Genomic DNA, 57,671 nt, shown 5'->3' with positions numbered 1-57,671 from the left:
CGCGGGGCGATCGGGGTCGATTCGGCGTTCTTGAAGGCGCCGGCCTTCTCGAAGGCCGCGCGGACCTGTCGTACGACCTTGTTGTGGTCGATGTTGCCGGCCGCGGCGACCACCAGGTGGGTGGGGTCGTAGTGCTTCTTGTAGAAGCGGCGGATGCGGTCGGCGGTGAGGGCGTTGACCGTGTCGACGGTGCCGAGGACCGGGCGACCGAGGGCGTTGTCGCCGAACATGGTGTGCGCGAACAGGTCGTGCACGCAGTCGCCCGGGTCGTCCTCGGTCATCGCGATCTCTTCGAGGATCGCGCCGCGCTCGACGTTGACGTCGTCCTCGAGGATCAGGGAGCCCGTGAGCATGTCGCAGACGACGTCGATGGCGAGCGGCAGGTCGGTGTCGAGCACGCGTGCGTAGTAGCACGTGTACTCCTTCGCCGTGAACGCGTTCATCTCGCCACCGACCGCGTCGATGGCGGAGGAGATGTCCAGCGCGCTACGGCGGGTCGTGCCCTTGAAGAGCAGGTGCTCAAGGTAGTGGGTGGCGCCGTTCAGGGACGGGGTCTCGTCGCGGGAGCCGACGTGGGCCCAGATGCCGAAGGTCGCGGAGCGGACCGAGGGCAGGGTCTCGGTGACGATGCGCAGGCCGCCGGGGAGGGTGGTCTTGCGGACCGTGCCGATGCCGTTCTCGCCCTTGATCAGGGTTTGGGTACGGGCGACGGCCCGCGCCTCCGGAGAGGTGCGGGCCGTCGTCGTGGAGCTGCTCGACGTCACTGGTCGGTGTCGTCCTTTGCGTCCTCGGAGGAGGCCTCTTCCTCGCCCTCGATCACGGGGATCAGGGAGAGCTTGCCGCGGGAGTCGATCTCGGCGATCTCGACCTGGACCTTCTGGCCCACACCGAGGACGTCCTCGACGTTCTCCACGCGCTTGCCGCCGGCCAGCTTGCGGATCTGCGAGATGTGCAGCAGACCGTCCTTGCCGGGCAGCAGGGAGACGAACGCACCGAAGGTGGTCGTCTTCACGACCGTACCGAGGTAGCGCTCGCCGACCTCGGGCATCGTCGGGTTGGCGATGCCGTTGATCGTGGCGCGGGCGGCCTCGGCGGCCGGGCCGTCGGAGGCACCGATGTAGATGGTGCCGTCGTCCTCGATGGTGATCTCGGCGCCGGTGTCCTCCTGGATCTGGTTGATCATCTTGCCCTTGGGGCCGATGACCTCGCCGATCTTGTCCACGGGGATCTTGACGGTGATGATCCGCGGGGCGTTCGGGGACATCTCGTCCGGCTTGTCGATCGCTTCCATCATCACGTCGAGGATGTGGAGGCGGGCGTCGCGGGCCTGCTTGAGGGCCGCGGCCAGGACGGAGGCCGGGATGCCGTCCAGCTTGGTGTCGAGCTGGAGGGCGGTCACGAACTCCTTGGTGCCGGCGACCTTGAAGTCCATGTCGCCGAAGGCGTCCTCCGCACCGAGGATGTCGGTGAGGGTGACGTAGTGCGTCTCGCCGTCGATGTCCTGGGAGATCAGGCCCATGGCGATACCGGCGACGGGGGCCTTCAGCGGCACACCGGCGTTCAGCAGCGACATGGTGGACGCGCAGACCGAACCCATGGACGTCGAGCCGTTCGAGCTCAGCGCCTCGGAGACCTGGCGGATCGCGTAGGGGAACTCCTCGCGGGTCGGCAGGACCGGGACCAGGGCGCGCTCGGCGAGGGCGCCGTGGCCGATCTCGCGGCGCTTCGGGGAGCCGACGCGGCCGGTCTCGCCGGTGGAGTACGGCGGGAAGTTGTAGTTGTGCATGTAGCGCTTGCGAGTCACCGGGGAAAGGGTGTCCAGCTGCTGCTCCATCCGGAGCATGTTGAGGGTGGTGACGCCCAGGATCTGGGTCTCGCCACGCTCGAACACGGCGGAGCCGTGCACACGCGGGATGGCCTCGACCTCGGCGGCGAGCGTACGGATGTCCGTCACGCCCCGGCCGTCGATGCGCTTCTTCTCCTTGATCACACGCTCGCGGACCAGCTGCTTGGTGAGCGAGCGGTACGCGGCGGAGATCTCCTTCTCGCGGCCCTCGAACTCCGGGAGCAGCTTCTCGGCGGCCAGACCCTTGACGCGGTCCAGCTCGGCCTCGCGCTCCTGCTTGCCCGCGATGGTCAGCGCGGAGGCGAGCTCCGGGCGGACGGCGGCGGACAGCGCCTCCAGGACGTCGTCCTGGTAGTCGAGGAAGATCGGGAACTCGCCGGTCGGCTTGGCGGCCTTCGCGGCGAGGTCGGCCTGGGCCTTGCAGAGCACCTTGATGAAGGGCTTCGCGGCTTCCAGACCGGAGGCGACGACCTCCTCGGTGGGCGCCTCGGCGCCGCCCTTGACCAGCTGGATGGTCTTGTCGGTGGCCTCGGCCTCGACCATCATGATCGCGACGTCGCCGTCCTCCAGGACGCGGCCGGCGACGACCATGTCGAAGACGGCGTCCTCGAGCTCGGAGTGCGTCGGGAAGCCCACCCACTGGCCGTTGATCAGCGCGACGCGGACGCCGCCGATCGGGCCGGAGAAGGGCAGACCGGCCAGCTGGGTGGACGCGGACGCGGCGTTGATCGCGACGACGTCGTACAGGTGGTCGGGGTTGAGCGCCATGATGGTGGCGACGACCTGGATCTCGTTGCGCAGGCCCTTCTTGAAGGACGGGCGCAGCGGGCGGTCGATCAGACGGCAGGTGAGGATCGCGTCCTCGCTCGGCCGGCCCTCACGGCGGAAGAAGGAACCCGGGATCTTGCCGGCGGCGTACATCCGCTCCTCGACGTCCACCGTGAGGGGGAAGAAGTCGAGCTGATCCTTGGGGTTCTTGGAGGCGGTGGTGGCCGACAGCACCATGGTGTCGTCGTCCAGGTACGCCACGGCGGAGCCGGCGGCCTGCTTGGCCAGGCGGCCCGTCTCGAAGCGGATGGTGCGGGTGCCGAAGGCGCCGTTGTCGATGACGGCCTCGGCGTAGTGGGTCTCGTTCTCCACTAGCGTTTTCTCCGTTACTTTCGTCTGCGTTACGTCTTTTGTCCCGGTCCGCCCGTGTGGCGGGGGGACGGTTGCGGAGAAGCGCGCCGTGCTGTGCGGGCCGGTCTTCGATCGAAGCACCCGGGGCTCGCTTCCCCCCGGGGGCCACTACCGAGGACCGGCGGCGGCTTGGGTGCGCTTCTCCTTGTTCGTTGTCGTGCTGTGTCGTGCGTATTGCGTTGTGCTACCACACTACAAAGCGTGAGTGACACTCCGCACGTTTCCGCACGTACGGCAAAGGGAGCGGCCCCGGGTGTCTCTCCGGGAACCGCTCCCTTCACGGCGTCTTACTTGGCGCCCGCCGCACCGCGGCGGATGCCCAGGCGGTCGACCAGCGCACGGAAGCGCTGGATGTCCTTCTTCGCCAGGTACTGCAGGAGGCGACGGCGCTGACCGACCAGGATCAGCAGACCACGACGGGAGTGGTGGTCGTGCTTGTGGACCTTGAGGTGCTCCGTCAGGTCGGAGATCCGACGCGACAGCATGGCGACCTGGACCTCGGGGGAGCCGGTGTCGCCCTCCTTGGTACCGAACTCGGTGATGATCTGCTTCTTCGTAGCGGCGTCGAGCGACACGCGTACTCCTCGTAGTCTTTGCATGGCCACCGAGTGCCCCCGGTCTTTGTCTCGGGGGAGCTTCCGTTACTCGGGAGGCGGGGATCCGTTGGGCGCGGCCTCCGGGGTCCGCGGGGGACTCCGGAGGTGCGTACACAAACGGCCGTCGTCAAGGGTACCAGTGCCGGTGGGGGGCTCTGTCCTGGGGTTGTGGAAGAAAGTACGGCCCCGGCACGACCGCCAGTAGTGTGACGGTCACAGCGCAGGTACGGGGGAAGACGAGGGGAAGGGGTCGCGCGGGATGAGCGAGACGGCTGAGGAGACGAAGGCGCGCAAGGAGCGGGAACGGGACGAGCTCTACGCGCTCGACATCTCGGGCGTCGAGTGGCACTGCGCGCCCGGTACCGAGCAGGACGAGGAGCGGGTCGAGATCGCCTACCTGCCCGAGGGTGCGGTGGCCATGCGGTCCTCACTCGACCACGGCACCGTGCTGCGGTACACGGAGGCGGAGTGGCGGGCGTTCGTGCTGGGCGCGCGGGACGGCGAGTTCGACCTGGAGCCGAACGAGCGCAACGGCGGCCTGGCCGCCCAGTGAGCGGTGGCGCGGCGGGCCGGTGAGCGGTTGCCCGGCCCCCCGGTGACCGGCGTCCGCGGGGCGGCACGCGCGTGTGCCGCCCTTTCGCGGTCCGTTCGCGGTCCGGCCAGAGCCCCCGGGGCGTCCCAGCCCACGCCGGGGTCGGCTCGTGCCCGCGCTGCCGATGCCGATGCCGATGCCGAGCACGGACAGCAGGGCGGCCTTGGAGTGCTTGTCGGCGGCGGCGAGTTCCCGCTTGACGAAGGAGACCCTGCCCTGTTCCACCACGATGTCCGACTGCGCCGGGTCGCTGAGCTCGCCCTGGTCGTCGGACGGGAGGGCGCGGCGTTTCGCCGTACTCACCTGGCACTCCCCCGCCCCCGTGGCATCCGCGCGCAATGTCCCCTTTTCTGAGGCCAGTTCGCCCGTTTCCTCCGTGCTCACGCGAACACCGCCCCACCCTGGCTCCCTGCGCCACAGGGGACTCATGGCGAGGGCGGGCAGGATGACAGACGCCAACTGGCACCGAACTGACGGCTCTTGCCCGTTTTGTTCATCGGTTGTTCGGCAATACGAAGGCTCCGCACACCACTTCCGGGCAGGGTGTGACCAGGCGGACCTCTGACGAGAGGCGGACGGGCCTGCCGAGGTGCGGCTCGTGGTGATTAGGCTGGGAGGGGGGCGCGACGTCCGGACTGTGAACAGGACGTCGGTTTCCCGAGGGGGAGAGCCGGTGGATCGGACTACCTCACACGAATTTGGATGCTGAGAACGACACGACATGGTCGTCGCGCCGGCACGGCATGAGGGTGCTCGACCACACCAGGAGGAACTGTGAGCAGCGATCGGGACGGGATCCGCGGGGGCTGGGCCACACCCGGCGATGACCAGCCCGACGCGGAGTCCCTCAACGAGATGACGGGCGAGTTCACGATCGACTACGCGCCGCCCGCCTGGTACACGCAGAACGCGGCCGACGGTTCCGGTCCGGCGGCCGGCGGTCCGGGCGCCGGCGCGGACTCGGCAGGCGCGCCCGGAGCGGTGAGCGGGCCTGGCGCCGGTGTGGGCCCTGTGGGTACGGGTCCTGCGGGTGCGGGTGCCGCCGGTGCCGGTACGGGTCCTGCCGCGCCGCCCCGTTCGCCGTTCCCGCCGGGGGCACCGATCCCCGGGCTGACGCCTCCTCCGCACGCCCAGCAGGGGGGCGCGAGGCCGGGTCCCGGGCTGCCCTTCACGCCGCCGCCCCCCGCTCCGCCGACGTCCGGTCCTGGAGCACCGTTCACGCCGCCGCCGACGTCGACACCGGGCGCGCCGTTCACCCCGCCGCCCGCGTCAACACCGGGGGCCCCCTTCACCCCTCCGCTCAGCGTGAGTCCCGGGGCTCCGTTCACGCCGCCGGTGGCTTCGGTACCGAGCGCTCCGGCGCCGGGTGCTCCGGTCACGCCGCCGCCCGTTTCGACGCCCGGTGCGCCCTTCACGCCCCCGCCCGCGTCAACTCCCGGAGCACCGTTCACCCCGCCGCCCGCGTCAACACCGGGGGCTCCCTTCACCCCTCCGCCTACCGCCACGCCGGGCGCGCCGTTCACGCCGCCGACGCCCCCGACGCCCCCGACGGCTTCGGTGCCGAGCGCGGGCGCCGGGGCCCTGGCCGCCCCACCCGCGGCGCCGGCCGCCCCGCCCGCGGCGCCGTTCATCCCGGCCGCGCCGCCCGTCGGCGGCCCGGCCGCCGTGCCCGGGCTGCCGGTCGGTTTCGAGCCGCAGCCGGTCACGGCCGAGGAGCCGACGCCGGAGCCCGAGCAGGACAACGGCGACCTGGAGAGCGGTGCGACGATGCGGTTCTCCGCCGTCGCGATGAAGCGCGAGATGGCCGAGGCCGCCGAGCAGACTGCCGCCGAAGAGACGGACGGCGGCGAGGAGGAACGGGAGGCCGATGTCGTCGCGCTTCCGGTGAGCTCCGAGGCGGAGCACGAGGACACCCGCGAGGAGGCTGCCGAGGCGCCTGAGCCGTCGGCGTCGGCCGACGCCTACATCGACATCGAGGACGAGGACGAGGGCGCGCACGGGGATCCGCGCGACGAGTTCGAGGCCGTCGACGCCGACGCCGATGTGGATGCGGACGCGGACGCGGATGCGGATGCGGATGCGGATGCGGATGCGGACGGTGCCGCCGAGGCGGACGAGCCCGTCCAGGAAGCCGTCCCGGCGGACGCCCCGGACGCAGGCGAGTCCCGGTCCCAGGACGCGGCCGCCGTCGACGCCCTGGACGACAACGACGACGAGCGCGGCCCCGAGACCGACGGCGCCGCGCCCGCCGTGGCCGCCGTGGCCGCCGTGGACCAGGTCGAACCCCAGGACGCGCCCGCCGCAGCCCCGCAGGCCGCCGTCCCCGCGGCCCCGGCCCCGCCGCAGGACGCGCCCCCGGCTCCCGCGGACGCCGTGCCCACCGCCTGGACTCCCCCGCCGACGCCTCCGACGGTGGTCCCGCCGTTGCCGCCGTCGTACCAGCCCGCGGCCCCCGCGCCCGCGGCCCAGTGGCCGGTCCAGCCGCACGCACCGGAGCCGGCGCCCGGTCAGCCGCAGCCCCAGTCCCAGCCGCAGCCCGCCGCGGCCCAGGGTCCGCAGCCGTTCCAGCCGCAGGCACCGCAGCCCGCGCCCGCCGCCTGGAACCAGCCCGCGCCCCCGCAGCCCGGGCAGCCCTACGCCCCGCAGCCTCCCGCGCCCGACGCCCAGGGCGGCTACGGCTTCCCGCAGCCGGGCGTCCCCGTCCAGCCGCCGCAGGCTCCGGGAGGCTACGGCTTCCCCCAGCAGCCCGGTCAGCCGCAGGCCCCGCAGTACCCGGCCTCCGACGCCCAGGGCGGTTACGGCTTCCCGCAGCCCCCGGCGCCTCCGGCTCAGCCCGGCGGCGGCTACGGCTTCCCGCAGCCGGGCGCCCCCGTCCAGCCGCCGCAGGCCGCCCCCCAGGAGCCGCAGGACCCGCGCACGGCACAGGCACCTCAGGCGCCTCAGGCACCGCAGAACCCGCAGGCGCCCGAGCCGGGGGCCGCCCAGCCGCAGCCCCGACCGCCCGTCGACCCCCGGGCCGGTGCCGCCTGGCCGCAGCCCATCCAGCACGACCAGCGGCAGATGACCAACCCCGGTGCCGCGCCGCTGGGTTACACCGCCGCCGTGGAGCTGTCGTCCGACCGGCTGCTCAACAACAAGAAGCAGAAGGCGAAGAGCGGCCGGCCCTCCGCCGCGTCCTCCCGGTTCAAGATCGGTGGGAAGAAGGAGGAGGCCGAGCGGCAGCGGAAGCTGGACCTGATCCGCACGCCGGTGCTGTCCTGCTACCGGATAGCGGTGATCAGCCTCAAGGGCGGTGTCGGCAAGACCACCACGACCACCGCGCTCGGCTCCACCCTCGCCACCGAGCGCCAGGACAAGATCCTCGCCATCGACGCCAACCCGGACGCCGGCACGCTCGGCCGCCGGGTGCGCCGCGAGACCGGGGCCACCATCCGTGACCTGGTCCAGGCGATCCCGTACCTCAACTCCTACATGGACATCCGGCGGTTCACCTCACAGGCCTCCTCCGGCCTGGAGATCATCGCCAACGACGTCGACCCGGCGGTGTCCACCACGTTCAACGACGAGGACTACCGGCGCGCGATCGACGTGCTCGGCAGGCAGTACCCGATCATCCTCACCGACTCCGGCACCGGCCTGCTGTACAGCGCCATGCGCGGGGTGCTCGACCTGGCCGACCAGCTGATCATCATCTCGACGCCGTCGGTCGACGGAGCGAGCAGCGCCAGTACGACGCTGGACTGGCTGTCCGCGCACGGATACGCCGACCTCGTGTCGCGGTCCATCACCGTGATCTCCGGGGTCCGCGAGACCGGCAAGATGATCAAGGTCGAGGACATCGTGCAGCACTTCGAGACGCGCTGCCGGGGTGTCGTGGTCGTCCCCTTCGACGAGCACCTGTCCGCCGGTGCCGAGGTCGACCTCGACATGATGCGGCCCAAGGTGCGCGAGGCGTACTTCAACCTCGCAGCGATGGTCGCCGAGGACTTCGTACGGCACCAGCAGATGCACGGCCTGTGGACCAGCGACGGCAACCCGCCGCCGGTCGCCGCCCCGCCGATGCCCGGCCAGCCCCTGCCGAGCCAGCAGCCCTACGCACCCGGACAGCCGCAGCCGTACTCGCCCGGACAGCCGTACGCGCCCGGACAGCCGTACCCGCAGCAGCAGCCCTACCCGCCGCAGCAGCCGTACCCGCCGCAGGGACAGCCGCCGCAGCAGGAGCTGTACGGCCCGCCCCAGCCCGGCGCCCAGCCCTACCCGCCACAGCCGGGACAGCCGCAGCCGCAGCCGCAGCCGCAGCCGCAGCCGCAGCCGCAGCCGGGGCAGCAGTATCCGCCGCAGCCTCAGCCGCAACCGGGATACGGCTACCCGCAGCCGCCCCTGCCCCCGCAGGCCGCTCCTCAGCAGCCGCCGCAGCCGGCCCAGCCCCCGCAGGGTCAGCCGCCGCAGCAGTAGCCGGAAAGCCGAAGGGCGGTCGGTGCCTCGTCGCACCGGCCGCCCTTCGGCGTACTGCTGAGCCCTCTGCTGAGCCCTCTGCCCGGTCAGGCGTTCTCGGCCGCCACCAGCTCCCGGCAGCGCTTGACGTCCTCGGCCATCTGCTCCAGCAGCGCGTCGAGCGAGTCGAACTTGGCCTGGCCGCGGACGTAGGCCAGGAAGTCGACGGCGACGTGCAGGCCGTACAGGTCGAGCCCCACACGGTCGATGGCGTACGCCTCCACCGTGCGCTCGGTGCCGTCGAACTGCGGGTTGGTGCCGACGGAGATCGCGGCCGGCATCACCTCGCCCTGGGCGTGCAGGAAGCCGGCGTAGACGCCGTCGGCGGGGATCGCGGTGTGCGGGAGCGTCTCCACGTTGGCGGTGGGGAAGCCCAGCTCGCGGCCGCGCTGGGCGCCGCGCACGACCACGCCCTCCACCCGGTGCGGGCGGCCCAGGATCTCGCGGGCACCCGCCATGTCGCCCTCGGCGACCAGGCGCCGGGTCAGGGTCGAGGAGAACGGCTCGCCGCCGCCCGCCTCCCCCCGCACGAACAGGTCGACGACCTCCACCTCGAAGTCGTACACCGTGCCCTGCTCGATGAGGAACTCCACGTTGCCCGCGGCCTTGTGGCCGAAGCGGAAGTTGGGACCCTCGACGACGGCCCTGGCGTGCAACTTGTCGACCAGGACCTTCACCACGAAGTCGGCGGCCGACAGCTTCGAGAACTCGGTGGTGAAGGGGAGGATCAGCACCGCGTCCACGCCCAGCTCCGTCATCAGCTCGGCGCGGGTGTGGTGCGGGGCGAGCAGCGGCGGGTGGCTGCCGGGGCGCACGACCTCGCTGGGGTGCGGGTCGAAGGTGACGACGACGGCCGGGATGCCCAGCTCACGGGCGCGGTCCACGGCATGCCGGATGATCAGCTGGTGACCGCGGTGCACCCCGTCATAAGAACCGATGGTGACGACGCTGCGCCCCCAGTCCTCGGGGATGTCCTCCAAGCCACGCCAGCGCTGCACTGTGACCGCTCCTCGAACCTGTGTCCGTTGTCCCTCTTACGCAGGTCTAAGGGTGCCATGTTTGCCGGACCCGTCTCACACCGGCACGGTCGCTGTGACCGGGCGCACGTGTCCGCGGTCACGCGGGGACCCGCACGCCCGCCAGGTTCCCGAGCATCCGCCGGGTGCTCGGGCCGACCACCGCGGCCCATTCCTGCGGGGTGTCGGTGAGCCAGCGGGCCATCAGGGCGGCGAATCCGGGCACGTGCCGGCCGAGGTCGACCAGGCCGCGGTCGAACAGGGTCGCCCCGTCCGGGGTACGGACGAGCAGCAGCCCGGTGCGCCTGACCAGCTCGCGCATCCCGTCGCCGTCGGTGTCGGCCCCGCGCTGTGCGGCGGCCGCGTGCAGCAGCGCGTCGAGGACGCCGGGGTCCCGTTCACGGTCCAGCAGCAACTCCAGGAGCTCCTGGCGCAGCGGTCGGGATGCGGGGGCGCCGGCCGCGCCGAGTACGGTCGCGAGGGCCGCCCGGACCGGCTCGGGGCCGTCGTCGAGCAGCTCGGTGACCAGGGGCAGGAGGACGGTACGGGCCTCGGCGCCCTGGTCGAGGCGGCGCTCCACGAACCCGGCCACCTGCCCGGCGAGGTCCGGCCGTAGCTCGGCGGCCTCCAGGACCAGTTCGGTGACCCGCTGGGCGAGCATGGGTGTGGTGACGTGGGCGAGGGTGCGCAGCACCTGTGCGGCGTCCGGCCCGCGCAGCCGGGCGCGGAAGGCCTCCAGGATCTCGTCGGGGTGGGTGACCAGGGCGGGGACCAGGGCGGCGGGCGTGAGCTGGTGGTCGCCGGTGGTGAAGTGCGTAAGCGCCTGCGGGAGATGGCGGGCGCGGGTCGCCGGGTCACGGACCAGCAGGGCGAGGGCGCCGCCGTGCACGGTGCAGTCGGCGGGGCGGGCGAGCAGGGCGAGCGCGGCATAGCGGAGCAGTTCGCGGTCGGGTTCGCTGCGGACGTGCGGGGCGGTGCGCAGCCCGTGGGCCATGGCGGCCACCCGGCGGGCCGGGCGCTCGTCGTGCGCCCAGCGGTCCACGGCCCGGCACACCGCCGACGGCTCGTCCTCGGCGAGTACGGCCAGCAGTTCGTCGCCGCGCCGGTGCGCCGCGTCCACCAGGACCTCGGTCAGGTCGTCCAGGGCCCGGTGCCGATGGGTGTGCAGCAGCGCCTGGGCCGCCGTCGCCACGGTGGCGTGCGGCATCGCGGGCAACGGCCGCTCGTCGTCGAACCACCGGGTGAGATAAGGCTGTACGGCGGTGGGGTCGGCGGCCAGCAGCCGGGCCACGGCGTCCAGGAAGCGCGGGGCTGCCGTGCCCTCGGGCTCCTCCGCCGGCGGACGGGTCGGCGGCCCGGTCGGCCGGGTCGGCCTGGCTCCGAAGCGGCCGATGCCCGCGCTCTCCGGCAGCGGCTCGTCGGCCAGCACCAGCCTGCGCAGCAGATCGAAGCGGTCGGCGGCCGGAAGGGCGAGCGCGGTCCAGAAGTCCGGCCCGAACTCGGGGGACGGGGTGCGCTGTTCGCCCACCACGCGGTCGGCGAGCCGCCGCAGCACCCCGGTGTAGGGGGTCGCGTCGGGCAGCCGCAACAGGGTCTGGGCGATCAGGCGAGCGGCCCACCAGGAACCGGGGTCCAGGTCGAGGGCGTGCGTCAACTCGTCGAGCCGGGGCGTGAGTTGGGTCGGTCCGTAGTCACGGTCGAGCAGCAGCAGGGCCTGGACGACCGGGCCGACCCTGTGGTGCGGGACGGGCAGGGGGTGGGCGCCCAGGGAGGTGCGGGGGCGGTGGACGAGGGCGTGCAGGGCCTCGTCCAGGTCCAGGTGCATGCCCTGGATCCAGTCGGCGAGCTCCTCGTGGGCGAAGCGGTAGCCGCCGCCGGCGGGCACCAGCAGGCCCTCGGTGAGGACGGCGGAGGCCCAGCCGGAGCCGCCGCCGAGGTGGGCCGGGACGGGCCCCCAGGGGAACACCGCTTCGAACGACTCCCGGTCCAACTCGCCCTGCCCGGGGCCGAGGCTGCGCCGGGCGGCCTCGTGCACCTGCCCGGAGACCCGGGCGGCGAGGCGGCGTACGGCCGTACCGCGCAGACCGTTCTCCGCGGCCAGCCGGACCGCGATGCGCAGGCACATCAGGTCGAGGTAGGCGGCGAAGACGTCGTGCCGGTCGATGGGGTCGTCGGCGGCGGGGGCGTCCGGGAGGGCGGCGCGGACCTCGGAGAGCAGGCGCAGGGCGAGGGGGTGGCGAGCGTCGCGGTCGATGAGGGCGCCGTCGGGGATGCCGTAGCGGGAGCAGGCGCGGCGGGCCTCGTCGGGGGTGAGGTCGGCGAGCCGGATGCACGGGGGGTCGCCGTCGGTGCCATGACCGTTGCCGTGTCCGTTGCCATGACGGTTGCCGGGTGCGTTGCCGTGTCCGTGCAGGAGGTCGGGGGGGAATTCGGCGCCGGCGCGCTCCCAGTACTCCTCCCGGCAGGCCACGAGCAGGCGGGCGCCGGTGTCGCGCAGCCAGTCCGCGGTGCCCTCGGTCCAGGCGGGGAGCCGGTGGGCGAGGACCGGGGGCATCTCCTCCGGGCCGTCCAGCAGAAGGAGGAGCGGACGGCCGGCGCGGGCGGCGAGGCGGGCCAGCCGTTCCACGCTCAACTCGCCCAGGTCACCGGGGAGTTGGGAACGGGAGGCGGCGACGATCCGGACCGCGCGTTCCAGGGAGCGGCGGGCCGCGGAGGCGACGGAGTCGTCGGCGTCCTTGAGGTCGGCGCCACGGAGCCAGAGGGTGGGGGCCGGGTTCGCTTCGCGGTTGCGGCGGGCGGCGAGGGCGGCGAGTTCTGTGGTGCGGCCGGTTCCGGGGGCGCCGACGAGGGCGAGGACGGTCCCGGTGGTTTTTCCGGTACCGGTGCCTTCGGCGAAGGCGGACAGCTCCGTTGAGATGGTCGATCGTTCGACGGGTTGTACGGGGTCGGTGTATTCGCCTACGAGTGCCGTGAAAGGTGGTGGAGCGGCTGCGGGTGCGCTGTGGCTGGTCGCGCAGTTCCCCGCGCCCCTTTGGGGCGCTCCGGTGCGGGGCGCTCCAGGGTGGGGCGTTCCGGTGTGGGGTGCGCCGGTGTGAGGTGCGCCGGTGTGGGGTGCGCCGGTGTGGGGCGGTGACATGCGGGGGGTCTTGCGGCCCACGTAGCCGGCCAGGGCTCCCGGGGGGCCGTCCTGGCCTACCGAGGTCGCCGTCAGTTCCAGGATTCCGGCCAGGTTGAGGTCGATGCCGTACGCCGGGACCGTGGCCGCGTTGGTGGCCAGCAGGTCGGCCAAGGGGCCGCTGTCGGGGTGGTGCAGGGGGACGGCGAAGCCCACGTCCCGCTGGCCGGACTGGAGGGCGGTGCCGAGGACCGCCAGGACCGCGCCGGTCTCCGCGTCGAGGACCGGGCCGCCGGCCGCCCCGCCGCCCAGTCGCAGCGCGTCCCGGCCCGCCGTGCCGATCGCCAGCTCCAGGGCGTCCTCCAGGAGATGGAAGCGGTCGGTGGCGGTGTACGTCACCTGGGTCGCGGCCAGCACCCGGGCCTCTCGCCAGCGGTCGGCGGCGATGCGGACGTAGGCGCCGGCCGGGATGCGTTCCCGTACGGTGATCGGGAGCGGGTCCACGGCCAGGCCCTCGGTGCGGACCAGGGCCAGGTCGTAGGCGGGCAGCGGGACGACGGCGTCCGAGCCGACCACGCAGGTGCGGTCCCCGGCCGCGTGCAGCACGATCCGGGCGAGGCCGTCGACGGCCTCGTGACTGGTGATGAGCGTGCCGTGATGATCGGCCAGGAAGCCGGTGCCGCGCGGCCGTCCGGCGAGGTCGCGGATCCGGACCAGCCGCTCGTCGAGCCCCGGTCCCGTCTCCTTCTCCGCCTCCCGCGCACCGTCCGCCGTCCGGCGACCGCTCCCGGTCCGCAGGCCCCGTCCCGCCATGATCGAACCTCCCCGCCCGTACATCCGTGCCCTCGACTTCGACCGTAGGGGCGAAATGATCAGCGGGACAGAGCGGGCGGTGAACGCGCCCCCCTCTGCTCCCCCGGTTCACTCCGAGCGCCTGCTCGGTCGGGTGAATAGGCCGGGGCGGGTGGATACACCCTAGGGGTGGGGGAACCGAGGGGGGACCGTGGAGCGGCGGCGGCGCCAGACCCCGTGGTCGCCGCTCCACGGGCAGGGCCCGACGGACTCCGCGGGCTCAGGAGAAGACGGCGAGGCTCTTCGCCTTGCCCTTCTGCTCCTCGACGAGCGCCAGGAAGCGGCCCTCGGGGTCGAACACGGCGACGGGACCGATGCCCGCGTACTCGTCGGGCATCTCCAGGCGCATGCCGTTGGTGAGCAGGCGCGCCCGCCTCGCGTCGACGTCCCAGCGGCGGAACGCGGCCCCGGCCGCCTCCGCGATCGGCATCACGGTCAGCTCCTGCTGGAGCTGGTCGAGGGTGCGCGCGGAGTCCAGCTTGTACGGCCCGACGCGGGTGCGGCGCAGCGCGGTGAGGTGGCCGCCGACGCCCAGGTCGGCGCCCAGGTCGCGGGCGAGGGCGCGGATGTAGGTGCCGGAGGAGCAGACGACGGAGACGACCAGGTCGAGGACGGGGGTGCCGTCCTCGGCGACGGCGTCCCGGACGTCGTACACGGCGAACGACGAGACGGTCACCGGGCGGGCCGGGATGTCGAAGTCCTCGCCGTCCCGGGCGCGCTTGTACGACCGGACACCGTCGATCTTGATGGCGCTGACCTTGGACGGCACCTGCATGATGGCGCCGGTCAGCTTGGCGATGCCGGCGTCGACGGCCTCGCGGGTGACCTTGGAGGCGTCGGTGGACGAGGTGATCTCGCCCTCGGCGTCGTCCGTGACCGTGTTCTGGCCGAGCCGGATCGTCCCCAGGTACTCCTTCTCGGTGAGGGCGAGGTGCCCGAGGAGCTTCGTCGCCCGCTCGATGCCGAGGACGAGGACGCCCGTCGCCATGGGGTCGAGGGTGCCGGCATGCCCGACGCGCCGGGTGCGGGCGATGCCCCGCATCTTGGCGACGACGTCGTGCGAGGTGAAGCCCGACGGCTTGTCGACGATGACAAGGCCGTCGGGCGGGGTGGGCTTGCTGGTCATTCGGTGGCGTCGTCCGTCTCGTCGGCCTCGTCTTCCGCACCCGGCTTCTTGTACGGGTCGGCGTCTCCGGCGTAGTCGGCGCCCGCGGAGGCCTCGCGGACCTTCTGGTCGGACTGGCGCGCCCGGTCGAGGAGGTCCTCGATGTTCCGGGCGGTGTCCGGCAGGGCGTCCGCGACGAAGGCGAGGGTCGGCGTGAACTTCACGCCGGCGGCCCGGCCGACCTCGGACCGGAGAATGCCCTTGGCGCTCTCCAGACCGGCGGCGGCGGCCTTCCGCTCCTCCTCGTCGCCGTACACCGTGTAGAAGACGGTCGCCTCCCTGAGGTCACCCGTGACCCGGGTGTCCGTGATGGTGACGTGGGTGCCGAGCCGCGGGTCCTTGATCCCGCGCTGCAGCTTCTGGGCCACCACCTCTCGGATGAGGTCCGCCAGCCTTTTAGCCCGCGCGTTGTCGGCCACTGGTCCGTCTCCCGTTCTTTCTTCTTGTCGTTCTCAAGTCTCAGGTCTAGTCGTCGTCGCCGTGGAAACGCCGTCGCACGGACAGCAGTTCCACCTCGGGGCGGCCGGCGACCAGCCGTTCGCACCGGTCGAGTACGTCGGTCAGATGCGCGGCGTCGCCGGAGACCATGGCAAGGCCGATGCCGGCCCTGCGATGAAGGTCCAGATGGTCCACCTCGGCCGCGCTCACGGCGTACTTCCGCTGGAGTTCGGCGACGATCGGGCGGACGACGGAGCGCTTCTCCTTGAGCGAGTGGATGTCGCCGAGGAGGAGGTCGAAGGACAGAGTCCCCACGTACATGTATGTATCCGGTTAACCCGCCGGCACGGGATCGATGGCCCTGTCAGGAACGGTACCCCGTCCCTGCCGGGGGCTCGACCGACTTTCCCCAGCGATGGGGGTCCGCTTCGCCGCCCACCCAGCCGCCCACCCAGCCGCCCGACTCGGTCGGCTGCGAGGCGCCGCCACGGGGCTCCGCCACGGACCCCGGACCTTCGCCCGCCCACCACCCGACTCGGGCGGCCGAGAAGGCACCGCCCGAGGGGGCACCTTTTCAGCTCACCGAGTCGGGTGGTGGGTGGGCGAGGTCGGGGTCCGGGGCGGAGCCCCGTGGCGGGCGTGTCCCGACGGGAAAAGTACCGGCCGACGGAAGCGAACTCCCGTCGGCCGGCTACCCACCGTGGGCGTTACACCCGCGGCTTCTCGCGCATCTCGTACGTCGCGATGACGTCGTCGATCTTGATGTCGTTGAAGTTGCCGAGGTTGATACCGCCCTCGAACCCTTCGCGGATCTCGGTGACGTCGTCCTTGAAGCGACGCAGGCCCTCGATGTTGAGGTTCTCCGCGATGACCTTGCCGTCGCGGAGGAGGCGCGCCTTGGTGTTGCGCTTGACCTCGCCGGAGCGGATGAGGACACCGGCGATGTTGCCCAGCTTGGACGACTTGAAGACCTCGCGGATCTCCGCCGTACCGAGCTCGACCTCCTCGAACTCCGGCTTGAGCATGCCCTTCAGGGCCGCCTCGATCTCCTCGATCGCCTGGTAGATGACCGAGTAGTACCGGACGTCCACGCCTTCGCGCTCGGCCATCTGCGCCGCGCGGCCGGCCGCGCGGACGTTGAAGCCGATCACGATGGCGTCGGAGCCCATCGCCAGGTCGATGTCGGACTCCGTGACCGCACCGACGCCGCGGTGCAGGACGCGGATGTCGACCTCTTCGCCGACGTCCAGCTGGAGCAGGGAGGACTCCAGGGCCTCGACGGAACCAGAAGCGTCACCCTTGATGATGAGGTTGAGCTGCTGGACCTCGCCGGCCTTGAGCACCTTGTCCAGGTCCTCGAGGGAGACGCGGCGCGTGCGCTTGGCGAACGCGGCGTTGCGCTCACGGGCGGCGCGCTTCTCGGCGATCTGTCGGGCCGTACGGTCCTCTTCGACCACCAGGAAGTTGTCGCCCGCACCCGGGACGTTGGTCAGGCCGAGGACCTGGACCGGCGTCGACGGGCCGGCCTCGGCCACGTTGTTGCCGTTGTCGTCGAGCATCGCCCGGACGCGGCCGTACGCGTCGCCGACCACCATCGTGTCGCCGACCCGCAGCGTGCCTCGCTGGACGAGGACCGTCGCCACGGCACCGCGGCCGCGGTCGAGGCGGGACTCGATCGAGATGCCCTGCGCGTCCTGGGCCGGGTTGGCCCGCAGGTCGAGCGAGGCGTCCGCGGTCAGGACGACCGCTTCGAGCAGCTCGTCGATGTACAGACCCTGCTTGGCGGAGATGTCGACGAACATGGTGTCGCCGCCGTACTCCTCGGCCACCAGGCCGTACTCGGTCAGCTGACCGCGCACCTTGGTCGGGTCGGCACCCTCGACGTCGATCTTGTTGACCGCGACGACGATCGGGACGTCGGCCGCCTTGGCGTGGTTGAGCGCCTCGACCGTCTGCGGCATGACGCCGTCGTTGGCCGCGACGACCAGGATCGCGATGTCGGTCGACTTCGCACCACGGGCACGCATGGCGGTGAACGCCTCGTGACCCGGGGTGTCGATGAAGGTGATCTTGCGCTCTTCGTCGTTGACCTCGGTCGAGACCTGGTAGGCACCGATGTGCTGGGTGATGCCGCCGGCCTCGCCCGCGATGACGTTCGTCTTGCGGATGGCGTCGAGCAGTCGGGTCTTGCCGTGGTCGACGTGACCCATGACGGTGACGACCGGCGGGCGGACCACCAGGTCCTCCTCGTCGCCCTCGTCCTCGCCGAACTCGATGTCGAAGGACTCGAGCAGCTCGCGGTCCTCCTCCTCGGGGCTGACGATCTGGACCGTGTAGTTCATCTCGCCGGCGAGGACCTCGAGGGTCGCGTCGGAGACGGACTGCGTGGCCGTGACCATCTCGCCGAGGTTCATCATGACCGCGACGAGGGACGCCGGGTTGGCGTTGATCTTCTCCGCGAAGTCGGTGAGCGACGCGCCGCGGGAGAGACGGATGGTCTCGCCGTTGCCGCGCGGCAGCATCACGCCGCCGACGCTCGGGGCCTGCATGGCCTCGTACTCCTGGCGACGCTGCCGCTTCGACTTGCGACCGCGACGCGCCGGACCGCCGGGACGGCCGAAGGCGCCCTGCGTGCCACCACGGCCGCCGGGACCGCCGGGACGACCGCCGAAGCCGGGACGACCGCCGCCGCCACCGCCGGGACCGCCGCCGAAGCCGCCGCCACCGCCACCGGGAGCACCGCCGGGACGACCGGCGAAGCCGCCGCCACCGCCCGGACGGGCGCCGCCACCGGCACCGCCGGGACGACCGGCGAAGCCGCCGCCGCCACCGGGACGACCGGCGCCGCCGGGACGACCCGCACCGCCGGGACCGCGACCGCCGCCACCGGGGCCGGGACGCGGGCCGGCAGCGGGACGCTGCGGCATCATGCCGGGGTTCGGACGCGGACCCGCGGAGCCGCCGCCGGGACGCGGACCGCCCTGCGGGCGGGGCATGCCGGACGGGCTCGGACGGGAACCGCCGGGAGCCTGCGGACGCGGACCGCCGCCCTGGGCGCCGGGCGCCTGGGGACGGGGACCGGCGCCGGGGGCACCGGGGCCACCCGGGCGCGGACCGCCCTGCGGGCGCGGGGCCTGCGGGCGGGCCATGCCGGTGGAGCCACCGGACGTGAAGGGGTTGTTGCCCGGACGCGGACCGGCCGGACGGGCACCGCCCGGACGGGGGGCGCGCTCACCGGGACGCTGACCGCCGCCCTGGCCCGGACGGGCCTGGCCCTGGCCGGGGGCGGGGCGACCGCCGGGGCGCGGGGCGCCCTGCCCCGGACGGGGACCGGCACCCTGCGGGCGCGAACCCTGCGCGGCGGCCGGGCTCGGCGCCGCGGCGGCCGGAGGCGCCGGCGGAGCGGTGAACTCGGGCGCGGCCGGAGCCGGACGCGGGGCGGGCCTGGGACCCGGACGCGGGCCGGAGGCGGCCGGCGCGGGGGTGACCGGAGCCGGGGCCGCGGCCGGAGCCGCCGAGGCCGCGGGCGCGACCGGCGCCGCGGGCTGCGGGGCAGCCGGGCGCGGGGCGGCCGGCTTCGGGGCAGCAGGACGTGCCGCCTGCGCCGGAGAGGGCGCGGCGGGCCTGGGGGCCGACTTGCGGGGGGCGGGCTTACCGCCGCCTTGGAAGGCGTCGGTCAGCTTGCGTACAACGGGCGCCTCGATCGTCGAGGACGCCGAACGGACGAATTCACCGAGTTCCTGGAGCTTGGCCATGACGACCTTGCTCTCAACCCCGAACTCCTTGGCGAGTTCGTATACCCGGACCTTAGCCACTTCGCTCCTTTTAGGTCCGGGTGTGTCCGGACCGTTGCTACTTCATGGGCGTACTCATCGCGTGCTCATCGAGTGCTCATCGCAATCTCGACCTACTTCCAACTCGCGGGGTACCAGAGCCGCACGGACGTTCCGAACGACGCTTCTTACGGTGTTACTGCTCGACGTACCGGCGCAACGCCTTTACGTCGAGCGGACCCGGGACGCGGAGCGCCCTCGGAAGTGCCCGGCGGCGTACCGCCTGGTCCAGACAGACCTGGGCGGGGTGTACATATGCACCCCGGCCGGGCAGCGTACCGCGAGGATCGGGGACGCATTCGTCCTCGACCGCCACGATCCGCAGCAGTTCGGTCTTGGCCGCTCGCTGCCTGCACCCCACACAGGTGCGCTCAGGGCATGCGCGGGCACGCGTCCGGCCAGACACTGCTAAGTCTACCTCCCCGCACCGACCTCACCCCTTCGGGGCAAAGATCGAACGGCCGTTGTCGTAATCCAAGCGACCTGCGGCTTGGAACTATTCCCCCCGTCCGGGTGAACCGCGGACGGGGGCCGGCGTCACCAGCCGGGTGATCTACTCGGGCACCTGTTCGGTGTCCGGGCGGATGTCGATCCGCCAGCCGGTGAGCCGGGCGGCGAGGCGGGCGTTCTGTCCCTCTTTGCCGATCGCCAGCGACAGCTGGTAGTCCGGCACGGTCACCCGGGCGGACCGGGACGCCAGGTCCACGACCTCGACCTTGGAGACCCGGGCCGGGGACAGCGCGTTCGCCACCATCTCGGCCGGGTCGTCCGACCAGTCGACGATGTCGATCTTCTCGCCGTTCAGCTCGCCCATGACGTTGCGGACCCGGCCGCCCATGGGGCCGATGCAGGCGCCCTTGGCGTTCAGACCCGAACGGGTGGAGCGGACCGCGATCTTCGTACGGTGACCAGCCTCGCGGGCGATGGCGGCGATCTCGACCGACCCGTCGGCGATCTCCGGCACCTCCAGGGCGAAGAGCTTCTTCACCAGGTTCGGGTGCGTACGGGACAGGGTCACGGACGGACCCCGGACACCCTTCGCCACCCGTACGACGTACGACCGCAGCCGCAGCCCGTGCGGGTAGGTCTCGCCGGGGACCTGCTCCTGCACCGGCAGGATGGCCTCCAGCTTGCCGATGTCGACGAGCACATTCTTCGGGTCGCGGCCCTGCTGGACCACACCGGTGACGATGTCGCCCTCGCGGCCGGCGTACTCGCCGAGCGTGGCGTCGTCCTCGGCGTCGCGCAGGCGCTGCAGGATCACCTGCTTGGCGGTGGTGGCGGCGATCCGCCCGAAGTCCGACGGGGTGTCGTCGAACTCGCGCGCCTCCTGCCCCTCCTCCAGGTCCTCGGGGTCCTCCTTCGCCCACACGGTCACGTGTCCGGTGCCCCGGTCGAGCACCACGCGCGCGTGGCGGCGGCTTCCCTCGGTGCGGTGGTAGGCGATGAGGAGGGCCGACTCGATCGCCCCGACCAGCAGGTCGAAGGAGATCTCCTTCTCCCGAACCAAGCCCCGCAGGGCGCTCATGTCGATGTCCACGGCTACGCCTCCTCCTCTTCCGTCATGTCCTTCTTGTCCTTGCGGTTGAACTCGACCTGCACACGCGCCGTGCCGATCTCGGCGAACCCGAGTCTGCGGGCGGTGGCCTTGCGGCCCTTGACGCCGGGCACCTCAAGGTCGAGGCCCTCGTCGTCGACGTCCAGGATCCTGGCGACCAGCTCCCCGTCCTCGGCCAGCTGGAACCGCACCAGGCGGTCCACGGCACGCAGGTAGTGGCGGTGCTCCGTGAGCTGGCGCTCCGCGCCGGGGGTGCCGACCTCCAGGGTGTACTCCCCCTCGCCCATCGCGTCCGTCTCGTCCAGCCTCGCCGAGAGCTCACGGCTCACATCGGCGATCTGGTCCAGGTCCGCCCCCGCGTCGGAGTCGACGACGACACGCAGCACGCGCTTGCGTCCGACGGAGTCCACGGCGATCTCTTCGAGATCCAGTCCCTGGGAGGTGACGAGCGGTTCCAGGAGCTCTCGCAGCCTCTCGCTCTGGGTGGTGCTCATCCGGGTGACTCCTCGGCCGCGTGTGCTGTTGTGGGATGGATCGCGCGTCTGGTCAAAGGGTATCGGGTCGCGGGGGGTGTTGCGTCCGGGTGCCTGCGGTGGGGGGAGCCGGGCGCCCGTGGGGGTGGGGCTGTGGTGTTCGGGCGGGTGCGGGTGGTTTGTGGCTGGTCGCGCCCACGCGGCAGAGCCGCATATGGATACAGCCCCGCGCCCCTTGAGGGGGTTATCGCGGGGGGCGTCGAGGCGGTGACGTCAGTTACGGGGGTACGCAGGTACCGTGATCACGGCGGAGTGCACGTCCGCCCGTGTGTTCGTACGAGCCCCCTTGAGGACGTCTGCCGTGTCGTTCCCCTCGCTGTTGCGAAGAAGGAGCCTGATCGTTTCGGTGGCCTCGGCCACCGTGCTGGTGGGCTGCTCCGCTGATCCGGACTCCGCCACGAGCGGTGGGAGTCCGTCGGTGTCCGAGCGGGCACGCGCGCGTGCGGCGCGGGACAGCCGGGGGCTGCTGCGGCAGTACGACGCCGTCCTCGCCGCCCATCCGCGGCTCGCGGAGCGGTTGCGGCCGTTGCGGGCGGAGGTGGCGGCGCATGCGGCGGCGTTCGAGGAGGGCACGGCCACGGCGACCGGCTCGGCGTCGGCCACGGCGACCGGCTCGGCGTCCCCGTCGGCCTCGTCGACCGTGCCCGCCGACGAGAAGGCCGCGCTGGCCTCACTGGCCGCCGCCGAGCGGAGCCTCGCCGACCTGCGGGCCAAGGCGCTGCTCGACGTGCCGGGCGAGCTGGCGCGGCTGCTGGCCGGGGTGGCGGCGGCCGGCGCCGGGCACGCGTACCTGCTGACGAAGGGGGACCGGTGAGCGACGAGGAGAAGACGGGCCTGCTCGATGCGCTCCAGGCGGCGCTGGCGGCCGAGCACGCGGCGGTGTACGGCTACGGCGTCGTCGGCGGCCGGATCGGCGGGCAGCGGCTGACCGAGGCGCGCTCGGCGTACGACGCGCACCGGGCCCGCCGGGACGCCCTGGTGCGCGAGGTGCGGGACCTGGGCGGTGCGCCCGTCGCCGCGAGCGCGGCGTACGCGCTGCCGTTCGCCGTCACGGACCCGGCGACGGCGGTACGACTCGCCGCCGAGCTGGAGGAGCGGGTGGCCGACGTGTACTCCGACCTGGTCCGGGCGTCCTCCGGCGAGCGGCGCGGCTCGGCGGCCGGGGCGCTGCGGGAGGCCGCGGTGCGGGCGGTGGGCTGGAGCGGGGAGAGCGTAGCCTTCCCTGGGCTCGCCGAGCGGGCGGGTTCCGGAGCGGCGGCCGGTGGATCGGCCTCGCCCTCGGCTTCGGTTTCGGTTTCGGCTTCGGCCTCGGCCTCGGCTTCAGTGACTCCTTAGAGCTGGAAAGGAACGACTCGCGTATGGCTTTCGAACCGCCGCGGCGCCTGGTGAGGGCGCTCGGTGAGACGGCGCCGGACGGTGACGAGTGGCTGGAGAAGCTGCCGGAGGCGGTGGAACAGGCCGTCGCGCTACGCGAGTTGACCGTCGAGCGGGTGCAGGTGCCGGGCGGGCGCAGCAGTGTGGTGCTGCTCGTGCGGCGGGCGGACGACACTCCTGCCGTGCTGAAGCTGGCGCCGCGGCGGGCGAGGCCGGAGAGCGAGGCGGCGGCGCTGGCGCACTGGGGCGGGCTCGGTTCGGTGCAGGTGCTGGAGGCCGACGGGGCCGCGGGGGTGCTGCTCCTGGAGCGGCTGCATCCGGAGGTCTCGGTGCGGTCGCTGCCCGAGGCGAAGGCGCTGCTGGAGGCGGCGGGGACGCTTCGGCGGCTCTGGGTGCCGCCGCCGGAGGAGCACGTCTTCGAGACGGTGGCCGAGCGGACGGGGCGGCAGGCCGCGGCGATGGCCCGGGCGGCCGGCGACGCCGAGGTGGCGCCGTTGGTGGCGGCGGCGGTCGCGGCCCGGGAGGAACTGCTGGCCGCGCCGCCCGAGCCGCGGCTGCTGCACGGCACGTTCCGGCAGAGCAAGGTGCTGGCCGGGGAGCGGATGCCGTGGCTGGCGGTGGGGCCGGATCCGGTGGTCGGGGACTGCGCGTTCGATCTGGCCCGACTGGTGCGGGACCGGGTGGAGGACCTGATCGCGTCCCCCTCCGGGGCATCGATCACCCGGCGCCGGATCAAGCGGCTCGCGGAGTCCTTGGAGGTCGACCAGGAGCGGCTGCGGGGGTGGACGCTGTTCCGGGCGGTGGAGTCGGGTGTGCGGGCCCTTCGGGTGGGTCGGCCGAGGGATGCGGAGCTGTTGCTTGAATTCGCCGGGTGGGTTTGACGTTTTCGGGTGCGGGTTCGGTGGGGGCTGGTCGCGCCCACGCGGCGGAGCCGCATATCAGATACAGCCCCGCGCCCCTTTCGGGGCGCTCAGCCTTCCCTCAGTTTCAAGGCCAGGACCGGACAGTCCGCCGCCGCTCTGCGGGCTCGTTTCCTCGTCCGCGGGGGTATGGGACGGCCGTCGACCAGCGGGTAGCCCCATTCGTCGAGGGTGATGTGCTCGGGGAGCAGTTCGGCGCACAGGCCGTGGCCCTGGCAGGACGTCCAGTCGATGGTGATGTGCTGGTCCATGTCAGATCCCTTCCGCCGGTACGGGGAGCAGCGGGGTGTGGTCGGTCGCGGTGCAGCGGCCGTGGGCGTGGGCGTCGAGTTCGGTCGCGAAGGTGGTGAGCGCGCTGCGGACCAGGCGGATCGTGCCGTCGGGGTGGTGGCAGGCGCCTCTGCCCTCCACCAGGCCCGCCCAGCGGGAGATGTCCGTGCGGGTGGTGCCCTGGGGGCCGGGGGTGGCCAGGGTCTGGAAGGCCGTGGCGATGCGCGGGAGGCCGTTGAGGCAGGGGCCGCACTGGCCCGCCGACTGCAGCGCCAAGTAGCGGAGGACGCGGGCGGTTTCGGCCGGGCCGCAGCGGTCGGCGGGCAGGGCGGCCAGTACACCTGCGCCCAAGTACGCGGAGGAGAGCGGGACCTGGGCGGCCTCGGCGGCCGGGATCCAGGTGCCGTGGTAGCCGCCGATCAGGGCCGCGGACGCACCTTCCAGAGGGAGGAGGCGGCCGACGGACATGCCGAACGGGGCTTCCACGACCCGGACTTCGCGGCCCGGCGCGTGCACGGTGCAGAGGGTGCTGCCCGGTTCGGCGGGGGTGCCTGCCGAACGGAACCAGGCGGCGCCGTAGCGGGCGATCAGCGCCAGGTGGGCCAGGGTCTCGACGTTCTGGACCAGGGTGGGGGCACGGCGCACCCCGCGTTCGCGGACCGGCGGGACCGGGTGGGTGGGGCGGGCGGGGCCGCCGGAGAGGTACTGGACGAGGGCCGAGGCCTGGCCGGAGAGGAAGCGCGCGGGGAGGCGTACGACCTGCACGCGTACCGGGTCGTGGCGCTGGGCGAGGGCCGACTCCAGGTAGGAGGCGCCGTCCTCGACGGCGAGGTACGCCTCCCCCGCGCCGATCGCCTCGGCCGCCAACTGCAGTCCGTCCAGGACCAGATGGGGTGACAGCCGGAGCAGCGTCCGGTCCTTGTGGCTGGCCGGCTCGCTCTCCGCGCCGTTCGCGACGACGACCGGTGCGCGCTCGGCGCGGCGGGCCGCGTCGGCGACCGCGACGAACTTCCGGTAGGCCGGGAAGCCCGCCCCGCCGCGTCCGGTGAGCCCGGATTCGGCCAGGGTGCGCAGCAGGGCCGCCGGGTCGCCGTACGCGAGCGGGCCGTAGCGCTGTTCGTGCGTGGTGAGGTCGGCCGGGGTGCCGCCGGGGGCCAGCAGGCGCGGGGACATGTAGACGTCGGTGAAGAGCGTGGTCATCAGTGGGCCCCTTCGGTGTGCAGCAGTGCGGCGGGGGTCTGGCGGGCGGCTCGGACGGCCTGCGCGGTGCGCAGGGCGAAGGCGGTGACCACCGTCGCGACGCAGGCCACGGTCAGCCAGGTCATCCAGTCGGTGCCGGCGTCCGTGCCGATGCCGATGCCGTGCACCAGGGCGACCGGCCAGGAGGCGTACGCCAGCCAGTGCACGGCCCGCCAGGTGCGGTGGCCGAGGCGGTCGCGGAGGAGGCTGGTGACGAGGACCGCGAGCATCAGGTCGAAGGCGACCGTGCCGAGGCCGAGCCAGAGCGGCTGGTAGTCGGAGACGAAGGGGACGAGAGCGTCCAGCACCGTGATGTTCACGTAGCCGTCGACGATCGCGGTGGTGATGTGCAGGGCCAGGAACGCGGTGGCGGAGAGGGAGAGCGTGCGGTGCAGGCTCATGGTGCCGAACCGCGGCAGGCCCGGGAGGCGGGTGCGGAGGCGGACGGCAATGCCGAGGAGGACGACCACGGTGAACAGGACCAGGCAGACGGCGCCGGTGGCCCGGTTGGCGTACCAGAGGGTCTCGGAGGTCACGCCGCCGCCTCCAGTGCCGCGAGGGGGGCGGGCCACCCGGGCGTGGTGACGACCGTGCCGTTGTGCGCCACCAGGCGGGCCGGCAGGCCGAGGCGGGTCAGCCAGCGTTCCGCACCCGCGCCCTTGACCAGGGCCGCCGTGGTCGCCGCGTTGGCGTCCGCGCAGTCGGCCGCGGCCACCGAGACCGTGCGCCACGGGGAGCGGACCGGCAGTCCGGTGCGCGGGTCGACGATGTGGTGCAGGTCGTAGCCGCCGCGCTGCCAGCGGCGGGCGCCGGTGCCGGAGGTGGCGAGGCCGCCGGAGCGCAGCCCGACGGTGTCGTACGACCCCTGCGCGGGCGTCTCCTCCACCGGTCCGGTGATGTCCTGGACGCGGATCTGCCAGCCGCCCGCCGGTGGCTCGCCGGCGACGGCGGTGTCGCCGCCGAGGCTCACCAGCACTCCGCAGCCGGCCGTGTCGGCCAGCATGCGGGCGGCCCGGTCGGCGGCCCAGGCCTTGGCCGTCGCGCCCAGGTCGAGGCGGACGCCCTCGGGGACGGTGACCGTGCCGGTCGCCGGGTCCAGACCGACCTTGCGCCAGCCCGGGGCGCGACGCACCCGCAGGGAGACCGGGCGGTCGTCCTCGCGGACGAGGGTGAAGTCGCGGTCGTACCCGATCGCGTCCATCGCCGAGCCGACGGTCGGATCCACCGCGCCGTCCGTCGCCCCGGCCGCGCGCAGCGCCACGGCGAGGGCCTCGGCGAGGAGCGGGCTGACCCGGACCGGGCGGCCCTGGGCGGTGTCGAGGGCGGCCAGTTCGGAGTCGGTGCGGAACCTGCTGCAGGCCGCGTCGACCTCGGCGAGCTGCCGGGCGAGGAGCAGGTTGCAGGAGTCCAGCAGGGCAGGATCGGTGACGACCAGGCGGACGGTGGTGCCGAGGGCCCGCCACTCGGCGGCGGCCGTCGGGCGCGGGGCGAGGGCGGCGGTCATGACGCCCCCGAGGTGGAGTCGGTGGAGCCGCCGCCGGAGGTGAGGCCGTCGGAGGAGGACTGGAGGTCCGAGGACGACGACGAGGAGGAACTGGACGAGCTGGAGGAGCTGGACGAGCTGGAGGAGTCGGTCGACTGGGAGGACGAGGAACTGTCCGTGCCCGAGGCCGAGTCGGAGCCGCTTGCGGAGCTGCTGGAGCTCGACGTCGTACCGCTGCCGCTGCTCGCCGTCGTCTCGGCATCGGACTGCATCGTGCCGACCAGGGCGAACACCCCGGCCGCCGCGGCGAGCGTGACCGCCGCCGCCAGGGCCGCCGTGCGCCGGGTCCCCCGGCGGACCGCCGCGGCCGCACCCTTTTCCCGCCGGTCCCCCGGCTCCCTGCCTTGCACTCTCTCGGTCATGACCGATCCCCTCCTGCGTGACTCTCTGTCACGCATTACGTTCGGGTATCGGCCTGAGAGAAGTCTGTGAGGCTCCCATACGGAGCGGAAGAACTGTCTGAGACGTTTCTGAAAAGCCGCGGCGGGAGTTGAGGCTCAGTTCGCGGTCAGGCGGGCGATCGCCTCGTCCACCGTGAGCTCCTCGCGCTCGCCCGTCTTGCGGTCCTTGAGCTCCAGGACGCCCTCGCCGGAGCGGCGGCCCGCGACCAGGATCTGGGGCACACCGATCAGCTCGGCGTCGGTGAACTTCACGCCCGGGGAGACCCCGGCCCGGTCGTCGACCAGGACGCGCAGCCCGGCCGCCCGCAGCTTCTCCGAGACGTCCAGGGCGAGTTCGGTCTGCAGGGCCTTGCCGGCCGCGACGACGTGCACGTCGGCCGGGGCCACCTCGCGCGACCAGACCAGGCCGTGCTCGTCGGCGGTCTGCTCGGCGAGGGCGGCGACGGCGCGGGAGACCCCGATGCCGTAGGAGCCCATGGTCACGCGGACCGGCTTGCCGTTCTGGCCGAGGACGTCGAGCTTGAGCGCGTTGGTGTACTTCTGGCCCAGCTGGAAGATGTGGCCGATCTCGATGGCGCGGTCCAGCTTCAGGCCGGTGCCGCACTTCGGGCAGGGGTCGCCCTCCAGCACGACGACGACGTCGACGTACTCGTCGACGGTGAAGTCACGGTCCGCCACGACGTTCTTGGCGTGCGTGCCCGCCTTGTTGGCGCCGGTGATCCAGGCCGTGCCGGGGGCGATGCGCGGGTCGGCGACGTACTTCACCTTCTCGCCGAGGCCCTGCGGACCGACGTAACCGCGGACCAGGTCCGGACGGCCCGCGAAGTCGGACTCGGTCACCAGCTCCACGGCGGCCGGGGCGAAGTGCTCCTCGACCTTGCCCATGTCGACCTCGCGGTCGCCCGGTACGCCCACGGCCACGATCTCGCCGTCGACCTTCACCAGCAGGTTCTTCAGGGTGGCGGAGGCCGGGACGCCGAGGTACGCGGCGAGGGTCTCGATGGTCGGGGTGTCCGGAGTGGGGATCTCCTCCAGCGCGGGCACGTCGGAGGCGTCCACCGCCTTCAGCGTGTACGTGATCGCCTCGGTGTTGGCCGCGAAGTCGCAGTTCGGGCAGTCGGCGAAGGTGTCCTCGCCGGCCTCGGCCGGGGCCAGGAACTCCTCCGACTTCGAACCGCCCATCGCACCGGCGGTGGCGGCGACGATGCGGTAGTCGAGGCCGAGGCGCTCGAAGATCCGCCGGTAGGCCTCGCGGTGCAGGGCGTACGACGTGGCGAGGCCGTCCTCGTCCAGGTCGAAGGAGTAGGAGTCCTTCATCAGGAACTCGCGGCCGCGCAGGATGCCGGCCCGCGGACGGGCCTCGTCCCGGTACTTGTTCTGGATCTGGTAGAGGATGACCGGCAGGTCCTTGTAGGAGGACGCCTGGTCCTTCACCAGCAGGGTGAAGATCTCCTCGTGGGTCGGGCCGAGGAGGTAGTCGCCGCCCTTGCGGTCCTGGAGGCGGAACAGCTCCTGGCCGTACTCGTCCCAGCGGCCGGTCGCCTCGTACGGCTCCCGGGGCAGGAGGGCCGGGAGCAGCACCTCCTGGGCGCCGATCGCGTCCATCTCCTCGCGGACGACCCGCTCGATGTTGGACAGCACCTTCAGGCCGAGCGGCAGCCAGGACCAGATACCGGCCGCCGTACGGCGGACGTAGCCGGCGCGGACGAGGAGCTTGTGGCTGAGGACCTCGGCGTCCGCCGGGTCGTCACGCAGCGTCTTCGCCATCAACTGGGACATGCGTTGGACCGGTGCGTTCGCCATGGTTCTCGTACTCCTGCCGGAAAAGGGTGATGGCTAGGAGGTTAGCCGGGCACGCTGTGCCGGTGGAAATCGGTCGGCGGCGACGGGTCACTTACGGCGGAGCGGCAGGGGCGCGCCCATCACGGCGTACGGCTTCGGAGCGCTGGGGAAGTTGACCCGGCGGGCCAGGTCGACGTAGCCGAGGGAGTGGTAGAGGCCGCGGGCCGGGCTGTCGGTGTCGATCGCGGAGAGGATCGAACGGGGCTCGGCGGCACCGTCGGTGATGAGCGTGATCAGGCGCCGGCCGATACCCCGGTTCTGATGGTGGGGGTGCACGTGCAACTCGGTGATCACGAAGGAGTCGTCGAGCCAGTCGGCGTTGCCCTGGGCGCGGAGGTAGGGCTCCACGACGGTGGACCACCAGTGGGTGCGGGAGTTCGGCATGCCGTAGACGAACCCGACGAGGTGCCCCTCGCTGGTGGCGCCGAGAGCCCTCGCCCCCGGGTACTGCATGTGGCGCAGGACGATCTGGCGGCGGACGGCTACCTCGTCGGGGCCCAGGCCGAAGGCAATCGCTTGGACTGCCAGGGCCTCGTCCACGTGGGAGGGGAGGTCCAAGGGGCCGATCACGAGCGTCATGTGGGGAGGGTACAGGTGGGTTCCGGTTGTCGTCCGAGTGCGGGCTCGACGTGGTTGCTCGCGCAGTTCCTCCCCCAGCCTTCGGCCGGGGGGACCCCCAGCGCCCCTGGGGCGCGCATTGCCCTTGACGCCTGTCAGAAGAGAACCGTCAGAACAGCACGCTCATGAAGGCTCCGACCTCCTGGAAGCCCACCCTCAGGTACGTCCGTCGCGCCGCTGTGTTGAAGTCGTTGACGTACAGGCTCACCACGGGAGCCACGTCGGCCAGGGCATACCGCAGGACCGCCGCCATGCCGGGGGCCGCCATGCCCATGCCCCGGTATTCGGGGGCGACCCACACCCCCTGGATCTGGCAGGCCTCGGACGTCGCCGCGCCGATCTCCGCCTTGAAGACGACCTTGCCGCTGTCGTCGAGCCGGGCGAACGAGCGGCCGGAGCCGACGAGTTCCGCGACCCTCGCCTGGTAGAGGAGACCGCCGTCGCCGGCCATCGGGGAGACGCCCACCTCCTCGGTGAACATCGCCACGCACGCCGGCATGATCGCCTCCATCTCGTCCTTGCGGATGCGGCGGACGTACGGATCCGGGGCGATGTCGGCGGGCATCCGGTCGGTGACCATCAGGGGCTGGTGGGCACGGACCTCGCGGGCCGGACCCCAGTGCGGTTCCAGGAGGCGCCACAGCTGGGCGGTGGCCTCGGCAGGGCCGACGATCGAGGAGCAGCGGCGGCCGGCCCGGCGGGCCCGGTCGGCGAAGGCACGGATCGCGCGCGGGGTGGCGCAGATCGGGACCAGGTTGGCGCCTGCGTAGCAGAGGGACGTGAGCATGCCGTCCTCGTACCAGCCCCACATCTCGCCGCCGAGGCGCCAGGGGTCGAGTCCGGCCACCTGGACGCGCGAGGTCACGAAGGCGTTCGTGACCGGCTCGCGGTCGAGTACGGCGAGCGCTGCGTCCAGGTCACTCGGTTCGAGTACCCGTGAGGTGGTCTGCGTCAACACGTGCGGGGCCTCACGCCGGGGGCTTCTGCTTGATCTCCGCACTGTACCTGCGGAAGCTTGGCCGCGCCGCCCCGTGCGCTGTGAAGTGGCCGTCGCCAGGGGTTCCGTCCCTGGGGGCTGCCGCCCCCAGCCCCCCGCATCGGCCTCCGGCCTCGTCCTCAAACGCCGGACGGGCCGAGACTTTCAGCCCCTCCGGCGTTTGAGGAGCGGGGTCCAGGGGCGGAGCCCCTGGGCGGGGGTGTCAGGGGCTGCGCCTCTTGAGGATGGGACGGGTAGGGGCGGCGGGGGCGAAGAACCCTCCCGCAGCCGGCCTCAGCCCGCCACCGACACCGTCGGCTCGCCCGACTCCGTGCCCGCCGCCTCCATCTGCTCGGCCAGCTTCATGGCCTCCTCGATGAGGGTCTCCACGATCTTGGACTCGGGGACCGTCTTGATGACCTCGCCCTTGACGAAGATCTGGCCCTTGCCGTTGCCGGAGGCGACGCCGAGGTCGGCCTCGCGGGCCTCGCCGGGGCCGTTCACCACGCAGCCCATGACGGCGACCCGGAGCGGGACCTCCATGCCGGTGAGGCCCGCGGTGACCTCTTCGGCGAGCTTGTAGACGTCGACCTGGGCGCGGCCGCAGGACGGGCAGGAGACGATCTCCAGGCCGCGCTGCTTGAGGTTGAGGGACTCCAGGATCTGGTTGCCGACCTTGACCTCCTCCACCGGCGGCGCGGAGAGCGAGACGCGGATGGTGTCGCCGATGCCCTGGGAGAGGAGTGCACCGAAGGCGACGGCCGACTTGATGGTGCCCTGGAAGGCCGGGCCCGCCTCCGTCACACCGAGGTGGAGCGGGTAGTCGCACTGCGCGGCCAACTGCCGGTACGCCTCGATCATCACGACCGGGTCGTTGTGCTTGACCGAGATCTTGATCTCCCGGAAGTCGTGCTCCTCGAAGAGGGACGCCTCCCACAGGGCCGACTCGACCAGGGCCTCCGGGGTCGCCTTGCCGTACTTCTGGAGCAGGCGACGGTCCAGGGAGCCGGCGTTGACGCCGATGCGGATCGGGGTGCCGTGGTCCTTCGCGGCGGCCGCGATCTCCTTGACCTTGTCGTCGAACTGCTTGATGTTGCCCGGGTTGACGCGGACCGCGGCGCAGCCGGCCTCGATCGCGGCGAAGACGTACTTCGGCTGGAAGTGGATGTCCGCGATGACGGGGATCTGGGACTTCTTCGCGATGGTGGCGAGCGCGTCGGCGTCGTCCTGGGTGGGGCAGGCCACCCGCACGATCTGGCAGCCGGACGCGGTCAGCTCGGCGATCTGCTGGAGCGTCGCGCCGATGTCGGACGTACGGGTCGTGGTCATCGACTGGACCGAGACCGGGGCGTCTCCGCCGACCGCCACGGAGCCGACCTGGATCTGCCGGCTCTTCCGGCGCTCGGCGAGCTTGGTCGGAACGGACGGCATGCCGAGAGAAATCGCAGTCATCTGCTGTGCAACCCCAAGTCGTGGATCTAGGTCCAGGTCCCGTCGTAAGCGGGTTCCAGGCTTCGAGATTACGGCACCGGCACAGGAGCGAGCACATCCCCCACCCGTAAACCCACTCAATGGAAGCGGCCCGGAACACAGTGTTCCGGGCCGCGTCGAACGTCGTGTGGCTAGGAGATTTTCACCGGGTTAACCACGTCGGCCACCAGGACGAGCAACGTGAAGCAGATGAAGACCCCGGCCACCACATAGGCCACCGGCATCAGCTTCGCCACGTCGAACGGGCCGGGGTCCGGGCGGCGCAGTACCTTGGCCAGGCTCCGGCGCAGCGACTCCCACAGGGCGCCCGCGATGTGGCCGCCGTCGAGCGGGAGCAGCGGGAGCATGTTGAAGAGGAACAGGGAGAGGTTGAAGCCGGCCACCAGCATCAGCGCCATGGCCAGCTGCTCGGTGGGCGGGATGTCCAGAGTGAAGATCTCGCCGCCGACGCGCGCCGCGCCGACCACGCCCATCGGGGAGTCCGGCTGGCGGGGGGCGCCGTCGAAGGCCGCGTCCCACAGGGCCGGGATCTTGCCGGGCAGGCTCGCGATGGAGTCGACGGCCTCGCCGAGGCGGTCGCCCATCCAGGTCACCGAGTCGCCGAAGTCCTGGCGGACGATGCCGGTGGCGGCGCTGAAGCCGAGGAAGCCGGCGGTGACGTACTGGCCCTGGACGATCTGGCCGCTGGAGTCCTTCTTGGCGACCTGGTTGGTGGCGATCGTCGCGTGCAGGGTGACGTCCTGGCCCTTGCGGTCGACGACGATCGCGACCTCCTTGCCGGGGGTGGACCGGATCAGGTCGGAGAGCTGGTTCCAGCTGGTCGTCTGCACCCCGTTGAAGGAGAGGATCTTGTCGCCGGCCTTGAGGCCCGCGGCGGCGGCCGGGGCGGCGGCGTCGGTGTTCTTGCAGGTGTCGCGGTTCTCGCTCTGCGCGATCACGCACTGGGAGACCGAGCTGACGGTGGTGGTCTGCTGGCTGATGCCGAAGCCCATCAGGACGGTGAGGAAGAGCGCGACGGCGAGGATCAGGTTCATGAAGGGGCCCGCGAACATCACGATCACGCGCTTCCAGGGGGCGCGCGTGTAGAAGAGGCGGGTCTCGTCGCCGGGCTGCAGCTCTTCGAAGGCGGCCGAGCGGGCGTCCTCGATCATGCTGCGCCAGGGTGAGGTGGAGCGGGCGGTGACCCGGCCGTCGGCGCCCGGCGGGAACATACCGATCATGCGGATGTAGCCGCCCAGCGGGACGGCCTTGATGCCGTACTCCGTGTCACCCTTGCGCCGCGACCAGATGGTCGGGCCGAAGCCGACCATGTACTGCGGGACGCGGATGCCGAAGAGCTTGGCGGTGGAGAGATGCCCCAGCTCGTGCCAGGCGATCGAGACCAGCAGGCCGATCACGAAGACGACTATGCCGAGGATCATCATCAGGGCTGTCATGCACGCGCCTCCGCGGTCGCCTTCTGCACTGTCAGTTCCCGGGCCCGGACCCGTGCCCAGGTCTCCGCTTCGAGGACGTCCGGCACGGTCAGTGAAGTTCCCGTACGAGGGGTGCCGTGTTCCTCGACCACCCGCGTCACGGTCTCCATGATGCCGTTGAAAGGCAGCAGACCGGCACGGAAGGCCTCGACGCATTCCTCGTTGGCCGCATTGAACACCGCCGGCGCGGTGCCCGCGAGCTCACCGACGTGCCGGGCCAGGTTCACGGACGGGAAGGCCTCGTTGTCCAGCGGGAAGAACTCCCAGGTGGAGGCCTTGCTCCAGTCGAAGGCGGGCGCCGCGTCCGGGACCCGTTCGGGCCAGCCGAGACCGATGGCGATCGGCCCCCGCATGTCGGGGGGCGTCGCCTGCGCGATCGTGGATCCGTCCGTGAACTCGACCATCGAGTGGACATACGACTGCGGATGCACGACCACCTCAATGCGGTCGAAGGGAATGTCGTAGAGGAGGTGCGCCTCGATGACTTCCAGCCCCTTGTTGACCAGGGTCGCGGAGTTGATCGTGATGACCGGTCCCATCGCCCAGGTGGGGTGGGCGAGCGCGTCCTCGACGGTGACGTGCGCCAGGTCGGCCTTGGTACGGCCGCGGAAGGGCCCGCCGGACGCCGTGACGACGAGCTTGCGGACGTCGGCCCGGGTCCCTGCCGCCAGCGACTGGAAGAGCGCCGCGTGCTCGGAGTCGACCGGGATGATCTGGCCGGGCTTCGCCAGCGCCTTGACCAGCGGGCCGCCGACGATCAGCGACTCCTTGTTGGCGAGCGCGAGGGTGCGGCCCGCCTCCAGGGCGGCGAGGGTGGGCGCGAGGCCGATGGAGCCGGTGATGCCGTTGAGGACGGTGTGGCAGTCGGAGGCGGCGACCTCGGTGGCCGCGTCGGGTCCGGCGAGGATCTCGGGGAGCGGCTCACCGGGGCCGTGGAGCGCCGTGAGCGCCTCGCGCAGCGCCGGTACGACGTCCTCGCGGGCGACCGCGACGGTCCGCACCCGCAGCCGGTGCGCCTGCTCGGCGAGGAGCGGGACCCGGCCGCCGTGGGCGGACAGGGCGGTGACCCGGAAGCGGTCGGGGTTGCGCAGGACGAGGTCGATGGCCTGGGTGCCGATGGATCCGGTGGAGCCGAGGATCACCACGTCCTTCGGGCCGTCGCCCACGAGCGGGTCGTACACGAGGTGCGGGTCGGCGAGGGGTGCCGGACTGGCGGGACTGTCGGTCATCCCCCCATTGTGGCCGCATCCGGTGGCCGGGAGGACAGCGCGTCCCTCACGCGGGTGCCTTATCAGTTCTTGGTGCCGTATGGAGCGGAATTCCCTTTGTGAGGTTCACGTGAAGATCATGTGATAACACTTCTGTCGGGTCGGCAGGGATGGCCGACCCGACCGGACGACATCCTGGGGGGATCTCTCCATGCGTACTCTGCGCATACGTGCTGCCCTGCCCGCGCTCGCGGGTGCCGCACTGCTCACCGGCACCCTGCTCAGCACCCCGGCCCAGGCGGCCGGGGGCGTGACCATCTACCACGTCTGGTTCGACAGCCCGGGCACCGACAACCGCTCCAACGCCAGCCTCAACGCCGAGTGGGTGCAGATCAAGAACACCGGTGGCTCGGCCGTCTCGCTCAAGGGCTGGGTCCTGAAGGACGTCTCCAACCACCGGTACGTCTTCAAGAACATCAAGATCGGCGCCCACAAGACGATGAAGGTGCACACCGGCAGCGGCACGGACACCGCGTCGAACAAGTACCAGAACCGCCGCGCCTACGTGTGGAACAACACCAGCGACACGGCGACGCTGACCAAGGCGAGCGGCGCCAAGGTCGACTCCTGCTCCTGGACGACACGGGATCCGAGCGACAAGTACTGCTGAATCGCTACTTCAGCAACCTCGTTCGAGGCGGCCCCGCTGACGGGGTCTCACTTGAAGGGGCGGCGGACGTTGTCCCGCCGGGACGGTCCGGGGGTCGCGTCGGCGATCCACGGGCCCTCGCCCGACGGGTCGACGATCCCCTGCTCCAGCCATTCGAAGGAGCCGCCGAGCACGCCCTTGACGACCTTGCGGTCCAGGTCGTCGGTGTTCGACCAGAGGCGGTTGAACAGCTCGTCGACGCGGATGCGGGCCTGCCGGCAGAACGCGTCGGCGAGCAGGTAGGCCTCGCGGCCGTGGTCGCCCTGGCTGCGCAGCAGTTCGGCGCGCACGCAGGCCGCGCTCATCGCGAACAGCTCGGCGCCGATGTCCACGACCCGGCCCAGGAAGCCCTGCTTGGTCTCCATCCGGCCCTGCCAGCGGGACATGGCGTAGAAGGTGGACCGGGCCAGCTTGCGGGCGTGCCGCTCCACGTAGCGCAGGTGCGGGGCGAGGTCCACGCCGTGCTTGAAGTCGCCGTACGACGTGGGGAGCTGGCCCGGGCCCGCGACCAGCTTCGGCAGCCACTTGGCGTAGAACACGCCCGCGTTGGCGCCCGCCCTCGCCTTGTCCTGGAGGGACTTGTCGGGGTCGATGAGGTCGCCGGCGACCGAGAGGTGGGCGTCGACGGCCTCGCGCGCGATCAGCAGGTGCATGATCTCGGTGGAGCCCTCGAAGATGCGGTTGATGCGCAGGTCGCGCAGGAGCTGTTCGGCGGGGACGGCACGTTCGCCGCGGGCCGCCAGCGACTCGGCCGTCTCGAAGCCGCGGCCGCCGCGGATCTGGACCAGCTCGTCCGCCATCAGGCAGGCCATCTCGGAGCCGTAGAGCTTGGCGAGGGCGGCCTCGATACGGATGTCGTTGCGGTTCTCGTCGGCCATCTGGGAGGACAGGTCGACGACCGCCTCCAGGGCGAAGGTGGTCGCCGCGATGAAGCTGATCTTGGAGCCGACGGCCTCGTGCAGCGCGACCGGCTTGCCCCACTGCTCGCGGACCGCCGACCACTCGCGGGCGATCTTCAGACACCACTTGCCGGCGCCCACGCACATCGCGGGGAGCGAGAGCCGCCCGGTGTTGAGGGTGGTGAGCGCGATCTTGAGGCCCGCGCCCTCGGCGCCGATGCGGTTGGCGGCGGGGACCCGGACCTGGTGGAAGCGGGTGACGCCGTTCTCGATGCCGCGCAGGCCCATGAAGGCGTTGCGGTTCTCGACGGTGATGCCGGGCGAGTCCGCCTCGACGACGAAGGCTGTGATGCCGCCCTTGCTGTCCTCGGTCTTCGGGACGCGGGCCATGACGACCAGGAGGTCGGCGACCACGCCGTTGGTGGTCCAGAGCTTCACGCCGTCGAGGACGTAGTCGTCCCCGTCCGGTACGGCGGTGGTGGCGAGGCGGGCCGGGTCCGAGCCGACGTCCGGCTCGGTGAGCAGGAACGCGGAGATGTCGGTGCGGGCGCAGCGCGGCAGGAAGGCGTCCTTCTGCTGCTGGGTGCCGAAGATCTTCAGCGGCTGCGGCACGCCGATCGACTGGTGGGCGGAGAGCAGCGCGCCGACCGCCGGGTTGGCGGAGCCGACCAGGGAGAGGGCCCGGTTGTAGTAGACCTGGGTGAGGCCGAGGCCGCCGTACTTGGTGTCGATCTTCATGCCGAGGGCGCCGAGCTCCTTGAGGCCGGCGATCACCTCGTCCGGGATGCGCGCCTCGCGCTCGATGAGCGCCGAGTCGATCTTCGTCTCGCAGAACTCGTGCAGCCGGGCGAGGAACTCCTCGCCGCGTTGCACGTCCTCGTCCGCCGGGAGCGGATGCGGGTGGATGAGGTCGAGCCGGAGGCGCCCGAGGAACAGTTCCTTGGCGAAGCTGGGCTTGCGCCAGTCCTGTTCCCGGGCGGCCTCCGCCACCTGGCGGGCCTCCCGCTCGGTGACGGTGGGTTTCTTGGCGGTGGGGGCGGACATTGAGGCTCACCTCGCCACAAAAGGGGTTATTGAGGACCGTTCGTTACCGACCAGTGCTACTGGATCGTTGGTACCCGAAACGGGCCGCCCCCACCAGTCCTCGCGGTCCGATCGGCTGACGGGCCGGCCGGCGCGACACCCTTCTCGGCCGATCGCGACGCGCTTCTCAGCCGATCGCGACGCGCTTCTCAGCCGATGTCGACGGAGTAGGACTGGGTGTCCAGCCGCCCCGAGCCCTTGAAGACCTCGGTGCCGGCCTCGATGCCGGAGAGGTACTTGTCGTTGCTCAGCAGCTTGCGGCGGACCAGGGCCTGGGTGAAGTCGTCGATGTTCAGCGTGGCGCTCGTGGTGTTGGCCCGGCGCACGAAGGAGTAGACGTTCCAGCCGATGTCGCCCTGGTAGATGTCCCACATCGCGCCGCCGAGGCTGACGCTGCCGTACTTGGTGCCGAGCGGGCCGGCGCCGCCCTGGCGGTCGAGCCAGATCATGATCTCGTCGGTGGGCTGGTCCTGCCAGTCCGCGGTGTTCTTGGCGTGCAGCCAGAGGTCGTAGGCCACGTCCAGGGTTCCGGGGCTGGAGCTGAGGGTGAAGTTCCACCTGGTGGTGACCTTCTTGCGGTCGCCGACCCGGATCGGCAGGCCGGTGGCCGCCTTGTCGACCTTCCAGCCCCAGTGCCAGCCGAGGACCGTGCTGGCGTACGACTTGACGTCCGAGTCCGTACCCTTGCTGTTGTTCGCCCAGGTGTAGGACGTCCCCCAGGAGACGGTCGAGCCCGACGCGGAGTTGTCCCAGACGCACTGGGTGCCGGTTCCCTTGTCCTGCCCCCAGAGGTTGTTGTTCACGTAATACTTGCCGAGCGTGACGGTGTCGAAGGCGGTGCACTTCTTGCTCGACTCGCCGGCCTGCGCCACGGTCACGCCCGCGGCGGCGGTGAGCGCGACCGAGGCGGCCAGCAGCGTCTTCGCCGTCTTGGACAGGCGCGGTCTGCGGTGTTGCATCGGGGGTCCTTCCGGGGGACGGTTCGTGGTACGACCCGTCGGACGGCCGTACGACCTTCTTGTGGCCGCCGCCCCCTGGAAAGGTTGCCGAGGCCGTCCCGGCAATTCGCTGTCGAAGCGCTTCGACAGACTATGGACACCCACCCGCACTGAAGCTACTGTCGAACCACCCTCACTCGCCCCTGTCAGCAATGCGCACTGTCGAAGCGCTTCACAAAGCTTGGAGAGCCGGATGGTCACCCTCGCCGAGGTCGCCCAGCACGCCGGAGTCTCGGCGAGCACGGTGAGCTATGTCCTCAGCGGCAAGCGGTCCATCTCCACCACCACCCGGCAGCGGGTCGAGCAGAGCATCCGGGAGCTGGGCTACCACCCGAACGCGGGCGCACGCGCCCTGGCCAGCAGCCGGTCGAACATCATCGCGCTGATGATCCCGCTGCGTACGGACATGTACGTGCCGGTGATGATGGAGATCGCGATCGCGGTGGCCACCACGGCCCGTCTGCACGGCTACGACGTGCTGCTGCTCACCGGCGAGGAGGGCCCGGACGCGGTCCGCCGGGTCACCGGCAGCGGACTGGCCGACGCCATGATCCTGATGGACGTGGAGCTGGAGGACGAACGGCTGCCGCTGCTCCGGCAGACCGACCAGCCCTCCGTGCTCATCGGCCTGCCCGCCTCCACCTCGGGGCTGACCTGCGTCGATCTCGACTTCGGGGCGACCGGGGCGCTGTGTGTGGAGCACCTCGCGAAGCTCGGCCACCGCGACATCGCCGTCATCGGCGAGGCCCCGGCCGTGTACGAGCGGCACACCGGTTTCGCCGAGCGCACCCTGGACGGACTCCGGTCCCGGGCCCGGGAGTTGGGCCTCAGGGTGCTGCACCGGCCGTGCGAGGGCGGGTACGACGCGATGGCCGCCACGCTGGCCCGGGTCTTCGACGAGCGCCCGGGCACCACGGGCTTCGTCGTCCAGAACGAGTCCGCGGTGGAGCCGTTGCTCGCGCTCCTGCGCCAGCAGGGCCGGGCCGTGCCGGAGGACGTGTCCGTGGTCGCGATCTGCCCGGACCAGGTCGCCGTCCAGGCCTCGGTGCGGCTGACCTCGGTCGCCATCCCCGCGCAGGAGATGGGCCGGTACGCCGTGGAGCACCTGGTCGCCAAGCTGGACGGCCGGGGCAGTGACGAAGTCGTGCTGATCGCACCCGAGTTGACGGTACGGGCGAGCACGGGACCGGCGTCCGCCGGGGCCTGACCCCCTCTTGCAGTGCCCTGCTGTTCCGGGGCACCCCTGTGTCTGCACTCCTCTGTCTGCACTCCTCCAGGAGCCGTGACGTGAATCAGCCTGCCGAAATCCAGTCCGCGGAAAGCCCGCCCAAGGTCAGCCTCGCGCAGTCCTCCCCCACCGTCGGCAGCTTCCGCGAGCGGGACGGTGCCCTGGAGTGGAGCGGCCGCCAGGAGACGCTGCGGATCGAGCCGTGGGGGCCGGACGCGGTCCGGGTCCGCGCCCGGCTCGGCGGGCCGATCCTCGAAGGCCTGCCGGGGGCCCTGCTCGACGAACCGCCCGCCACCGGGTCGACCGTCAAGATCGGTGACGGCGAAGGGCAGTTGACGGTCGGGGACCTGACCGTCGAGGTGTCCGCCGAGGGCCTGGTCCGGTTCCTGCGCACCGACGACCGCTCGGAGGTGCTGGCCGAGGAGCGCGCCCACTTCTGGTGGCCCGGCTCGCGCCTGTACACCGCGGTCGGCAACGGCCACCACCGCCTGGAGCAGCGGTTCGCCGCCTACGAGGGCGAGAAGCTGTTCGGCCTGGGCCAGCACCAGCACGGGCGTCTCGACCAGAAGGGCCTGGTCCTGGACCTGGTCCAGCGCAACGCCGAGGTCTCGGTCCCGGTCCTGGTCTCCAGCCGCGGCTACACCCTGCTCTGGAACAACCCGGCGATCGGCCGCGTCGAACTGGCCGGCAACGGCACCCGCTGGGTGGCCGACTCGGCCCGCCAGCTCGACTACTGGATCACCGTCGGCACCCCGGCCGACGGGCAGCGCAACTACAGTGCGGTGAGCGGCCGTTCGCCGATGCTGCCGGAGTGGGCGGCGGGCTTCTGGCAGTGCAAGCTGCGCTACCGCACCCAGGACGAACTCCTCGCCGTGGCCCGCGAGTACAAGCGCCGCAGGCTGCCCATCTCGGCGATCGTCTGCGACTTCTTCCACTGGACGCACCTGGGCGACTGGAAGTTCGACCTCGAGGAGTGGCCGGACCCGGCCGCGATGGTCCGCGAACTCGACGAGCTCGGCATCAAGCTGGTGGTGAGCGTCTGGCCGTCGGTGTCCCCGCTGAGCGAGAACCACCCGGTGATGGAGCAGCGCGGCTACTTCATCGGCACCCAGTACGGCCCGACGGCGCACGCCGACTGGCCGGACAAGGGGGTGGCGTCGACCGTCCAGGTGGCGTTCTACGACGCCACCAACCCGGACGCCCGGGAGTTCGTGTGGTCGAAGGTGAAGGAGAACTACCTCGACCCGTACGGCATCACGGCCTTCTGGCTGGACGCCTGCGAGCCCGAGCTGAAGCCGGGATTCCAGGAGAACCTGCGCTACTGGACGGGCCCCGGCCTGGAGGTCGGCAACAGCTACCCCGCCGAGAACGCCCGGACCTTCCACGAGGGCCTGCGGGAGCGGGGCGAGGAGGTCGTCACCCTCAACCGTTCGGCGTGGGCGGGCAGCCAGCGCTACGGCGCCGCGCTCTGGTCCGGCGACATCGGCACCGACTTCACGGCCCTGCGCCAGCAGATCGCGGCCGGCCTCAACACGGCCCTGTCCGGCATCCCCTGGTGGAACACCGACATCGGCGGCTTCCACGGCGGCGACCCGGACGACCCGGCCTACCGCGAGGTGATGGTCCGCTGGTTCCAGTTCGGCGCGCTCTCCCCGCTGATGCGCCTGCACGGCTTCCGCGACCCGGGCATGGCGCTGGGCCCCGACATGACCGGCGGCCCGAACGAGGTGTGGTCGTACGGCGAGGAGGCCGGCGCCATCCTGGAGAAGTACCTGCGGCTGCGCGAGCGCCTGAAGCCGTACGTCCTGCAGGTCATGCGGGAGGCCCACGAGCAGGGCCTGCCGGTGCTGCGGCCGCTGTTCCTGGAGTTTCCCGAGGACCAGGCGTGCTGGGCGGTCGACGACGCCTACCTCTTCGGCCGGGACCTCCTGGTGGCGCCGGTGCTGACGGCGGGCGCCACGGCCCGGACGGCGTACCTGCCGGCGGGCGCCCGGTGGACGGACGCGTGGACCGGTGAGTCGTACGAGGGCGGTGCGGCGGTGACGGTGGACGCGCCGCTGGACCGCATCCCGCTGTTCCTGCGCGACGGGGCGGAACTTCCGGTCACGGAGTAGCCCGGCCGGATTGCGACGCCTCCCGTTACCGGCCGGTAAATGTCTCAACTCGTCGGTGTGGTCGGGCAGTTGGAGGGGGTAGTCAGTATCCCCTCCCCTGTCCCCCCACGAAGGGTTCCGTTGCCGTGCCCTCAGGTCCGTTCCCTCTCACGCTCGCCGACCTGCTCCTCAGACCCGGCTTCCGTGCCCGCCGCACGCCGGACCGGGCCTTCGACCGGCTGCTCGACGCGGCCGGGACCGCGGAGGACGACGAGCGGTTCACCGACGACTTCCGTCACCTGCTGCGATGTTGGGCGGGCGCCGAACATCTCACCCCGGTCGGCTGGCTGTCCGCGCGCGGACACGTCGGCCGACATCTCGCCAACCGGGCCCGGATCCGCCGGCTGCTCGCCGAACACCCGGAGATCGAGCGGGAGCCGGTCGAGCGGCCGGTGTTCGTGGTGGGCCTGCCGCGCACCGCCACCACGCTCACCCACGGCATCCTGTCCCTCTCCGCGGACCACCGCTGCCCACTGCTCTGGGAGCTGCTCACCCCCGACCTCGAACTCCCGCCTGAGGAACGGGAGAAGGCGATCACCACCGCTCGCCGCCTGGTCGGCGGCATCAACCTCTTCTCCCCGCGCTTCCGCCACATCCACAACCTGCGCCCCGAAGGCCCGGAGGAGTGCACCTTCGCGCTGCCGCACACGGTGATGCCGCTGTCCCAGGCGGTGATCCCCGAGTACCTGCCCTGGCACGAGACCCACGACTTCGACGCCGACTACCGCTACCTCAAGCAGATCTACCAGGTGCTCCAGTACGGCCGCCCGCGCCGCCGCTGGGTGCTGAAGTCGCCGCTGCACCTGGAGAACCTGGACGCGCTGCGCGCGGTCTTCCCGGACGCCACCATCGTGTGGACGCACCGCGATCCGGCCACCGCCGTGGCCTCGTTCTGCAGCCTGGTCGAGCACGGCATGGCGGTGAACACCCGCCCCCTCGACCTGCACCGGATCGGCGCCACCTGGCTGGAGCTGCTGGCCCGCTCGGCCGCCCGCGGCCTCGCGTCCCGCGCCCGCATCCCCCGCGAGTCCCTCGTCGACGTGCCGTACTCCTGGCTGGGCGCCGACCCGGCCGCGGGCGCCCCGAAGCTCTACGCGGCCGTCGGCGCCCGCTGGACCGAGGCCGACGCGGCCCGCCTCCCGGCCGTCGCCGCCCGCCCCAGGGGGACCCGCGTGCACAGCTACGACCTGGCCCGCTACGGCCTGGCCCGCGCGGACGTCGACGCGGCCTTCGCGGACTACAACGCGCTGCGCGCCGAGGTCGACCGGGCCTGACGGCGCGAGGGGCGGCCCCGCCTCCGGCAGGGCCGCCCCGGTGGCTCAGCTGCTGCTGACGCTCTCGCTGTTGACGGTGAAGTCCAGCCCGCCGGACGAGGACGTGATCTCGAAGCCGAACTGCAGGTCACCGATGGTGACGTTGCCGAACCAGCCCTTGGTGTCCTTGATCCACTTCAGGATCGGCAGGATGTCGACGGTGCCGGAGGTGGAGTTGGAGCTCCGGATGAACGAATAGACGTTGTTCGAGCCGTTGTTGCCCTTGTAGACGGTCCAGGTGTTGCTGCCCAGCGTGAGCGTGCCCTGCGAGGTGCCGAGCGGTCCGACGGCGCCGGTCTTGTTGACCCAGAGCATGATCTCGTTGGCGTATCCGGTGTCCCAGATGTCGTACGACGTGTTGTACGCGCCGGAGGACGGCACGGTCACGTTGTAGCTGCTGGTGAGCGAGGTCAGCGAGGTGATCGTCTTGTTGATCACCTTCTTGGCGTTGGGGTACGACTTGATGCCGCCGGTGTTGGGGTGGTTGGCGTTGACGCCCCAGTTGGTGCCGGAGTTGGCCCAGATGCACTGGGTGCCGGCGCCGGAGCCCCAGATGTTGTTGTAGAGGGTGTAGCCGTTCAGCGTGGTGTTGCCCCACTGGTCGCAGGAGCTCCAGACGGCGGCCGAGGCGGGGGCGGAGGCGAGTCCGACGGTGGCGCCGAGCGCGAGCGCGGGGGCGATCAGGGCCTTGGCGACCCTGCCGAGCGTGCGTGTTGCCATGGTGTCCCTTCCATGGGTGGGGGGAGGTGCGGGTGGCTACCACGTCCCCAGGGTGAGGACGTGGTCTTCTCCGGCGACGAGGTCGAGCGGCCGACGGCCGGAGGAAGTCCACAGGTCGATGCGGAGCGACCGGTGTGGTCTGAGGACGGCTCGCGCGCCGTCGGGGGTCCAGGAGAGGTCGAGTCCGGCGCCGAAGCGGGTGCGGATGCCGCGGAGCCGGCCTGTTCGCAGGCCGGGCGGCGGCGCCGGAAGCAGGACCAGGCGGTCCGGGGTCGACTGGACGAGGGCCTCGATGAGCACCGCGGGCAGGGTGTGCGCGGCGTCGGCGTTGTAGACGTCGCGGTCCGGGTAGTGGGCGCTCATCAGGGAGGAGTGGAAGAAGTCGCCGTCCAGGACCCGGTCGAGGGCGGCGCCGACCCGCTCGCCGTCCCGCAGGCGGGCCGCGACGAGCGCGTGGTGCAGGTGTCCGTGCGCCGAGTCGTTCTCGGCTCCGCGCAGTTCGAGCGCGCGGTGGGCGGCGGCGGCGAGTTCCGGGGTGTCGTACGGGGTGATCTCGTCCAGCGGCCAGACGCCGTAGAGGTGGCTGAGGTGGCGGTGGTCGTAGCTGTCGTCGAGGCCGGGCCGGGCCCATTCGGCGAGCGCGCCGTCGGCGTTGGTGCGGTGCGGGGGCAGCCGGTCGGCGAGGGCGCGCCAGCGGTCGGCGTCCGGCCCCGGGTGGTAGTCGGCCGCGGTGCGCAGGGCGTGCCGGGCGGCGGAGAGGTCCATCGCCGCGTTGACGGCACCCCAACTGGCGTTCGCGGGCCGGTTCTCCGGCGAGTAGGAGGGGACGATCACGACGTGGCCGTCCGCGTCGGTCCGGGTGAGGAAGTCCTCGTAGAACCGGGCGACTTCGGCCAGCACCGCCGCCGTGCGCGGATCGCGCTCGCCGCGGATCTCGTCGTGGTCGACGAGCGGCTTGAGCAGCCAGTCGGCGCCGGCCGTCCACAGGTGAAGGGGGTATTCCCGGCTGAAGTGGTAGGCCAGCCCGGACTCGCCGTCGCTGTGCGCGGGCGCGACCACGCCCCGGGCGCCGAACACCGCGCGGGCGTTCTCCCGCCAGTCGCCGAGCTGGCGCTGGATCAGTGCGGCGCAGGCCTCGGTGACTTCGGGAAGGGCGGCGGCCGCGGCCGAGGCCGTCTGGAGGTTGACGTTGGCGTCGTTGGTGAAGGCGCCGGACCAGGCGGTGTCCCAGTCACCGGTCCACAGTCCGGTCAGGCGGGGCGGGTTGAGGCCGGAGGCGGAGAGCAGGTGATAGCGGCCGGCGGCGAAGAGCCGTTCCAGAAGGGCTGCCTCGGCCGATCTCTTGAGCAACTCGGAGCCTGGCAGCGCTCGTTCGGCCGGGTCGGCGGCCAGGTCGAGGGCGACGCGGGTGTAGGCGGTGCGGTGCGGGCCGAGGTGGCGGGCGAGCAGCGCGTCGTACGACGGCCGGTCGGCGAGCAGGTCGCCCAGTTCGCGGGCCTCGGCGGTCACGTCGAGTTCGCCGGTGTGGCGGCGGACGCGGGTGAGGAGGAGGACGGACTCGGCGCCGGTGACGCGGACGCCCGGCGGGACGAGTTCGGTGGTACCGCCGGTGACGGCGACGAGGGTGACGCCGGTGTAGGCGCGGTCGCTGCCGGGGTAGCGGGCGCGGAGGCTGAGCAGGGCGCCCTCGGGGGTGCGCAGCGCGCCGTGGCCGACGCCCAGGCCGGGCGGGGCGCCGGGGAGCCGGTGGTCGAGGGCGATGTCGAGGTCGGATGTGCCGGTGACCTGCTGCACGATCACGTCGTCCGCGCGGGAGACGAAGACCCTGCTGGTCCGGTCGGCGGTGGTGGCGGTGACCTCGCCGGAGGTGAAGTCGACGAGGCGGCGGTAGCCGTCCGGACGGCCGTGCGGCCTGCGCAGCCGGATCTGGAAGGCGGGGTGGAAAGGCTGGACCCACTGGAGCGGGCGGCCGTCGGTGAAACCCTCGGCGGCGCCCGGCTCCCCGGCGAGCAACCTGTCCTGCACGCCCGCGAGTTCGGCCGCCAGGTGCGGCGGGCGGGCGTGTTCGCCGCCGTTCGGGCGGACGAGGGTGTGGTGGGTGACGATGACACGGTCGTCGTTCGGATCGCCGAACACGAGGGCGCCGTGGCGGCCGTTGCCGCTCAGGAAGGCGTCCTCCCAGCGGGCGGCCGGCGCTGGCTCCCAGGTGCCGTGGACGGGACCGGTGGCTTCTTCGGTCGTGCCGGTGACGGTCATGGCTTGAGCACCGCCACGCCGTAGCGGCCGAGGACGGTCTCGCCGGTGACGGTCTTACCGGTCAGCAGATCTCGATGCGTTCCCATGAGGGAGATCTTCACCTCATCACGCCCGTGGTTGAACAGGAACAGCAGCTCGCCCCGACGGACCGCCTCGACGCCCGCGGGCAGGCCGTCGAGCACCGGGGGCACCCCCGCGTCCGCCGCGATCCGGCCGAGCAGTTCGCGCAGCGCCTCCGGCTCCGGGAGCGTGGAGACGTACCAGGCGCGCCCGTTGCGCAGCACGGCCGGCAGCCCGTCGAGTTCGCCGCCCCGGTACGGCACGGTCTCGGAGACCGCGGGCGCGGCCTCGATCTCCTCCGACCAGAGGGTTCCGCGGAAGCCCTCGCAGGCGACGGTCTCCCCCGCGTCCAGCGGCCACCACTCGTGCAGGACGCGGATGCCGAACAGCTCGCGCAGCCGGGCGTCCATGCCGCCGGGGCGGATCCGGTCGTCCTCGTCGGCGATGCCGGTCAGGAAGCCGCTGACCAGGGTGCCGCCGCCGCGGACGTAGGCGAGGAGGTTGCCGATCGCGGAGTCGGTGAGGAGGTAGAGCTGCGGGACGACGACCACCTTGTAGGAGGACAGGTCGTGTTCGGGGTGGGCGAAGTCGGTGGTGAGGTGCGACTCCCACAGGGCCCGGTGCCAGGCGTGCAGGACGTCGGGGAGGTCCACCTCGGTGGAGAGCCGGCCCTCGTGGGCGCCGGCCCACCAGGAGTGCCAGTCGTGGAGGATCGCGATGTCGGCACCGACGTGACGTTCGGTCACCTCGGCACCGATGGCGGCGAGTTCGGAGCCGAGCCGCTTGACCTCCTGGTAGGTACGGCCCTCCTCCCCCGCGTGGCTGACCATCCCGGAGTGGAACTTCTCCGCGCCCTGCCTCGACTGCCGCCACTGGAAGTAGCAGACGGCGTCCGCGCCCCGGGCCACGGCCTGGAGGGACCACTGGCGGTTGAGGCCGCGGGGCTTGGGGTGGTTCACCCCGCGCCAGTTGACCGGCCCGGCGGCCTGCTCCATGAGCATCCAGGGGCCGCGCGCCTGGGAGCGGGTGAGGTCGTGGACGAGCGCGCCGTGCTGGGCGCCCAGGGGGTCCCGCGGGTCGGGGTAGAGGTCGACGGAGACGACGTCCTCCTCGGCGGCCCAGCGCCAGGCGTCCTGGCCGATCCAGAGCGGCATGAAGTTCGTGGTCACCGGGATGTGCGGGGTGTGCCGGGCGACGATGTCCCGTTCGGCCGTGTAGCACTCCAGGAGCATGTCGGAGGTGAAGCGGCGGAAGTCCAGCACCTGGGTGGGGTTCTTCAGGTAGTGGGCGTGGCGCGGGGGCAGGATGCCGTCCCAGGTGTCGTAGCCCTGGCTCCAGAAGGCCGTGCCCCAGGCCGAGTTGAGGGCGTCGAGGGTGCCGTAGCGGTCGCGCAGCCAGCGGCGGAAGGCGGTGGCTGCCTCGTCGCCGTAGTCGAAGGTGCAGTACTCGTTGTTGATGTGCCAGAGGGTGAGGGCCGGGTGTCCGGCGTAGCGGGCGGCGAGGTCCTCGGTGACGGCGGCGGCGTACCGGCGGTAGGTGGCGCTGGAGTGCGAGAAGTGCTGGCGGCCGCCCCACCACTCGGTGCGCCCGTCGGCGTCCCGGGGCAGGGTGTCCGGGTGCAGCCGCCCCAGCCACGGCGGCGGTGCCGCGGTGGGGGTGGCGAGGACGACGCCGATGCCGTGGTCGTGCATGAGGTCCATCAGCCGGTCCAGCCAGCCGAAGTCCCGCTCCCCCGGCCGCGGTTCGAGCCGCGCCCAGGAGAAGACGCCCATGGTCACGGAGTTGACGCCGGCGGCCGTCATCAGCCGGACGTCCTCCTGCCAGGTCTCCTCGGGCCACTGCTCGGGGTTGTAGTCGCCGCCGAAGAGGATCCGGCCGCGGGTGGCGTCGGAGAGGCCCGGCGGCTTTCGTCCGGCGGTCATCGGACGGGGTCCCCGTACTGGATGCCGCGTCCGTTGGTGGCCAGGTAGACCCGGCCGTGGACGCGCGGGTCGCCGGTGACGGCCTGCCCGATCCAGCCCCACTGGTGTCGGTCGTCGTTGATGCGGACCCAGGTGCCGGCCTCGTCGTCGGAGCGGTAGACGGCCGTGATGGACTCCGTGGAGCCGACGAGGTAGACCGCCGGGTAGCCGGCGCCGTCGGCCGCCTTGCCGAAACCGAGGGTGTAGGCGGCCCAGCAACTGGCGACCCTGGTGAAGGTGGCGCCGCCGTCGGTGGACCGGTACAGCCCGTTCCACTTGACGCTCAGCCACAGGTCACCGGACCTGCCCGGGGCCGCGACCAGCTGGAACTGACTGTCTCCCGCGGGCAGCCCGGTCGCACGCGCCGTGAAGGTACGGCCACTGTCGGTGCTGGCTTGTAGCGTTCCCGTATCGGTGTCGTACGCGTAGAAGAGCGTCGGGTCGGCCGGGTCGGCGACCGGCGTGGCGCCCTTCGGGAAGGAGGAGATCTCGGTCCAGGTGGCGCCGTTGTCGTCCGACCGGTGGGCGGGGTACCTGGTCCCGTCCCAGTGCACGAAGGACCACAGCAGCACGCTGCCGTCGGCGTTGGCGGCGATCGGCCCCGGTGCGTCGTGGGCGAGGGAGGGCTGGGCGGCGAAGGGCGCCCAGGTCCGGCCCCCGTCGTCCGAGAAGGCGCCGTTGCCGTTATCGCCCCAGCCGGTGCGGACCACGTACTCCGGCCTGCCCGCAGCCTGCGCGAGCCCCGTCGCCGACCCGAACACGGGGTTCGAGGCCATACCGCTGGACGGAGACGCCGTGAGCCGCTCGTGGTACATCACGCCGATGTCGCCGAGCCCGCTGATCAGATGCGCCTTCCCGACCGGGGGCGAGATCAGCTGGCGCACGGCCGTCTCCTCCAGACCCCGGATCCGCGGGGCCCAGTGGACGAGGTCACGGGTGCCGTAGAGGGTGGCGCCGGTGCCGTAGACGATGTGCCGCGAGTCGTACGGGTCCACGGCCACGGCCTGGATCCACCAGCCGAACTTGGGCTGGTCCGCACCCCACTTCAGGAAGGGGGTCTCCGACACGTCGAAGACGGCGGAGTCCTTGAGGGACGTCCAGGTGCGGCCGCCGTCGGTGGTCCGGTAGAGGGTGTCCACGGCCGTCCACCGGTTGTTCGTGGAGACGACGACGGTGCCGGGCCGGCGGGCGTCGACGGCGACCCCGCCGTAGCCGAAGGTGTCGCCGCCGCCGGGCACGGCCGGGGTGACGTCCGTCCACCGCCCGGTGGCCACGGCGAGCTTGTGCACGCTGCCGTCCGCCTGACCGTTGGGGCCGGGAGCGTCGGCGTAGGTCACGTACAGCTCGCGGGCGTGACGGTCGTAGGCGGCGCGGACCGGGATCCTGGCGGAGGTGCCGGTGGGCCGGCCGGGAACGGCCTCCCAGACGGTGCCGTCGGTGGTGCGGTAGAGATTGACGGCACTCGCGCCGCCGTCCCCGTCCGCCCAGCCGGCGTAGACGGCACGGCCGACGGCGACAAGGAGGCTGACGCCCTGGCCGGAGGCGGACGGGGTGGCCGGGAAGCCGGGGGCTGCCGCCCAGGTGGCCCCGCGGTCGGTCGACCTGAGGAGTCCGTCGTGCCGGGTACCCAGCCACAGGGTGTCGCTGTCCCGGGGGTCGACGATGAGGCGCTCGCCCATGCCGCGGCCGTCCTCGTTGGCGCCGAGTTTGACGCTGAGGTCGGTACGGGTCCAGGTGGCGCCGCGGTCCTCCGAGCGCAGGACCGCGCCGTTGCCGGCCCAGGACTGGGCGTAGGTGCCGAGGGCGAGGTAGAGCCGGTCGGGGTGGGCGGGGTCGACGGCGAGGGCCTCCACGCCGAGGAGGTTCCAGTCGTCCCAGCCGAGGTGGTCGGTGAGGGGGGTCCAGCGGGCGGTGCGGGCGTCCCAGCGGTAGGCGCCGCCGATGTCGGTGCGGGCGTAGGCGAGGCCGGGGGTGGTGGGGTGGAAGAGGACACCGGTGACGAAGCCGGTGCCGCCGATCACTGCGTTGCGCCAGCGGTATGCGTGCACCTGCGGCTGGGGCTCGGCCGCGTGGGCGGTGGCGGTGAGCGTCGGGAGAGCGGTGAGGGCGGTTGTTGCTGCCGTACCGGCGAGAACGGTTCTGCGGCTCAGGGTGGGCATGGGGAACCTTCGGTGGGCGTGGGTTTGGTGGGTGGGCCGGGGTGGGGGCTGGGGGGTGTCGCTCACCGGCGCTGGCCGGGTGCCGCCTGCGCCCACCCGTGCCGCCCTGGGGGCACCTCCCAGGCCCTTAAGGCACTGGGGGAGGCACGACTGCCCGCAGGCTGGGTCGGCTCACAAGGCGCCCGCGGCTGAGGCGCCCCTTCAGGGGCGCGGGGAACTGCGCGAGCAACCCCCACCGCACCCGCAGTCGCCGACGCTCGGCCGCCGCCCCTTTCAGAGGGCGACGGTCACCCCTTCACCGCCCCGGTCAGCATTCCCTTCTTGAAATGCTTCTGGACGAACGGCGAAAGCACCGCCACCGGCAGCAGCGCCATCACCATCACCGCCATCTGCACGGCGAGCCCGGACAGTTCGCCCGTCTTGATGGACTGCGCGAGTCCCACCGGGGCCTGCTGCTTCTGGACCAGCTGGATCATGACGTTCTGCAGCGGCATCTTGTTCTGGTCGTTGAGGTACAGGGACGCGTTGAACCACGCGCTCCAGTACCCGACCGCGTAGAAGAGGGTGATGACCGCGAGGACCGCCCGGGAGAGCGGCATGACGATCTGCCACAGGATCCGGAAGTCGCCGGCGCCGTCGATGCGCGCGCTGTCGGTCAGTTCCGGCGAGATGCCCATGAAGAACCCGCGCAGGACGAGGATGTTGAAGACGCTCACCGCGCTCGGGAGGATCAGGGCGAGATAGCTGTCGGTGAGGCCCAGGGACTGGACCAGCAGGTAGGTCGGGATCAGGCCGGCGCTGAAGAACATCGTCGCCATCAGCAGCATCAGGAACCAGCGGTGGCCGAGCGACCCGATGCGCGAGAGGCCGTACGCGCACAGGACCGACACGGTCATCGAGAACACCGTGCCGACGAGGGTGATCAGGATGCTGATGACCGTGGCCCGGGTGACCTGACCGCCGCTCAGCAACTCCCTGTAGGCGACGAAGGTGATGCCCTTGGGGATCATCACCAGGCCGCCGGCCTCGTCGATGGTCCTGCGGGAGGACAGGCTGGTGACGACCACGATCCAGAGCGGGAAGAGCACGCCGAGGCAGGCCAGGGTCAGGACCAGGCCCTTGCCGGCGACGCCTGCCCTGCTCGGTTCCTCCTCCCACACGGGGCGGGGCGGTGCGGCCCACCGGGACGGCGGCCGCTCCCGCAGCGGCGGTTTGTCGACGACGGCGGTCATTTCTTGTACACCCCCTGCTCGCCCATGAGATGGGCCACCTTGTTCGCGGCGAGGACCAGTCCGAGGCTGACCACGCCCTTGATGAGGCCCGCGGCGGCCGCGTAGCCGAAGTCCTGGTTGCGGACGCCGTTCCACCACACGAAGGTGTCGAGGACCTCCGAGGCCCCTGGTCCGACGGCGTCGCGTTGGAGGAGGATCTGTTCGAAGCCGACGGTCAGGGCGTCGCCGACACGGAGGACCAGCAGCAGGGCGATCACCGGGCGCAGGGCGGGGAGCGTGACGTGCCAGATGCGGCGCCAGCGGCCCGCGCCGTCCATGGCGGCGGCCTCGTAGAGGTCGGGGCTCACCGACGCCAGCGCCGCCAGGAAGACGATGATCCCCCAGCCCGCGTCCTTCCAGACGCCCTCCGCCGTGACCAGGAACTTGAAGGTCGACGGGTCGGTCATGATGTCGAGGCCGTCGTAGCCGTGCTGCCGCAGCAGCTGCGACAGCAGGCCCGCGCCGCCGAAGATCTGCTGGAAGACGGAGATGACCAGCACCCAGGAGAAGAAGTGCGGGAGGTACAGGACCGCCTGGGCGATCGCCCGCACCCGGGGCCGGAGCACGCTGTTGATGAGCAGCGCGAGGGCGATCGGGATCGGGAAGAACAGCACGAGTTGCAGGAAGAACAGCACCAGGGTGTTCTTCACCGCGTTCCAGAACGCGGAGTCCGCGAAGATCTGCTGGAAGTTCTCCAGACCCACCCATGCGCTGTGCAGCATGGAGACGATGCCGTTGTCGCTGACGTACGGGTCGTAGTCCTGGAAGGCGACGATGTTGCCGAGGATCGGCAGGTAGTTGAAGACCAGGAGCAGCAGGACCGCCGGCAGGGTCATCAGGATCAGGGCGCGGTCGCGTCTGAATCTGAGGCGCAGGCCGAGCTTCCCGGTCTCCGCCCTCCTCCCGGTTCCGGTGGCGCCGCCGGACGCCACCGGGGTCCTGCCCGTACCGTCGTCGTCTGCCTCGGCCCTGCTGCGAGGCACCGTGCTGTGGGACACGGCCGTTCTCCTTGCCTCAGTGCCCGGTCAGCTCGCCGAACCGTTGTCGTCGAGCAGCTTCTGGTACCAGTCGCGCAGCTTGTCGCCGCCCTTGCTCTTCCATTCGGCGACGGCCTGCTGCATGTCGCTGATCTTCTTGCGGCCGCGCGTGATGTCGTCCTCGAGGGTCTCGAAGTCGTCCATGAGGTTGGTGTAGCGGGACGGCTCGGTGATCATCTGGCCGAAGAAGCTGGACTTCCTGGTGAAGCCGCCCATCCGCTGCTGCCACTCCACCTGGGCCTTGGCGACGTCGGGGAAGTCGGGGTGGGCGATGGTGGCGGCGGGGCTCGCGATCATGACGTAGGCGTTGATGACCTCGTTGTTGCCCCGGGTGGTCTTGGTGGGCACGCCGTTCTTGACGGTGTAGTGGGTGCCCTCCACGCCGTAGTTGGTGGCCATGTACTCCTTGGTGCCGTACGGCGCGGCGGTGGTGTTGGCGACGGCCAGCACGTCGTGGATGACGGACTCGGAGGCCTTCTTGTTGACGAAGGCGAAGATGCCGGCCGGCTGTTCGGCCCAGACCTGCGGGTTCCCGCCGTCGTGTCCGTAGACGTCCATGCCCCAGATCTTGAAGTCCGGGTTCTGGGTGGCCTGTTCGGCGGTGCGGCTCCACCACTGGCTGATGTCCTGGGCGTAGATGAGGAACTCGCCGGCCGCGAACTTGGGGCCCGGGTCGGGGGCGTTCTTGCCCAGCTTGGCGTCGGGGTGCACGACCCCGGCGGCGAAGAGCTTGCGGGTCCACTCCAGTGCTTCGAGGTACTCGTCGGTCTCGATGCGGTTGATCAGCTTGCCGTCGACGAGGTTCCAGCCGAGCGGCTTCTCGCTGCCGGAGAGGACGCCGAACATCTGCCAGGCGGTCCACTTCATGTCCATGCACGCCCAGCGCTTGGCCTTGGCGTTGGTGATCTCCTTGGCCAGGGAGAGGAACTCGGCCGCCGAGCGCGGGACCTCGTAGCCCTCCTTGTCGAAGACGTCCTTGCGGTAGAGGGGCACGATGTTGGTGACGTAGGAGGACGGCATGGGCAGCCCGCGCAGCTTGCCGCCGAAGATGCAGCGCCGCCAGGCGTCGGTCGGGACGGCGGCGAGGTTCGGGTAGTCCTTGACCTTGTCGCCCGACAGGTACGGGCCGAGGTCGGCGAACTTGCTGATGATGGCGGTGGGTATCTTGCCGCCCATGTTCCAGTTCGGGATGACGACGACGTCCGGTACGTCGCTGGAGGCGAGGACCGCGCCCAGCTTCTGGTCGTAGGTGTTGCCGTCCTGGTTCTGCCACTCGACGTCGACGCCGATCATGTCGTTCATCGCGTTGTAGTAGGGGTTGTCCTGCTTGGGCGGGGAGCCCCAGAACGGCGACATGACGGTGACCTTGCCGCCCTTGCCGAGCTTCTTCGGGACCGAGGTCTTCAGGGTCGCCAGGTCGAGCTTGCCGGTGAAGCCGATCGCCGAGCCGTTCTTCGACGGGATGTCCGGGGTCACCACGTTGTTGGCGACGTAGGCCGGCAGCAGCTTCTGCGCGCCCTTGCCGGACGAGGAGCCCCCTCCCGAACCGCTGTCCGACGCCCCGCAGGCGGCGAGCAGCGGCATCCCGCCCGCCACCGCTGCGGTGGCGACTGCCGTGGAGGCGAGGAAAGTTCTCCGGCTCGGCCCGGAGGGGGCGGAAGCGGCGTTCGGCGTCATTGCGTCAACCCTTCATGGCGCACCAGGACACCCGGCGGTGGCCGTCGGCTGCGGTGTCTCGAGTGGAACTGGCTGAGCGGAAGCGGCCCTCCGACCTGCGACCCATGTCGCGTGCCCCTGGGGCGGACCGGATAGTCGAAGCGCTTCGATGTTGCTGCGAGGTTAAGTGAACACCCGGGGGTGCACAAGGGTCGCTCCCAAGATTCCTCCGAGGTATCCCGGGTGACCTGTCCGTATGCGCCACTTGAAATATCGCCGACCATCCCTTGACACCCACCCCTGGGCCGAATGAGCATCGAAGCGCTTCGAAAGGGCCTGGACGCTCCATCGCAAGGGGAACCGCACGTGACCGCAAAAACGCCGCCCGCGCCGCCTTTCCGCGATCCGCACCTGCCGCTCGCGAAGCGCATCGACGATCTGCTGGCGCGGCTCACCCTGGACGAGAAGGTCTCCTTCCTGCACCAGTTCGCGCCCGCCGTGCAGCGCCTCGGCATCGCCGCCTTCCGCACCGGCCAGGAGGCCCTGCACGGGGTGGCCTGGATGGGCCCGGCGACGGTGTTCCCGCAGGCGGTGGGGCTCGGCGCGACCTGGAACACCGATCTCGTACGACGGGTCGGGGAGGCCGTGTCGAAGGAGGTCCGGGCGATGCGCGCCCGCGACGACCGGGTCGGCCTCAACGTCTGGGCCCCGACGGTCAACCTGCTGCGCCACCCGCTCTGGGGCCGCAACGAGGAGGGCTACTCGGAGGACCCGAAGCTCACCTCCGCCATCGCCACCGCCTACACCCGCGGCCTGCGCGGCGACCACCCGGTGTACTGGCGCACGGCGCCCGTCCTGAAGCACTGGCTGGCCCACAACAACGAGACGGACCGGGCGACTTCCTCCTCCTCGGTCCGCCCGCGGGTGCTGCACGAGTACGACCTGCGCGCCTTCAGGGAGACCGTGGAGGCCGGTGCGGTGGCCGGGGTGATGCCCGCGTACAACCTGGTCAACGGCCGCCCCAACCACGTCTCCCCGTACCTGCGCGAGCAGTTGCGCAGCTGGACCGACGAGGACCTGCTGGTCTGCTCGGACGCCGGCGCGCCCAGCAACCTGGTCGACCACGAGCACTACTTCGCCACCCACGAGGAGGCCACGGCGGCCGCCCTGCTCGCCGGTGTCGACAGCTTCACCGACCACGGCACGGACAGCTCGCAGATCGTCGCGCGGGTCCAGGGGGCGCTGGCGCAGGGCCTGTTGACGGAACCCGACATCGACACGGCCGTGCGCCGCCAGCTCTCGGTCCGCTTCCGCCTCGGCGAGTTCGACCCGCACGAGGACCCGCATCCGGGCACGGCCGCGTTCGACACCCCGGCGCACCGCGCCCTCGCCCAGGAGGCGGCCGAGCAGGCGGTCGTGCTCCTCAAGAACGACGGCGACCTGCTGCCGCTCGCACCCGACACCCGGATCGCCGTGGTCGGCCTGCTCGCCGACGAGTGCAAACTCGACTGGTACAGCGGCACCCTGATCCACCGCTCCACTCCGCTGGAGGGCCTGTACGAGCGGTTCGGCGCGGAGCGCGTGGAGTTCGCGGAGGGGGTGGACCGGGTCCGGCTGCGGCTCGCGGACGGCACCTTCCTGCACGTGCCGACCGCCCCCGAGGCGGCCGACGAGGTGCGCGGTGCCGAGGGGGCCCTGGACCCGGCGCTGCTCGCGGGCCGCACCGACCTCCCGCCGCTGACCGCCGACGCCACCGGCACCGAGTTCGCGCTGGCCGACTGGGGCGAGGGCGTCCTCACCCTGCGGGCCCCGGACGGACGGTACCTCTCCGTCGCCGAGGACGGCTTCGTCCGCGCCGCAGCCGACCAGCCCGGCGGCTGGGTCGTCCAGGAGACGTTCCGCCTGGAACCCCACGAGAACGGTCACCTCCTCCGGCACCTCGGCACGGGTCGCCACGTCTCTGTCGCCGCCGACGGGGTGAAGGTTGCCGCCGAAAACGCTTCGATCTTCGAGTTGATCATCGTCGAACGCGGTACGGACGCCGTCACCAGGGTCGCCGCCGCGGCCGACGCGGTCCTGGTGGTCGCGGGCAACGACCCGCACGTCAACGGCCGCGAGACCGAGGACCGTACGACCCTGGCCCTGCCCCCGCACCAGGAGCGCCTGCTGCGTGCCGCCCGCGCCGCGAACCCGCACACGGTGCTGGCGCTGGTGTCGTCGTACCCGTACGCCGTGGACGCGGCCCGGCTGCCCGCCGTGCTCTGGACGGCGCACGGCGGCCAGGCGGCCGGCACCGCCCTCGCCCGTGTACTGGCCGGGGACGTCTCCCCCGCGGGCCGGCTCCCGCAGACCTGGTACGCGGCCGACACCGACCTTCCCGACCTGCTCGACTACGACGTGCTCGGCGCCCGCCAGACCTACCTCTACTTCGAGGGCACCCCCCTCTTCCCGTTCGGCCACGGCCTGTCCTACGCGTCCTTCTCCTACGCGGACCTGACTACCGAGGTGGCGGACGGAACGCTCCGGGTCTCCTGCACGGTCGCCAACACGGGCGACGTGACCGCGGACGAGGTGGCCCAGCTCTACACCCGGGCCGTCGAACCGTCGTCGGTACGCCCGCGCCGCGAACTCCTCGCCCACCGCAGGCTCACCCTGCGCCCCGGCGAGCGGACCGGCGTGACCTTCGAAGTCCCCCTCTCCGCCTTCGAGTTCTGGGACGTGGCACGCGGCGGACGGCGCCTGGAGGGCGGTGCGTACGAGGTGCTGGCCGGCGCGTCCAGCGAGGACGTCCGGCTCCGTACGACCGTGGTCCTGGACGGCGAGCCCCCGGCATCCCGGCCCGCCGTCGAACACGGCCTGGCGGCGGCGGACTTCGACGAGCAGTCGGGCATCGCGATCGTGGACCGCACGAGGACGGAGGGCGACGCGGTCACCCCAGAGGGCGACGGCCCGGGTGAACTCGTCTACCGGGACTGCGACTTCGGCGCCGGGACCACGGAGGTGACCGTGCGGGTGGCGGGCCACGGCACGCTGGAACTCAGCCTCGACGGCGGCCCGTTGCTGGCCGTGCTGACGCTCGCCGAGCCGACGCCGGATCCGTACACGTACACCTCGCTCACCGCCGGCGTCGTCGCCGAGGGCGTCCACGACGTCCTCATCAGGCTGCGCGGCCCGTTGCGGCTCGCGCACGTCGGCTTCTCCGGTTGAGGGTCCGGGGAGGCCGGCACGGAGAAGGGGCCCGGCACCGGAAGGCATCGGTGCCGGGCCCCTTCGGACTGCTCGGGGACCGGTACGCGAACGGCCGCAGCCCCCGCACAGCGGGCTGCGGCCGTCTCGTCGCCCTCGGGTCTGTCCGTGGCAGGTCAGAGGGCGAGGCCGGTGAGGACCAGGACGCGCTCGTAGGTGTAGTCGTCCATCGCGAACCTGACGCCCTCGCGGCCGACGCCGGACTGCTTCACGCCGCCGTACGGCATCTGGTCGGCGCGGTAGGAGGGGACGTCGCCGATCACGACGCCACCGACCTCGAGAGCGCGGTGGGCGCGGAAGGCGCCCTGCAGGTCGTGGGTGAACACGCCCGCCTGCAGGCCGTACTTG

The 57,671-nt window shown here is 71.8% G+C and carries 43 protein-coding genes and 1 pseudogene (2 of these 44 cut by a window edge); 11 read left to right on the top strand and 33 right to left on the bottom strand.

The genetic code is table 11. The annotated features are described in order from the left end of the window. From ACFWPQ_RS37765 to rpsO, 3 genes are all read right to left on the bottom strand, one after another. Positions 1 to 764: the 5' portion of a M16 family metallopeptidase gene (locus tag ACFWPQ_RS37765; protein WP_384045247.1), read on the bottom strand. Its footprint begins 616 nt before the window's first position; only the first 764 of its 1,380 coding nucleotides appear in the window; it begins with the start codon at positions 762 to 764; its stop codon lies off the left edge, out of view. Next, complete coding sequence (locus tag ACFWPQ_RS37760; protein ID WP_384045244.1) at positions 761 to 2,986, bottom strand: polyribonucleotide nucleotidyltransferase; 2,226 nt, start codon at positions 2,984 to 2,986, stop codon at positions 761 to 763. The genes ACFWPQ_RS37765 and ACFWPQ_RS37760 overlap by 4 nt, the downstream gene beginning before the upstream one ends. Positions 2,987 to 3,312: 326 nt before the next feature. Beyond that, on the bottom strand, positions 3,313 to 3,600 hold the full coding sequence (gene rpsO / locus ACFWPQ_RS37755; protein WP_089098391.1) for a 30S ribosomal protein S15: 288 nt from the start codon (positions 3,598 to 3,600) through the stop codon (positions 3,313 to 3,315). A gap of 280 nt (positions 3,601 to 3,880) precedes the next feature. Here rpsO and ACFWPQ_RS37750 point away from each other — a divergent pair, with 280 nt between their 5' ends. From ACFWPQ_RS37750 to ACFWPQ_RS37740, 3 genes and pseudogenes are all read left to right on the top strand, one after another. Further along, positions 3,881 to 4,174: a DUF397 domain-containing protein gene (locus tag ACFWPQ_RS37750; RefSeq protein ID WP_361304898.1), complete on the top strand. Its 294-nt coding sequence runs from the start codon at positions 3,881 to 3,883 to the stop codon at positions 4,172 to 4,174. Positions 4,175 to 4,987: 813 nt separating this feature from the next. Next, positions 4,988 to 5,068 (top strand): annotated as a pseudogene (locus ACFWPQ_RS37745) (SCO5717 family growth-regulating ATPase); the annotation flags it as partial. Between the two features lie 912 nt (positions 5,069 to 5,980). Then, on the top strand, positions 5,981 to 8,668 hold the full coding sequence (locus ACFWPQ_RS37740; RefSeq protein WP_384045279.1) for a MinD/ParA family protein: 2,688 nt from the start codon (positions 5,981 to 5,983) through the stop codon (positions 8,666 to 8,668). Between the two features lie 86 nt (positions 8,669 to 8,754). Here ACFWPQ_RS37740 and ACFWPQ_RS37735 read toward each other — a convergent pair whose 3' ends face one another. From ACFWPQ_RS37735 to rimP, 9 genes are all read right to left on the bottom strand, one after another. Then, positions 8,755 to 9,705, bottom strand: a complete 951-nt coding sequence (locus ACFWPQ_RS37735) for a bifunctional riboflavin kinase/FAD synthetase (protein ID WP_384045240.1) — start codon at positions 9,703 to 9,705, stop codon at positions 8,755 to 8,757. A 118-nt stretch (positions 9,706 to 9,823) separates the two neighbouring features. Next, positions 9,824 to 13,651, bottom strand: a complete 3,828-nt coding sequence (locus ACFWPQ_RS37730) for a trypsin-like peptidase domain-containing protein (RefSeq protein ID WP_384045237.1) — start codon at positions 13,649 to 13,651, stop codon at positions 9,824 to 9,826. A 259-nt stretch (positions 13,652 to 13,910) separates the two neighbouring features. Then, positions 13,911 to 14,816: a tRNA pseudouridine(55) synthase TruB gene (gene truB, locus ACFWPQ_RS37725; RefSeq protein ID WP_384045234.1), complete on the bottom strand. Its 906-nt coding sequence runs from the start codon at positions 14,814 to 14,816 to the stop codon at positions 13,911 to 13,913. Continuing rightward, a complete protein-coding gene (gene rbfA, locus ACFWPQ_RS37720; protein ID WP_361304888.1) occupies positions 14,813 to 15,274 on the bottom strand; it encodes a 30S ribosome-binding factor RbfA in 462 nt (153 codons plus the stop codon). Before rbfA ends, truB begins: the two co-directional genes overlap by 4 nt. A 46-nt stretch (positions 15,275 to 15,320) precedes the next feature. Beyond that, positions 15,321 to 15,614, bottom strand: a complete 294-nt coding sequence (locus ACFWPQ_RS37715) for a DUF503 domain-containing protein (protein ID WP_046732584.1) — start codon at positions 15,612 to 15,614, stop codon at positions 15,321 to 15,323. A gap of 386 nt (positions 15,615 to 16,000) precedes the next feature. Continuing rightward, positions 16,001 to 19,108 carry a translation initiation factor IF-2 gene (gene infB / locus ACFWPQ_RS37710; protein ID WP_384045231.1) on the bottom strand — a complete coding sequence of 1,036 codons (3,108 nt, stop codon included), beginning with the start codon at positions 19,106 to 19,108 and terminating at the stop codon, positions 16,001 to 16,003. A 154-nt stretch (positions 19,109 to 19,262) separates the two neighbouring features. Next, positions 19,263 to 19,532 carry a YlxR family protein gene (locus tag ACFWPQ_RS37705; RefSeq protein ID WP_350792162.1) on the bottom strand — a complete coding sequence of 90 codons (270 nt, stop codon included), beginning with the start codon at positions 19,530 to 19,532 and terminating at the stop codon, positions 19,263 to 19,265. Positions 19,533 to 19,679: 147 nt separating this feature from the next. Continuing rightward, the gene (nusA, locus tag ACFWPQ_RS37700) at positions 19,680 to 20,666 is read right to left on the bottom strand and encodes a transcription termination factor NusA (protein ID WP_384045228.1); all 987 of its coding nucleotides are present in this window, start codon (positions 20,664 to 20,666) and stop codon (positions 19,680 to 19,682) included. Between the two features lie 2 nt (positions 20,667 to 20,668). Then, positions 20,669 to 21,178, bottom strand: coding sequence for a ribosome maturation factor RimP (rimP, locus tag ACFWPQ_RS37695; RefSeq protein WP_361304882.1), 510 nt, complete (start codon positions 21,176 to 21,178; stop codon positions 20,669 to 20,671). A gap of 376 nt (positions 21,179 to 21,554) precedes the next feature. Here rimP and ACFWPQ_RS37690 point away from each other — a divergent pair, with 376 nt between their 5' ends. Genes ACFWPQ_RS37690 through ACFWPQ_RS37680 form a run of 3 tightly spaced genes read left to right on the top strand, consistent with a single transcriptional unit; the run spans position 21,555 to position 23,472 of the window. Further along, a complete protein-coding gene (locus tag ACFWPQ_RS37690) occupies positions 21,555 to 22,031 on the top strand; it encodes a hypothetical protein (protein WP_384045276.1) in 477 nt (158 codons plus the stop codon). Continuing rightward, complete coding sequence (locus ACFWPQ_RS37685; RefSeq protein ID WP_384045225.1) at positions 22,028 to 22,552, top strand: ferritin-like domain-containing protein; 525 nt, start codon at positions 22,028 to 22,030, stop codon at positions 22,550 to 22,552. The genes ACFWPQ_RS37690 and ACFWPQ_RS37685 overlap by 4 nt, the downstream gene beginning before the upstream one ends. 23 nt (positions 22,553 to 22,575) lie before the next feature. Then, entirely contained in the window at positions 22,576 to 23,472 is an 897-nt protein-coding gene (locus ACFWPQ_RS37680; RefSeq protein WP_384045222.1) for an aminoglycoside phosphotransferase family protein, read from the top strand. An 89-nt stretch (positions 23,473 to 23,561) separates the two neighbouring features. Here the strand turns inward: ACFWPQ_RS37680 and ACFWPQ_RS37675 are convergent, their stop codons facing one another. The 11 genes from ACFWPQ_RS37675 to dxr form a co-directional block, all read right to left on the bottom strand. Continuing rightward, on the bottom strand, positions 23,562 to 23,762 hold the full coding sequence (locus ACFWPQ_RS37675) for a ferredoxin (RefSeq protein ID WP_089098403.1): 201 nt from the start codon (positions 23,760 to 23,762) through the stop codon (positions 23,562 to 23,564). Position 23,763: 1 nt separating this feature from the next. Next, entirely contained in the window at positions 23,764 to 24,981 is a 1,218-nt protein-coding gene (locus ACFWPQ_RS37670) for an NADH-ubiquinone oxidoreductase-F iron-sulfur binding region domain-containing protein (protein ID WP_384045219.1), read from the bottom strand. Continuing rightward, positions 24,981 to 25,556: a ferric reductase-like transmembrane domain-containing protein gene (locus tag ACFWPQ_RS37665; protein ID WP_384045216.1), complete on the bottom strand. Its 576-nt coding sequence runs from the start codon at positions 25,554 to 25,556 to the stop codon at positions 24,981 to 24,983. Before ACFWPQ_RS37665 ends, ACFWPQ_RS37670 begins: the two co-directional genes overlap by 1 nt. Further along, a complete protein-coding gene (locus tag ACFWPQ_RS37660) occupies positions 25,553 to 26,524 on the bottom strand; it encodes an FAD:protein FMN transferase (protein WP_384045213.1) in 972 nt (323 codons plus the stop codon). The genes ACFWPQ_RS37665 and ACFWPQ_RS37660 overlap by 4 nt, the downstream gene beginning before the upstream one ends. After that, the gene (locus tag ACFWPQ_RS37655; RefSeq protein WP_384045210.1) at positions 26,521 to 26,925 is read right to left on the bottom strand and encodes a hypothetical protein; all 405 of its coding nucleotides are present in this window, start codon (positions 26,923 to 26,925) and stop codon (positions 26,521 to 26,523) included. Before ACFWPQ_RS37655 ends, ACFWPQ_RS37660 begins: the two co-directional genes overlap by 4 nt. Before the next feature lie 135 nt (positions 26,926 to 27,060). Beyond that, positions 27,061 to 28,767: a proline--tRNA ligase gene (locus ACFWPQ_RS37650; RefSeq protein ID WP_384045208.1), complete on the bottom strand. Its 1,707-nt coding sequence runs from the start codon at positions 28,765 to 28,767 to the stop codon at positions 27,061 to 27,063. 87 nt (positions 28,768 to 28,854) lie between these two features. After that, complete coding sequence (locus ACFWPQ_RS37645) at positions 28,855 to 29,385, bottom strand: GNAT family N-acetyltransferase (protein WP_384045206.1); 531 nt, start codon at positions 29,383 to 29,385, stop codon at positions 28,855 to 28,857. A gap of 148 nt (positions 29,386 to 29,533) precedes the next feature. Further along, positions 29,534 to 30,382, bottom strand: coding sequence for a GNAT family N-acetyltransferase (locus ACFWPQ_RS37640; RefSeq protein WP_384045204.1), 849 nt, complete (start codon positions 30,380 to 30,382; stop codon positions 29,534 to 29,536). A gap of 312 nt (positions 30,383 to 30,694) precedes the next feature. Beyond that, positions 30,695 to 31,852 carry a flavodoxin-dependent (E)-4-hydroxy-3-methylbut-2-enyl-diphosphate synthase gene (ispG, locus tag ACFWPQ_RS37635; RefSeq protein ID WP_384045201.1) on the bottom strand — a complete coding sequence of 386 codons (1,158 nt, stop codon included), beginning with the start codon at positions 31,850 to 31,852 and terminating at the stop codon, positions 30,695 to 30,697. A gap of 170 nt (positions 31,853 to 32,022) precedes the next feature. Then, on the bottom strand, positions 32,023 to 33,315 hold the full coding sequence (locus ACFWPQ_RS37630; RefSeq protein ID WP_384045273.1) for a M50 family metallopeptidase: 1,293 nt from the start codon (positions 33,313 to 33,315) through the stop codon (positions 32,023 to 32,025). Positions 33,316 to 33,323: 8 nt separating this feature from the next. Further along, a complete protein-coding gene (gene dxr / locus ACFWPQ_RS37625; protein ID WP_384045199.1) occupies positions 33,324 to 34,595 on the bottom strand; it encodes a 1-deoxy-D-xylulose-5-phosphate reductoisomerase in 1,272 nt (423 codons plus the stop codon). Between the two features lie 190 nt (positions 34,596 to 34,785). Here dxr and ACFWPQ_RS37620 point away from each other — a divergent pair, with 190 nt between their 5' ends. After that, entirely contained in the window at positions 34,786 to 35,244 is a 459-nt protein-coding gene (locus tag ACFWPQ_RS37620; protein ID WP_384045196.1) for a lamin tail domain-containing protein, read from the top strand. Between the two features lie 47 nt (positions 35,245 to 35,291). Here the strand turns inward: ACFWPQ_RS37620 and ACFWPQ_RS37615 are convergent, their stop codons facing one another. After that, positions 35,292 to 37,226, bottom strand: a complete 1,935-nt coding sequence (locus ACFWPQ_RS37615; RefSeq protein WP_384045193.1) for an acyl-CoA dehydrogenase family protein — start codon at positions 37,224 to 37,226, stop codon at positions 35,292 to 35,294. A 188-nt stretch (positions 37,227 to 37,414) separates the two neighbouring features. After that, on the bottom strand, positions 37,415 to 38,224 hold the full coding sequence (locus tag ACFWPQ_RS37610) for an endo-1,4-beta-glucanase (protein WP_384045191.1): 810 nt from the start codon (positions 38,222 to 38,224) through the stop codon (positions 37,415 to 37,417). 232 nt (positions 38,225 to 38,456) lie between these two features. On the opposite strand from ACFWPQ_RS37610, the gene ACFWPQ_RS37605 reads away from it, so the two are divergent. From ACFWPQ_RS37605 to ACFWPQ_RS37595, 3 genes are all read left to right on the top strand, one after another. Further along, positions 38,457 to 39,470: a LacI family DNA-binding transcriptional regulator gene (locus ACFWPQ_RS37605; RefSeq protein ID WP_361304846.1), complete on the top strand. Its 1,014-nt coding sequence runs from the start codon at positions 38,457 to 38,459 to the stop codon at positions 39,468 to 39,470. A gap of 80 nt (positions 39,471 to 39,550) precedes the next feature. Next, positions 39,551 to 41,605, top strand: coding sequence for a TIM-barrel domain-containing protein (locus ACFWPQ_RS37600; RefSeq protein ID WP_384045188.1), 2,055 nt, complete (start codon positions 39,551 to 39,553; stop codon positions 41,603 to 41,605). A 125-nt stretch (positions 41,606 to 41,730) separates the two neighbouring features. Continuing rightward, the gene (locus ACFWPQ_RS37595; RefSeq protein ID WP_384045185.1) at positions 41,731 to 42,918 is read left to right on the top strand and encodes a sulfotransferase family protein; all 1,188 of its coding nucleotides are present in this window, start codon (positions 41,731 to 41,733) and stop codon (positions 42,916 to 42,918) included. A gap of 45 nt (positions 42,919 to 42,963) precedes the next feature. Here the strand turns inward: ACFWPQ_RS37595 and ACFWPQ_RS37590 are convergent, their stop codons facing one another. The 7 genes from ACFWPQ_RS37590 to ACFWPQ_RS37560 form a co-directional block, all read right to left on the bottom strand. Beyond that, positions 42,964 to 43,677 carry a hypothetical protein gene (locus tag ACFWPQ_RS37590; protein ID WP_384045183.1) on the bottom strand — a complete coding sequence of 238 codons (714 nt, stop codon included), beginning with the start codon at positions 43,675 to 43,677 and terminating at the stop codon, positions 42,964 to 42,966. Between the two features lie 36 nt (positions 43,678 to 43,713). Then, entirely contained in the window at positions 43,714 to 45,933 is a 2,220-nt protein-coding gene (locus ACFWPQ_RS37585; RefSeq protein WP_384045180.1) for a glycoside hydrolase N-terminal domain-containing protein, read from the bottom strand. Next, positions 45,930 to 47,915 carry a beta-galactosidase gene (locus ACFWPQ_RS37580; protein ID WP_384045178.1) on the bottom strand — a complete coding sequence of 662 codons (1,986 nt, stop codon included), beginning with the start codon at positions 47,913 to 47,915 and terminating at the stop codon, positions 45,930 to 45,932. Before ACFWPQ_RS37580 ends, ACFWPQ_RS37585 begins: the two co-directional genes overlap by 4 nt. After that, a complete protein-coding gene (locus tag ACFWPQ_RS37575; RefSeq protein ID WP_384045175.1) occupies positions 47,912 to 50,113 on the bottom strand; it encodes a 1,4-beta-glucanase in 2,202 nt (733 codons plus the stop codon). Before ACFWPQ_RS37575 ends, ACFWPQ_RS37580 begins: the two co-directional genes overlap by 4 nt. 287 nt (positions 50,114 to 50,400) lie before the next feature. Beyond that, positions 50,401 to 51,345 (bottom strand): carbohydrate ABC transporter permease, encoded by a 945-nt coding sequence (locus tag ACFWPQ_RS37570; protein WP_361289351.1) that lies wholly within the window; start codon positions 51,343 to 51,345, stop codon positions 50,401 to 50,403. After that, complete coding sequence (locus ACFWPQ_RS37565) at positions 51,342 to 52,382, bottom strand: ABC transporter permease (protein WP_384045171.1); 1,041 nt, start codon at positions 52,380 to 52,382, stop codon at positions 51,342 to 51,344. Before ACFWPQ_RS37565 ends, ACFWPQ_RS37570 begins: the two co-directional genes overlap by 4 nt. A 27-nt stretch (positions 52,383 to 52,409) precedes the next feature. Next, positions 52,410 to 54,098 carry an extracellular solute-binding protein gene (locus ACFWPQ_RS37560; protein ID WP_384045168.1) on the bottom strand — a complete coding sequence of 563 codons (1,689 nt, stop codon included), beginning with the start codon at positions 54,096 to 54,098 and terminating at the stop codon, positions 52,410 to 52,412. 345 nt (positions 54,099 to 54,443) lie between these two features. On the opposite strand from ACFWPQ_RS37560, the gene ACFWPQ_RS37555 reads away from it, so the two are divergent. Further along, on the top strand, positions 54,444 to 57,284 hold the full coding sequence (locus tag ACFWPQ_RS37555) for a glycoside hydrolase family 3 C-terminal domain-containing protein (RefSeq protein WP_384045165.1): 2,841 nt from the start codon (positions 54,444 to 54,446) through the stop codon (positions 57,282 to 57,284). Positions 57,285 to 57,439: 155 nt separating this feature from the next. Here ACFWPQ_RS37555 and ACFWPQ_RS37550 read toward each other — a convergent pair whose 3' ends face one another. Next, positions 57,440 to 57,671: the end of an aldehyde dehydrogenase family protein gene (locus ACFWPQ_RS37550; protein WP_384045162.1), read on the bottom strand. It continues 1,217 nt past the right edge of the window; 232 of the gene's 1,449 nt are visible here — the last part of the coding sequence; its start codon lies off the right edge, out of view — the gene reads right to left on this strand; it ends in the stop codon at positions 57,440 to 57,442.

Origin of the sequence: Streptomyces sp. NPDC058464 (assembly GCF_042721035.1) — a bacterium.
Classification (GTDB): domain Bacteria; phylum Actinomycetota; class Actinomycetes; order Streptomycetales; family Streptomycetaceae; genus Streptomyces.
The sequence above is the reverse complement of the archived record's forward strand: the minus strand, read 5'-3'. Positions and strand labels throughout refer to the sequence as shown.

Excerpts from the sequence above, each read along its gene's own strand:
- ACFWPQ_RS37715 (WP_046732584.1), bottom strand. The coding sequence starts at position 15,614 with ATGTACGTGGGGACTCTGTCCTTCGACCTCCTCCTCGGCGACATCCAC.
- ACFWPQ_RS37650 (WP_384045208.1), bottom strand. The coding sequence starts at position 28,767 with ATGGCGAACGCACCGGTCCAACGCATGTCCCAGTTGATGGCGAAGACG.
- ACFWPQ_RS37645 (WP_384045206.1), bottom strand. The coding sequence starts at position 29,385 with ATGACGCTCGTGATCGGCCCCTTGGACCTCCCCTCCCACGTGGACGAG.
- ACFWPQ_RS37605 (WP_361304846.1), top strand. The coding sequence starts at position 38,457 with ATGGTCACCCTCGCCGAGGTCGCCCAGCACGCCGGAGTCTCGGCGAGC.
- ACFWPQ_RS37660 (WP_384045213.1), bottom strand. The coding sequence starts at position 26,524 with ATGACCGCCGCCCTCGCCCCGCGCCCGACGGCCGCCGCCGAGTGGCGG.
- ACFWPQ_RS37680 (WP_384045222.1), top strand. The coding sequence starts at position 22,576 with ATGGCTTTCGAACCGCCGCGGCGCCTGGTGAGGGCGCTCGGTGAGACG.
- ACFWPQ_RS37570 (WP_361289351.1), bottom strand. The coding sequence starts at position 51,345 with ATGACCGCCGTCGTCGACAAACCGCCGCTGCGGGAGCGGCCGCCGTCC.
- ACFWPQ_RS37740 (WP_384045279.1), top strand. The coding sequence starts at position 5,981 with ATGCGGTTCTCCGCCGTCGCGATGAAGCGCGAGATGGCCGAGGCCGCC.
- ispG (WP_384045201.1), bottom strand. The coding sequence starts at position 31,852 with ATGACTGCGATTTCTCTCGGCATGCCGTCCGTTCCGACCAAGCTCGCC.
- ACFWPQ_RS37620 (WP_384045196.1), top strand. The coding sequence starts at position 34,786 with ATGCGTACTCTGCGCATACGTGCTGCCCTGCCCGCGCTCGCGGGTGCC.
- truB (WP_384045234.1), bottom strand. The coding sequence starts at position 14,816 with ATGACCAGCAAGCCCACCCCGCCCGACGGCCTTGTCATCGTCGACAAG.
- ACFWPQ_RS37655 (WP_384045210.1), bottom strand. The coding sequence starts at position 26,925 with ATGACCGAGAGAGTGCAAGGCAGGGAGCCGGGGGACCGGCGGGAAAAG.
- ACFWPQ_RS37670 (WP_384045219.1), bottom strand. The coding sequence starts at position 24,981 with ATGACCACGCTCTTCACCGACGTCTACATGTCCCCGCGCCTGCTGGCC.
- ACFWPQ_RS37730 (WP_384045237.1), bottom strand. The coding sequence starts at position 13,651 with ATGGCGGGACGGGGCCTGCGGACCGGGAGCGGTCGCCGGACGGCGGAC.
- ACFWPQ_RS37560 (WP_384045168.1), bottom strand. The coding sequence starts at position 54,098 with ATGACGCCGAACGCCGCTTCCGCCCCCTCCGGGCCGAGCCGGAGAACT.
- ACFWPQ_RS37750 (WP_361304898.1), top strand. The coding sequence starts at position 3,881 with ATGAGCGAGACGGCTGAGGAGACGAAGGCGCGCAAGGAGCGGGAACGG.
- ACFWPQ_RS37630 (WP_384045273.1), bottom strand. The coding sequence starts at position 33,315 with ATGATGATCCTCGGCATAGTCGTCTTCGTGATCGGCCTGCTGGTCTCG.
- ACFWPQ_RS37675 (WP_089098403.1), bottom strand. The coding sequence starts at position 23,762 with ATGGACCAGCACATCACCATCGACTGGACGTCCTGCCAGGGCCACGGC.
- ACFWPQ_RS37590 (WP_384045183.1), bottom strand. The coding sequence starts at position 43,677 with ATGGCAACACGCACGCTCGGCAGGGTCGCCAAGGCCCTGATCGCCCCC.
- ACFWPQ_RS37580 (WP_384045178.1), bottom strand. The coding sequence starts at position 47,915 with ATGACCGCCGGACGAAAGCCGCCGGGCCTCTCCGACGCCACCCGCGGC.
- ACFWPQ_RS37575 (WP_384045175.1), bottom strand. The coding sequence starts at position 50,113 with ATGCCCACCCTGAGCCGCAGAACCGTTCTCGCCGGTACGGCAGCAACA.
- ACFWPQ_RS37615 (WP_384045193.1), bottom strand. The coding sequence starts at position 37,226 with ATGTCCGCCCCCACCGCCAAGAAACCCACCGTCACCGAGCGGGAGGCC.
- ACFWPQ_RS37610 (WP_384045191.1), bottom strand. The coding sequence starts at position 38,224 with ATGCAACACCGCAGACCGCGCCTGTCCAAGACGGCGAAGACGCTGCTG.
- rimP (WP_361304882.1), bottom strand. The coding sequence starts at position 21,178 with ATGAGCACCACCCAGAGCGAGAGGCTGCGAGAGCTCCTGGAACCGCTC.
- dxr (WP_384045199.1), bottom strand. The coding sequence starts at position 34,595 with ATGACCGACAGTCCCGCCAGTCCGGCACCCCTCGCCGACCCGCACCTC.
- ACFWPQ_RS37585 (WP_384045180.1), bottom strand. The coding sequence starts at position 45,933 with ATGACCGTCACCGGCACGACCGAAGAAGCCACCGGTCCCGTCCACGGC.